50 protein-coding genes and 5 tRNA genes (2 of these 55 cut by a window edge) are annotated in these 57166 nt (G+C 60.5%); 27 read left to right on the top strand and 28 right to left on the bottom strand.

The genetic code is table 11. The features are described from left to right. Both ACWHXT_RS05640 and ACWHXT_RS05635 read right to left on the bottom strand, forming a co-directional pair. On the bottom strand, positions 1-66 hold the start of the coding sequence (locus ACWHXT_RS05640) for an ABC transporter ATP-binding protein (RefSeq protein ID WP_447928524.1). Its footprint begins 1104 nt before the window's first position; the window shows 66 of its 1170 coding nt (coding positions 1-66); its start codon is at positions 64-66; its stop codon lies beyond the left edge, outside the window. Positions 67-156: 90 nt separating this feature from the next. Then, positions 157-1257, bottom strand: a complete 1101-nt coding sequence (locus ACWHXT_RS05635) for a polyamine ABC transporter substrate-binding protein (RefSeq protein ID WP_447957561.1) — start codon at positions 1255-1257, stop codon at positions 157-159. A 431-nt stretch (positions 1258-1688) separates the two neighbouring features. On the opposite strand from ACWHXT_RS05635, the gene ahpC reads away from it, so the two are divergent. Continuing rightward, entirely contained in the window at positions 1689-2252 is a 564-nt protein-coding gene (gene ahpC, locus ACWHXT_RS05630) for an alkyl hydroperoxide reductase subunit C (RefSeq protein ID WP_447928523.1), read from the top strand. Positions 2253-2457: 205 nt separating this feature from the next. Beyond that, positions 2458-4014, top strand: a complete 1557-nt coding sequence (gene ahpF, locus ACWHXT_RS05625) for an alkyl hydroperoxide reductase subunit F (RefSeq protein ID WP_447957560.1) — start codon at positions 2458-2460, stop codon at positions 4012-4014. An 83-nt stretch (positions 4015-4097) separates the two neighbouring features. Here the strand turns inward: ahpF and ACWHXT_RS05620 are convergent, their stop codons facing one another. From ACWHXT_RS05620 to hemA, 6 genes are read right to left on the bottom strand one after another with little or no spacing between them, the layout of a single operon-like run. Further along, complete coding sequence (locus ACWHXT_RS05620) at positions 4098-7391, bottom strand: Mur ligase family protein (RefSeq protein WP_447957559.1); 3294 nt, start codon at positions 7389-7391, stop codon at positions 4098-4100. Between the two features lie 26 nt (positions 7392-7417). Next, positions 7418-8188: a HesA/MoeB/ThiF family protein gene (locus ACWHXT_RS05615; protein ID WP_447957558.1), complete on the bottom strand. Its 771-nt coding sequence runs from the start codon at positions 8186-8188 to the stop codon at positions 7418-7420. A gap of 3 nt (positions 8189-8191) precedes the next feature. Further along, positions 8192-8692, bottom strand: a complete 501-nt coding sequence (locus ACWHXT_RS05610; RefSeq protein WP_447528238.1) for an Lrp/AsnC ligand binding domain-containing protein — start codon at positions 8690-8692, stop codon at positions 8192-8194. Positions 8693-8718: 26 nt separating this feature from the next. After that, positions 8719-9567, bottom strand: a complete 849-nt coding sequence (prmC, locus tag ACWHXT_RS05605; protein ID WP_447957557.1) for a peptide chain release factor N(5)-glutamine methyltransferase — start codon at positions 9565-9567, stop codon at positions 8719-8721. Further along, positions 9567-10655, bottom strand: coding sequence for a peptide chain release factor 1 (gene prfA / locus ACWHXT_RS05600; protein ID WP_447957556.1), 1089 nt, complete (start codon positions 10653-10655; stop codon positions 9567-9569). Before prfA ends, prmC begins: the two co-directional genes overlap by 1 nt. Beyond that, positions 10652-11962, bottom strand: a complete 1311-nt coding sequence (gene hemA, locus ACWHXT_RS05595) for a glutamyl-tRNA reductase (protein WP_447957555.1) — start codon at positions 11960-11962, stop codon at positions 10652-10654. Before hemA ends, prfA begins: the two co-directional genes overlap by 4 nt. A 230-nt stretch (positions 11963-12192) precedes the next feature. Here hemA and ACWHXT_RS05590 point away from each other — a divergent pair, with 230 nt between their 5' ends. The 9 genes from ACWHXT_RS05590 to ACWHXT_RS05550 all read left to right on the top strand — a co-directional run bounded on the left by ACWHXT_RS05590 (position 12193) and on the right by ACWHXT_RS05550 (position 19553). Then, positions 12193-13971: a tetratricopeptide repeat protein gene (locus tag ACWHXT_RS05590; protein WP_447957554.1), complete on the top strand. Its 1779-nt coding sequence runs from the start codon at positions 12193-12195 to the stop codon at positions 13969-13971. A gap of 145 nt (positions 13972-14116) precedes the next feature. Further along, positions 14117-14770, top strand: coding sequence for a lipoprotein insertase outer membrane protein LolB (gene lolB, locus ACWHXT_RS05585; protein ID WP_447928515.1), 654 nt, complete (start codon positions 14117-14119; stop codon positions 14768-14770). A gap of 5 nt (positions 14771-14775) precedes the next feature. Next, positions 14776-15645, top strand: coding sequence for a 4-(cytidine 5'-diphospho)-2-C-methyl-D-erythritol kinase (ispE, locus tag ACWHXT_RS05580; protein ID WP_447957553.1), 870 nt, complete (start codon positions 14776-14778; stop codon positions 15643-15645). 30 nt (positions 15646-15675) lie between these two features. Then, positions 15676-15750: transfer RNA gene (locus ACWHXT_RS05575), tRNA-Gln, on the top strand. A gap of 59 nt (positions 15751-15809) precedes the next feature. After that, positions 15810-16751, top strand: coding sequence for a ribose-phosphate pyrophosphokinase (locus ACWHXT_RS05570; protein ID WP_447528231.1), 942 nt, complete (start codon positions 15810-15812; stop codon positions 16749-16751). Positions 16752-16854: 103 nt separating this feature from the next. Next, positions 16855-17496, top strand: a complete 642-nt coding sequence (locus ACWHXT_RS05565; RefSeq protein WP_447957552.1) for a 50S ribosomal protein L25/general stress protein Ctc — start codon at positions 16855-16857, stop codon at positions 17494-17496. 145 nt (positions 17497-17641) lie between these two features. Next, positions 17642-18223: an aminoacyl-tRNA hydrolase gene (gene pth, locus ACWHXT_RS05560; protein WP_447928512.1), complete on the top strand. Its 582-nt coding sequence runs from the start codon at positions 17642-17644 to the stop codon at positions 18221-18223. Between the two features lie 57 nt (positions 18224-18280). Further along, positions 18281-19372 (top strand): redox-regulated ATPase YchF, encoded by a 1092-nt coding sequence (gene ychF, locus ACWHXT_RS05555; protein ID WP_447928511.1) that lies wholly within the window; start codon positions 18281-18283, stop codon positions 19370-19372. Between the two features lie 104 nt (positions 19373-19476). Next, positions 19477-19553: transfer RNA gene (locus ACWHXT_RS05550), tRNA-Met, on the top strand. Between the two features lie 65 nt (positions 19554-19618). Here ACWHXT_RS05550 and ACWHXT_RS05545 read toward each other — a convergent pair. Next, positions 19619-20947, bottom strand: coding sequence for a M18 family aminopeptidase (locus tag ACWHXT_RS05545; RefSeq protein ID WP_447957551.1), 1329 nt, complete (start codon positions 20945-20947; stop codon positions 19619-19621). 140 nt (positions 20948-21087) lie between these two features. Between ACWHXT_RS05545 and ACWHXT_RS05540 the strand changes: the two genes are divergently transcribed. Beyond that, positions 21088-23175, top strand: a complete 2088-nt coding sequence (locus ACWHXT_RS05540; RefSeq protein WP_447957550.1) for a carboxy terminal-processing peptidase — start codon at positions 21088-21090, stop codon at positions 23173-23175. Between the two features lie 242 nt (positions 23176-23417). On the opposite strand, the gene ACWHXT_RS05535 is transcribed toward ACWHXT_RS05540, so the two are convergent. From ACWHXT_RS05535 to ACWHXT_RS05525, 3 genes are all read right to left on the bottom strand, one after another. After that, positions 23418-23493: transfer RNA gene (locus ACWHXT_RS05535), tRNA-Asn, on the bottom strand. 54 nt (positions 23494-23547) lie between these two features. Beyond that, a tRNA-Asn gene (locus ACWHXT_RS05530) sits at positions 23548-23623 on the bottom strand. A 47-nt stretch (positions 23624-23670) separates the two neighbouring features. After that, positions 23671-23746: transfer RNA gene (locus ACWHXT_RS05525), tRNA-Asn, on the bottom strand. Positions 23747-23938: 192 nt separating this feature from the next. On the opposite strand from ACWHXT_RS05525, the gene miaB reads away from it, so the two are divergent. The 6 genes from miaB (at position 23939) to ACWHXT_RS05495 (ending at position 29854) form a co-directional block, all read left to right on the top strand. Further along, the gene (gene miaB, locus ACWHXT_RS05520) at positions 23939-25297 is read left to right on the top strand and encodes a tRNA (N6-isopentenyl adenosine(37)-C2)-methylthiotransferase MiaB (RefSeq protein ID WP_447957549.1); all 1359 of its coding nucleotides are present in this window, start codon (positions 23939-23941) and stop codon (positions 25295-25297) included. An 86-nt stretch (positions 25298-25383) separates the two neighbouring features. Continuing rightward, positions 25384-26472, top strand: a complete 1089-nt coding sequence (locus ACWHXT_RS05515) for a PhoH family protein (protein ID WP_447957548.1) — start codon at positions 25384-25386, stop codon at positions 26470-26472. After that, positions 26469-26930, top strand: a complete 462-nt coding sequence (gene ybeY, locus ACWHXT_RS05510) for an rRNA maturation RNase YbeY (RefSeq protein WP_447957547.1) — start codon at positions 26469-26471, stop codon at positions 26928-26930. Before ACWHXT_RS05515 ends, ybeY begins: the two co-directional genes overlap by 4 nt. 72 nt (positions 26931-27002) lie before the next feature. Beyond that, a complete protein-coding gene (locus ACWHXT_RS05505) occupies positions 27003-27887 on the top strand; it encodes an HlyC/CorC family transporter (protein WP_447928506.1) in 885 nt (294 codons plus the stop codon). A gap of 49 nt (positions 27888-27936) precedes the next feature. Further along, positions 27937-29418, top strand: coding sequence for an apolipoprotein N-acyltransferase (gene lnt / locus ACWHXT_RS05500; protein ID WP_447957546.1), 1482 nt, complete (start codon positions 27937-27939; stop codon positions 29416-29418). Between the two features lie 97 nt (positions 29419-29515). Further along, positions 29516-29854 carry a hypothetical protein gene (locus ACWHXT_RS05495; protein WP_447957545.1) on the top strand — a complete coding sequence of 113 codons (339 nt, stop codon included), beginning with the start codon at positions 29516-29518 and terminating at the stop codon, positions 29852-29854. Between the two features lie 134 nt (positions 29855-29988). On the opposite strand, the gene ACWHXT_RS05490 is transcribed toward ACWHXT_RS05495, so the two are convergent. The 7 genes from ACWHXT_RS05490 to prmB all read right to left on the bottom strand — a co-directional run bounded on the left by ACWHXT_RS05490 (position 29989) and on the right by prmB (position 36501). Further along, positions 29989-30567, bottom strand: a complete 579-nt coding sequence (locus ACWHXT_RS05490; RefSeq protein WP_447957544.1) for an SCO family protein — start codon at positions 30565-30567, stop codon at positions 29989-29991. Between the two features lie 51 nt (positions 30568-30618). Beyond that, on the bottom strand, positions 30619-31074 hold the full coding sequence (locus tag ACWHXT_RS05485) for a copper chaperone PCu(A)C (RefSeq protein ID WP_447957543.1): 456 nt from the start codon (positions 31072-31074) through the stop codon (positions 30619-30621). Between the two features lie 183 nt (positions 31075-31257). Continuing rightward, positions 31258-33105, bottom strand: coding sequence for a class I poly(R)-hydroxyalkanoic acid synthase (gene phaC, locus ACWHXT_RS05480; protein ID WP_447957542.1), 1848 nt, complete (start codon positions 33103-33105; stop codon positions 31258-31260). 106 nt (positions 33106-33211) lie between these two features. Further along, on the bottom strand, positions 33212-33691 hold the full coding sequence (locus ACWHXT_RS05475) for a phasin family protein (RefSeq protein ID WP_447957541.1): 480 nt from the start codon (positions 33689-33691) through the stop codon (positions 33212-33214). Positions 33692-33956: 265 nt separating this feature from the next. Continuing rightward, complete coding sequence (locus ACWHXT_RS05470; protein ID WP_447928499.1) at positions 33957-34325, bottom strand: hypothetical protein; 369 nt, start codon at positions 34323-34325, stop codon at positions 33957-33959. A 118-nt stretch (positions 34326-34443) separates the two neighbouring features. Beyond that, positions 34444-35529: a chorismate synthase gene (aroC, locus tag ACWHXT_RS05465; RefSeq protein ID WP_447957540.1), complete on the bottom strand. Its 1086-nt coding sequence runs from the start codon at positions 35527-35529 to the stop codon at positions 34444-34446. 12 nt (positions 35530-35541) lie between these two features. Next, positions 35542-36501 carry a 50S ribosomal protein L3 N(5)-glutamine methyltransferase gene (gene prmB, locus ACWHXT_RS05460; RefSeq protein WP_447957539.1) on the bottom strand — a complete coding sequence of 320 codons (960 nt, stop codon included), beginning with the start codon at positions 36499-36501 and terminating at the stop codon, positions 35542-35544. Positions 36502-36698: 197 nt separating this feature from the next. Here prmB and ACWHXT_RS05455 point away from each other — a divergent pair, with 197 nt between their 5' ends. Continuing rightward, positions 36699-37268 (top strand): Smr/MutS family protein, encoded by a 570-nt coding sequence (locus tag ACWHXT_RS05455; protein ID WP_447957538.1) that lies wholly within the window; start codon positions 36699-36701, stop codon positions 37266-37268. Between the two features lie 66 nt (positions 37269-37334). On the opposite strand, the gene ACWHXT_RS05450 is transcribed toward ACWHXT_RS05455, so the two are convergent. Further along, positions 37335-38222 carry an alpha/beta fold hydrolase gene (locus tag ACWHXT_RS05450; RefSeq protein WP_447957537.1) on the bottom strand — a complete coding sequence of 296 codons (888 nt, stop codon included), beginning with the start codon at positions 38220-38222 and terminating at the stop codon, positions 37335-37337. Between the two features lie 315 nt (positions 38223-38537). Between ACWHXT_RS05450 and ACWHXT_RS05445 the strand changes: the two genes are divergently transcribed. Genes ACWHXT_RS05445 through ACWHXT_RS05435 form a run of 3 tightly spaced genes read left to right on the top strand, consistent with a single transcriptional unit; the run spans position 38538 to position 41415 of the window. Beyond that, a complete protein-coding gene (locus ACWHXT_RS05445; protein WP_447928494.1) occupies positions 38538-38981 on the top strand; it encodes a LexA family protein in 444 nt (147 codons plus the stop codon). Further along, entirely contained in the window at positions 38978-40282 is a 1305-nt protein-coding gene (locus tag ACWHXT_RS05440) for a Y-family DNA polymerase (protein WP_447957536.1), read from the top strand. The genes ACWHXT_RS05445 and ACWHXT_RS05440 overlap by 4 nt, the downstream gene beginning before the upstream one ends. A 41-nt stretch (positions 40283-40323) precedes the next feature. Then, positions 40324-41415 (top strand): LBF_2804 family protein, encoded by a 1092-nt coding sequence (locus ACWHXT_RS05435; RefSeq protein WP_447958012.1) that lies wholly within the window; start codon positions 40324-40326, stop codon positions 41413-41415. A gap of 4 nt (positions 41416-41419) precedes the next feature. On the opposite strand, the gene ACWHXT_RS05430 is transcribed toward ACWHXT_RS05435, so the two are convergent. From ACWHXT_RS05430 to ACWHXT_RS05410, 5 genes are all read right to left on the bottom strand, one after another. Next, entirely contained in the window at positions 41420-42883 is a 1464-nt protein-coding gene (locus ACWHXT_RS05430; RefSeq protein WP_447957535.1) for a sodium-dependent transporter, read from the bottom strand. Between the two features lie 197 nt (positions 42884-43080). After that, the gene (locus ACWHXT_RS05425; RefSeq protein WP_447957534.1) at positions 43081-43425 is read right to left on the bottom strand and encodes an AtuA-related protein; all 345 of its coding nucleotides are present in this window, start codon (positions 43423-43425) and stop codon (positions 43081-43083) included. Continuing rightward, on the bottom strand, positions 43412-44812 hold the full coding sequence (locus ACWHXT_RS05420) for an acyclic terpene utilization AtuA family protein (RefSeq protein WP_447957533.1): 1401 nt from the start codon (positions 44810-44812) through the stop codon (positions 43412-43414). Before ACWHXT_RS05420 ends, ACWHXT_RS05425 begins: the two co-directional genes overlap by 14 nt. Positions 44813-44822: 10 nt before the next feature. After that, on the bottom strand, positions 44823-46718 hold the full coding sequence (locus ACWHXT_RS05415; protein ID WP_447957532.1) for a TRAP transporter permease: 1896 nt from the start codon (positions 46716-46718) through the stop codon (positions 44823-44825). A gap of 22 nt (positions 46719-46740) precedes the next feature. After that, the gene (locus ACWHXT_RS05410; RefSeq protein ID WP_447957531.1) at positions 46741-47706 is read right to left on the bottom strand and encodes a TAXI family TRAP transporter solute-binding subunit; all 966 of its coding nucleotides are present in this window, start codon (positions 47704-47706) and stop codon (positions 46741-46743) included. Positions 47707-48056: 350 nt separating this feature from the next. Here ACWHXT_RS05410 and ACWHXT_RS05405 point away from each other — a divergent pair, with 350 nt between their 5' ends. The 4 genes from ACWHXT_RS05405 to luxS all read left to right on the top strand — a co-directional run bounded on the left by ACWHXT_RS05405 (position 48057) and on the right by luxS (position 53847). Then, positions 48057-48950 (top strand): LysR substrate-binding domain-containing protein, encoded by an 894-nt coding sequence (locus ACWHXT_RS05405; protein WP_447957530.1) that lies wholly within the window; start codon positions 48057-48059, stop codon positions 48948-48950. Positions 48951-49024: 74 nt separating this feature from the next. Further along, the gene (locus ACWHXT_RS05400) at positions 49025-50302 is read left to right on the top strand and encodes a M20/M25/M40 family metallo-hydrolase (RefSeq protein ID WP_447957529.1); all 1278 of its coding nucleotides are present in this window, start codon (positions 49025-49027) and stop codon (positions 50300-50302) included. A gap of 279 nt (positions 50303-50581) precedes the next feature. Then, positions 50582-52036: an SLC13 family permease gene (locus ACWHXT_RS05395; RefSeq protein WP_447928485.1), complete on the top strand. Its 1455-nt coding sequence runs from the start codon at positions 50582-50584 to the stop codon at positions 52034-52036. Between the two features lie 1286 nt (positions 52037-53322). Continuing rightward, entirely contained in the window at positions 53323-53847 is a 525-nt protein-coding gene (luxS, locus tag ACWHXT_RS05390; protein ID WP_447928484.1) for an S-ribosylhomocysteine lyase, read from the top strand. Positions 53848-53935: 88 nt separating this feature from the next. Here luxS and ACWHXT_RS05385 read toward each other — a convergent pair whose 3' ends face one another. The 3 genes from ACWHXT_RS05385 to dcm all read right to left on the bottom strand — a co-directional run bounded on the left by ACWHXT_RS05385 (position 53936) and on the right by dcm (position 56357). Then, positions 53936-54208 carry a hypothetical protein gene (locus tag ACWHXT_RS05385; RefSeq protein ID WP_447528199.1) on the bottom strand — a complete coding sequence of 91 codons (273 nt, stop codon included), beginning with the start codon at positions 54206-54208 and terminating at the stop codon, positions 53936-53938. Between the two features lie 184 nt (positions 54209-54392). After that, positions 54393-54851, bottom strand: coding sequence for a very short patch repair endonuclease (locus ACWHXT_RS05380; RefSeq protein ID WP_447957528.1), 459 nt, complete (start codon positions 54849-54851; stop codon positions 54393-54395). A gap of 75 nt (positions 54852-54926) precedes the next feature. Then, a complete protein-coding gene (gene dcm / locus ACWHXT_RS05375; protein WP_447957527.1) occupies positions 54927-56357 on the bottom strand; it encodes a DNA (cytosine-5-)-methyltransferase in 1431 nt (476 codons plus the stop codon). 273 nt (positions 56358-56630) lie between these two features. On the opposite strand from dcm, the gene ACWHXT_RS05370 reads away from it, so the two are divergent. Further along, positions 56631-57166 carry the start of an MFS transporter gene (locus tag ACWHXT_RS05370; protein ID WP_447957526.1) on the top strand. Its footprint extends 673 nt past the window's final position, so only the first 536 of its 1209 coding nucleotides appear in the window; its start codon is at positions 56631-56633; its stop codon lies off the right edge, out of view.

Below are 57166 nucleotides of genomic sequence, written 5' to 3'. Positions count from 1 at the left end.
TTTGCCCGGCGCGCGCGCCGCGTCAGAAGAAGATGAAGGGTCATTCGACAAAGGCGTAGTGACCATTCGCCACTCCCATGCAGAGGCCTGGCAAGCCAGGCACCAAACGATAAAGAGCGGGCAGGAAAACCCTGCCCGCCGCTCGGTAGGCGCTAATTAACGGCCGGATTTAACGCGGTTCCAGATACGCGTGCGGGCGCGCTGAAACGCCTGGGGCATATCGCGGGCCACGTACAGGTTTTCCATGACCTCGGCTTCTGGATAGATCGCCGGATCATTGAGAATCGCTTCGTCCAGGTAGGCGTCTGCTGCGGCATTGGGGTTGGCGTAGCTGACGTAATCGGTGATCTCGGCGGCGATTTCCGGGTCGAGAATGAAGTCGATGAAGGCGTGAGCATTTTCCACGTTCGGCGCGTCGGCGGGGATTGCCATGACATCGAACCAAAGCGCGGCGCCCTCTTTGGGAATGGCGTAGCCGATTTCGAAGTTGCGGCCCGCTTCCTCGGCGCGCTCGGCAGCCTGGAAGACGTCGCCGGAGTAGCCCGCCGCCACGCAGATATCACCATTGGCCAGATCGGCAATGTAGCGCGAGGAGTGGAAATAGGTGATGTCGTCGCGCACGGTGCCAATCAGCTCGCCGGCGGCGTCCAGGTTGTCGGTGTCATCAGAGATCGGGTCGAGCCCCAGGTAGGCCATGGCCGCCGGCAGCATCTCTTCGCCGGTATCCAGCATCGAAATGCCGCAGCCGGCATCCTTGAGCGCGCCGGTGATCTCGGGGTCGAACAGCAGCGCCCAGCTATCCGTCGGCGCGTCGTCACCCAGGATCTCCCGCACGCGGTCGACGTTGTAGCCGATTCCGTTGGTGCCCCACATATAAGGGACCATGTAGCCGCTTTCCGGGTCGACGGCGTCGAGGTTCGCCATGAGATCGGCGTTCAAGTTCTCGAGATTGGGCAGCGCGTCTTTATCGAGCGGCTGGTACACGCCGGCCTGGCGCTGGCGTGCGAAAAAGTGCGAGGAGGGAACGACCACGTCGTAGCCGGAGCGGCCGGCCAACAGCGCGGCGTCCAGGGTTTCGTTACTGTCGTAGACATCGTAGGTGATGTCGATGCTGGTGCGTTCGGTAAACTTCTCGAGCGTTTCCGGGGCGATATAATCGGACCAGTTATAAACCCTTACTTCTTCAGCATGGGCTTGAGCCGCTACGACACAAGAGATAGCCGTAACGGCCAATGAGAGTTTGTGAATGTTCCCCATCAAGTTGCTCCTCGTACTCGCTATTAGTAATAATGAACCCGCCCGGGTACCGCCGCCCTCGCCTGCCCTGAATGCGGCGTTGATTGAGCGCTTGTGGCTGACCCCATAATTGGGCGTCAACACTCAAATTAGCACTTAAAAACCGCCAGGCAATTTTTTGGAAGCTGCGAATTCTGCGCGGCTATGTCCCCTATCGCAAGGGCTGGCCAAAAAATTGTTGCATTAAGGCGTCACCGGCCCCACCTACCTTCCATGACGGCGTTTGCCCTACGCGTTAGCTTGGTATCGCTCACGCATTGGAGACGAAACGACGCAAATAGCTAATAACTATTGATCGAATTTCTTTTCTCAATTTTAGCTATCAAGCATTCGCCGTTAGTATGACACCTACATTTTCAAGTCACCATCCATCCGATACGGAGACGTTTCTAATGTCCATGATCAACGCCGAAGTAAAACCGTTCAAGGCAACCGCTTACCTCAATGGTGAATTCATTGACGTTACAGAGGCCGACCTGAAAGGCCAGTGGTCCATCTTCTTCTTCTACCCGGCCGATTTCACCTTCGTATGCCCGACCGAGCTTGGTGATCTGGCCGACAACTACGAAGAGTTCAAGAAGCTGGGCGTCGAGATCTACAGCGTTTCCACCGACACCCACTTTACCCACAAGGCGTGGCACGACAGCTCCGAAACCATCGGCAAGCTCCAGTACCCGATGATCGCGGATCCGACGCTGAAAATTTCGCGTAACTTCGAAGTACTGATCGAAGAAGACGGCCTGGCCGAGCGCGGTACCTTCGTGATCGACCCGGACGGTAAGGTTCAAATCGTCGAGATCAACGCCGGCAACATCGGCCGTAACGCTGAAGAGTTGCTGCGTAAGGTCAAAGCGGCTCAGTACGTTCGTGAAAACCCGAACGAAGTGTGCCCGGCGAAGTGGAAAGAAGGCGAAGAGACCCTCGCGCCGTCGCTGGACCTTGTCGGCAAGATCTAATGCCGCTTGCTGATTCGCGCTACCCGCTTTTATAAAGGGTAACGAATCGGCCCCGCACCCGGGCACTGCCCGGGTGCCTCGTTTCAAATCCTTGAAACGCCTCAAGTACGTTTTAACCCTGCGCACTTCTCCCGCGCTCAGCCAGTCATTGGCATGTTCGAGCCGGTCGAGACATATTCACGCCGATTGCGAGGAAACCGCTGTCATGTTGGACGACAATTTAAAAAGTCAGTTGAAAGCTTACCTGGAAAAAGTGACTCAACCGCTCGAGCTCGTTGCGTCCCTCGATGACGGTGACAAGTCAAAAGAACTGCTGGGCCTTTTGGAAGACATCAAAAGCCTGAGCAACCAGATTACCCTGAAAACCGATGGCCAGGACGCACGTACGCCGTCGTTTGCGATCAACCGCCCGGGTGAAGAGTCCGGCGTGGTATTCGCCGGTATTCCCATGGGCCATGAGTTCACCTCACTGGTGCTCGCTCTTCTGCAGGTCGGCGGCCATCCGCCCAAGGCCTCCCAGGACGTACTGGACCAAATCAAGGCGCTCGACGGCGAAATGCTTTTCGAGACCTACTACTCGCTTTCCTGCCAGAACTGCCCGGACGTGGTGCAGGCACTCAACCTGATGGCGATCTTCAACCCGAACGTGCGCCACGTGGCGATCGACGGCGCGCTGTTCCAGGACGAAGTCGAAGAGCGCGAGATCATGTCGGTGCCGAGCATCTACTTGAACGGCAAGCCTTTCGATCAGGGCCGTATGACCCTGGAGCAGATCCTGGCCAAGGTGGACACGGGGGCTGCCGAGCGCGATGCGAAAAAACTCAGCGAGAAGGCCGCCTTCGACTCACTGATCATCGGTGGCGGCCCGGCCGGTGCTTCAGCGGCGATCTACTCGGCGCGCAAAGGCATCAACACCGGTATCGCCGGTGATCGCTTTGGCGGCCAGGTCGTCGACACCCTGGGTATCGAGAACTTCGTCTCGGTCTCCTACACCGAAGGCCCCAAGCTCGTTGCGGCGCTCGAGCAGCACGTCAACGACTACGAAGTCGACGTCATGAACCTTCAAAGGGCAAGCGCTCTCAAGGCGGCCGAAGTCGAAGGCGGGCTACACGAAGTAACGTTTGAGTCCGGCGCGACGCTCAAGAGTAAAACCCTGGTGCTGGCCACTGGCGCGCGCTGGCGCGAAATGAACGTGCCCGGCGAGCAGGAGTACCGCAACAAGGGCGTGGCCTACTGCCCCCACTGCGACGGTCCGCTCTTTAAAGGCAAGCGCGTGGCGGTCATCGGCGGCGGCAACTCCGGTGTCGAAGCAGCCATCGACCTGGCCGGTATCGTGGGCCATGTGACGCTGGTCGAGTTCATGGGCGAAATGCGCGCCGACGCGGTACTGCAGAAAAAGCTAAAGAGTCTGCCCAACGTCGATATCATCCTGAACGCTCAGTCCACCGAGGTGACCGGCGACGGCAGCCGCGTTAGCGGTTTGACCTATAAGGATCGCAACACCGACGAGGTCAAAAACCTCAAGCTGGAAGGCATCTTCGTACAGATCGGCCTGGTCCCGAACACCGAGTGGCTCAAGGGCTCAGAGGTCGAGATGACGCCCCACGGCGAGATCATCGTCGATGCCCACGGCATGACCTCCGTGCCCGGCGTATTCGCCGCGGGCGACGCCACCACCGTGCCCTACAAGCAGATCGTCATCGCCATGGGCGAAGGCGCCAAGGCGTCACTGGGCGCTTTCGATTATCTGATCCGCAATTAAGTCGCGAGGGGGCCAGGCCCCCTCCTCTTTTCCCTTTTGACGTAAAGACCGTGACGTCAGCCCGCGCTCCCTGCGGGCTTTTTTTATGGTACCTGTTCCTCTCCCAGGGTTTGAGCGATATCGCTCAGGCCAAATTTGTTGGACCCCTTGAAAGCGACCCAGTCTCCAGGCTCGAGCGATGCCACCAGCGCGTCGACAAGGGCCTGCCGGGTCGCAAAGCCTTGCACCCGTTCGATGTGTCCTTTCAGGTAAGGTAATAGGGTCTGCATTTGCTCGCCCAGTAGCCATACCGACTCGGCGCCACTGGCTATGATCGGCGCTACCAGCGCCTGGTGCAAAGCGAGGCTATCCGCGCCCAGTTCGAGCATATCCGCAAGCACCAGATGCTTACGCCGGGCCTCGACACTTCTTGCCTGGGAGAGCATGGCGTTCATGGAGAGAGGGTTTGCGTTGTAAGCGTCGTTTAGCAGGCAGAGCTCACCGCCTTGCCACGCAATCTGGCGCTGACTGCCTCGTCCTCGAGGCGGCAGTACTCGCCCAACGAAAGGGAGCGCTTCACGGGGCGATAACCCCAGCGCCAACAGCACACCAAGGGTCGCCAGTATATTCATCGCCCAGTGGCTGCCGCGCCCGGCCATGTCGATACTGACCCGCTCGTCCAAATAGGTAATCTCGAGCTTTTTTAAATCATCGGGATTGACCCAGCGAATCGTTGCCTCGGGGTGGCAGCCAAAGGAAATGATACTCTGTGCATGCTTGCGAGCAGCGGCCTGGACCGCCGGCCACTGCGCCATATCGCGATTGATGATCGCCTGGCCACCAGGGCGCATTGCTTCAAATATACGGCTTTTACGAAGCGCTACCTGCTCGACTGTTCCGTGGTATTCGAGGTGAGCCGGCCCCGCATTGAGAAACACGGCTATATCCGGCCGCGCCAGCGCGGAGTTCTGGCGCATACGCCCAATGGCCATCTCGATGACGTGAAAGCGCGCCTGCCAGGGAACGGAAGCCAGTGTCCAGGCGATGCCATAGGGAAGGTTGGCGCTATGGCGGGTGGCGCCGGTCTCTCCCCAAAGCGAAAGCAGCTGGTGAAGCATGTTGATAGCGGTCGTCTTACCCGCGCTTCCCGTAACGCCAACCACCTTGCCCGCGAGTTTTTGCCGGGCGAAGTTGCCCAGGTCCAAAATGGCCTGGGAGGTATCGCTTACTTCGTAAATGGGAACCCCATGCCGATCGAGTACAGACCTATCAACCGGTGCCTGAACGATCAAAAGTTGGGGCTTGTAGGGCAGTTTATCCAGCCAGGCAACAGGCACACCCCGGGCACCTTGCTCTGCTTTTACCACCACGATATGGCCAGGCGCCATCGTCGTCGCATGAAAACTCAGCCCGGTCGCGCGCCAGTTCGCAGCGTCCGGCTTTTTAATCCAGCGCCCTTGCGTAGCCGCCGCGATGTTTTGAACCGTCCAGTTACCTTCACTGATAAAAGAAGGGCTATCCGCCTGCGGGAAAGGGGCTGGCGGGCGGGTATTCACTTCTTTCTCGGCCGGCCGGCCTTTCTCCAGGGCGGTAAAATCGCCGCTTAAATAGTGCAGCAAATACGCCACGAACCCGGAGAGGTAGTGCTCGACATCGTCGATACGCACGCGAAAGCTGTGGTGGCGTATAAAGAAACTGCCCACGATGCGCTGCGGATTCTTGAAGTACATCGCGTACTCCGGCCAGAAGTGGCCGTTGAGCAGATAGTGGGCGCGTTTTTCGAGGGCCCGATAGAAGTGCCCAAGGTCGATCAGCGCTAAAAGATGATGATGTTCAGGTATTTTTTGCAGGCGCGTAATCATCTTGTGCGCCGCCATCATCAGCTCTAAAAGCGTGGGGAAGGTGGTGATCCGCCCTTCCACGAAGTCCAGATAGCCGGCCACGTTTTGTAGCCCGAAGCGGTAGTAGCGCTCTTCTGGGCGGTAAAGGGTCAGCTCGTTGACGCAGTAGCTAAGCCAGTGGTCGTGGGCTTTCCAATGCTCCTGGTCGATAAAGTACTCGAAGGCGCGCTCGACCACCGCAAGCCAGCGCGCGTCCCGGGTCAAGCCGTACAGGCGCATGAGGCCGAACGCGGCCTCACCGTCGTAGTAGATGATTCTAAAAGCATCTTTCACGCTTAGATCGGCTGCGTTGAGCACGTGGCTAAAGCCGCCATTTTCGAGCTGCAATTGGCGAATCCCCAGCGCCACTTCTTCCATTAGCGCCAGGTAGCGCTCATCGCCGGTAAGCTCGGTGTATTTTGAAAGCGCCAGCAGCGTCACCCCGCTGCCCCCCAGCTTGATCTCGCCGTTCTCCTCCAGCAAATACGTAACGCGCTCGCCCAAATGCTCGAAGCGCTGCAAAAGCTTTGTAGTGAGGTACTCCAGCGCCCGGTCGATGGCGTGCTTGAGCGACTCGCTTTGGGTGACTTCCCAGGCCTCGAGCATGCTGTAAATACTGCTGGCGTGGCGCAGCGTGTTGTACCCGGCGACAAGCCGATCGAAACAGGGATGAAGGCCGTAAATAAAGCGCCCGTTCGGCTCGACCTGGGCGGCGAGAAACTGGCTGGCGTCTTCGATCAGCGCGCCGGTCGTGTCCGGGGTTAGGGGTTCGACCAGGCGCCGGCCGGTAGAACGGCCCTCTTTCCCGCCGGTGTAGCCCAAAAGGCGGCGGGGCGTTTGGTCAGGCTCGACCAGCAGCGCCTCGGTCGTGAAGGTGTACACCGGCTGGCTCGGCTCGAAGGCTACTTCAACCTCGCGGCCAAAGCGCTCGCGGGCATAGCGTAGAAAATTGCCCTGGTTGAGCTCGGCGTGAGGCGCTTTGCTCCCAGTATAGAGCATGGCGTTGGCATTGAGCTCCTGCTCCAGGAAGGCCATCTTCGCGTCAGGGTCCAGCGCGATACCGCGACGAAAATAGTTACGCTTGTGCCGCTTGAGCTCGGCGGCCAGGCTCTCCCAGGTATGAGCAGTCAGCGTCCGGGTCCAGTCCAGGCGCAGCCAGCGCACCGGGGTGTCGAGCGCGTATTGCGGGGCGAGCGCGTTTTCGAGGGCCTGCCAGAGCGTAGCCTGGGTCGGCGCGCAGGCGTTGACCACGGCGGCGCGCCTTGTACCGTCGGTGACAGAGACGAACACATGCAGCGGCGCCTCCGGCGTTTGCTCGGCGCCACCTTCGAGCGCCTCGTTCAGCGCCTTGCGAGCGGCGGCCAGGGCGTCGCTTAGCGGCATGAGCGCTTGCGCAGTCGGCCTGGCCGTTTCCTCGAGCAAGGGCACCTGAAAGGCGGGTTTGACGGTTTGCTGTTTGCGCGCGCGCTGGGCGCGCCTGGCCTGGCTTAAGCTCTTCGAGCCGGCGGATTTCGCCATGGGGGTGCCCTTTTGTTATCGCTGGGTCAAGAACGGGGGATCGTCGTGGCAGAAGAGCATACCGGGCATTCGGGGTCCCGCGGCACCTGAAAGTGGCGCCAGCGCCCGGCGAGCCCATCGAAGGTGGAGAGCCCGCGGTGCACCTGCCCGGCGCCGCTTAATAGCTTCACGGCCTCGAGCGCCTGAAACGTGCCGATAAGCCCGACCAGCGGCGCTACCACGCCGCTTTCAGCACAGCTCAGCGCTTCGTCGCCGCTGTCATCCGGCGGGTAGAGGCAGGCGTAGCAGGGGCTTTGGCCATCGCGCGGGTCGAAAACCGCAAGCTGTCCGGAAAAGCGAATCGCCGCGCCGGACACCAGCGCCACGCCGGCGGCCTGACAGGCGGCATTGATCGCGTAGCGGCTGGAGAAGCGGTCGGTGCAGTCGAGCACTACATCCACGGATGCGGCAAGCGTTTCGAGCTCGGCCTCGTCCAGGTGGCGCTCGAGCGCGGTTACCTCACAGCCAGGGTTCACGGCGAGCATACTCGCCCGGGCCGAGGCGGCCTTGTTCTGGCCAATACTGTCGTGTCGATGGGCGATCTGGCGCTGCAGGTTGGAGAGCTCGACCGCATCGGCGTCGGCCAGGGTGATACGCCCCACCCCCGCCGCCGCCAGGTAGAGCGCCACCGGCGAACCGAGCCCGCCGGCGCCGATGATCAGCGCGTGGGCGCCCAGCAGGCGCTGCTGTCCCTCGATATCGATCTCGTCGAGCATGATCTGGCGGCTATAGCGCAGTAGCGCCTGGTCATCCATCATGGGCTAGGGCTCCTCGAACTCGCTGGATTCGGGTACATACAAGCTAAAGCTTTCCTTGACCTCCTCCATGACGACGTAGCTTTTGGACTCTTTCACACCGGGCAAAGTGAGCACCACATCGCCCAGCAGCTGCCGGTACGCCGACATTTCCGGGATCCGGCACTTTAAAATGTAGTCGAACTGCCCGGACACCAGGTGACACTCCTGAATTTGCGGCAGCGTCTCCACCGCGCGGCGGAATTCATCGAACACCGCAGGCGACTGGGTCTCCAGACTGATCTCGACAAAGACGAGCAGGTTCGCCTTGAGCGCCTGAGGGTCCAGCATGGCTTTATAACCGCGAATGACGCCGGAACGTTCAAGGCGTTTGACGCGCTCGAGGCACGGCGTGGTCGAAAGCCCCACCTCGGCGGCCAGGTCGACGTAGGAGATGCGCGCATTATCCTGAAGCACGCGCAGAATGCGCAGGTCGATGCGGTCCAGCGTTCTGTTTTTAGACTTCATGACACATCCATGGCAATAGATCGGTGCTAGCAAAGCTGCCCTAGCGTCACCCGCGCGTGCCCGTGCAAATCGGCGATGCTTTCAACGCTTGCATAGCCTGCCTCGACAAGCGCCTGGCGCACCTCCAGCGCCTGGCGATAGCCGTGCTCCAGCATGAGCCAGCCCTCGGCGTTCAAGTAGCCCCGGGCGGCGCACACCAGATGCATCAGGTCGGCCAGGCCCGCGTTGTTTGCCACCAGCGCCGAGCGCGGCTCGAAACGCACATCGCCCAGGCCCAGGTGCGGGTCGCGCTCATCGATATACGGCGGGTTGCTGGCGATGATATCAAAGCGGGGCACGTCGTTGTGCTTTTCGAGCGCCTCGAACCAGTCGCTTTGCGCAAAGGTGGCGTTCTCAAGCGCCAGCCGTGCGGCGTTGTGCCGGGCAAGCTCGACGGCCTCCGAGCGGATATCGAGCCCGGCCACCTGCCAGCCAGGGCGTTCGCTTGCAAAGGCCAGCGCGATGGCACCGGTGCCGGTCCCCAGGTCCAGAAACTGCCCCTGGCCTGCCCCCGCGCGGGCAAGCGCGGCCTCGACCAGGGTCTCGGTGTCCGGGCGGGGAATCAGCGTGTGCCGCGACGTGGCCAGACTCAAGCCCCAGAATTCACGCTCGCCGGTCAAATACGCCACCGGCTGCCCCTGGGCCCGGGCAGCGATGAGGGCGTCAAAACGGGCGTGCTGCCAAGGGGGGCAGGTTTTATCCCCCCAGGTGTACAGCCAGGTACGGCTTTGCCCGGTCGCGTGGATCATCAACACGTCCGCATCCAGGCGCGGCGAGCTAGAACCCGCCGCCGCCAGGCGCCTGGCCGCCGCGCCCAGCAGCGCATCGAAGGTCATCAGGCGTCCTGTAGGGCGGAAAGCTGCTCGGCCTGGTACTCGTGAATCAGCGGTTCGACGACTTCATCGAGCTGCTCGCCGCTGACGACATCCAGAAGCTTATAAAGCGTCAGGTTGATGCGGTGGTCGGTAATCCGCCCCTGGGGGAAGTTATAGGTGCGGATACGCTCGCTGCGATCCCCCGAGCCGACCAGCGAACGGCGCGCGTCGGCCTGCTCCTGGCGCTGAGAATCCACGGCGTTGCGCTTGAGTTTTGCGGCCAATAGCGACATCGCCTTGGCGCGGTTTTTATGCTGGCTGCGCTCTTCCTGACACTCCACGACCACGCCGGTGGGCAGGTGGGTAATACGAATCGCCGAGTCGGTGGTGTTGACGTGCTGACCACCAGCGCCGCTCGAGCGGTAGGTGTCCACGCGCAAGTCAGAGGGGTTGATATCGACATCGCCGACATCCTCCACTTCGGGCATCACCGCCACCGTACAGGCGGAGGTGTGGATACGCCCCTGGGATTCGGTGGCGGGTACGCGCTGCACGCGGTGGGCGCCGGACTCGAACTTGAGCCGCGCGTAGACGCCGTCGCCCTTCACCCGGGAGATCACTTCTTTATAGCCGCCCTGCTCCCCGTGGCTTGCGCTGACCACTTCCACGCGCCAGCCGCGCTTCTCGGCGTAGCGCGAGTACATACGAAACAGGTCACCGGCGAAAATCGCCGCTTCGTCACCGCCGGTACCGGCACGCACTTCCAGATACACGCCACGGTTATCGTCCGGGTCCTTGGGTACCAAAAGACGCTTGAGCTCGGTATCGAGGTTATCAAGCTGCTCGCGGCCGTCCTGGATTTCCATTTCGGCCAGCTCGCGCATTTCCGGATCACTGTCGTGGCTCAGGGTTTCGGCGTTGGCGATGTTCTCTTCTACTTCGCGGTAGCGCTGCCAAGCAGCGACCAGGTCTTCGAGCTCCGCGTACTCCCGGGAGTAATCGCGAAAGTGCTGCTGGTGGCTGATCACTTCCGGGTCGGATAGCAGCATTGCCAGCTCTTCAAAGCGGTCGGCGAAACTGTCCAGGCGTTGGCGCAACGTCTCTTTCATGCGGGCGTATCATCCTTCTGGCGTTTAGCCGAGGGCGCGGGTGTCTCGAACGCGGGCTTGGGGGGAAGCAGCACGCGCGGCGCCGCACTCAGCACTTCGTGGTGTTGTTGGGAGGCCGCTTCGCGAAGGGCCAGGGTCGGCTGGTGCATGAACCGGTTGGCCAGCTGGTGCGCCAGGCGCTCGACCACTTTGGCCGGGTCTTCGCCTTTGGCCAGGCGCTCCAGCGCCTGATCGCGGCTTTCGTCACGCAGCGCCTCACCGTGGCGGCGGTAGTCGCGAATCAGCTCGCCGCCGCCGCGCAGCCGGCGCTCCTGCTCCCAACTGTCGACGCCGTGTTGGATCAGCGATTCGGCCTGGTCGGCGGCCACCTGGCGGTGGCGGCGGTTCTCTTCGATCACCTCTTCCAGGTCATCGACGGTATATAAAAACACATCGGCCAGCTCGCCGACTTCGGGCTCGATATCCCGGGGAACGGCGATATCCACCATGAATACCGGCCGATGGCGGCGCTTTTTGAGCGCGCGTTCGACCATCCCCTTGCCAAGAATCGGCAGCGGCGAGGCGGTCGAGGAGATCACGATATCGGCTTTTTCGAGCGCGGCGGGGATTTCGGGCAGCGTGATGGCTTCACCGCCAAGCCCAGCGGCCACCCCCAGCGCGCGCTCGCGGGTGCGGTTGGCGACCGTTAAATCACGCACTCCGGCCTCGTTGAGATGGCGAGCCACGAGTTCGATGGTCTCGCCGGCCCCGATCAACAAAGCGCTTGCCTGGCTGAAGTCGTCAAAGATACGGCTGGCCATGCTCACCGCGGCGTAGGCCACCGACACCGGGTTCTTGCCGATACCGGTTTCGGTGCGCACCTGTTTAGCCACGGCAAAGGTATGCTGAAAAAGGCGCTCGAGCTCACCGCCCAGCCCCTTGGCGCTGCGCGCCTGCTGATAGGCGTCCTTGAGCTGGCCAAGTATCTGCGGCTCGCCCAGCACCATCGAGTCGAGCCCAACGGCGACGCGCATCAGGTGGCGAGCGGCATCGTCGTCCAGGTAGTGGTAAGCGCTGCGCGCCAGGTCTTCCACGCGCAGATTATGAAAGCGGCTCAGCCAGTCGAGCACCACCTGCTCGCCGGCGGCGTTGGTAACGCAGTAAAGCTCGGTCCGGTTACACGTCGAGAGCACCGCCGCTTCGCTTACATGTGGCAGGCAGCGAAGCTCGCCCAGCGCGCTTTCAAGCTGCGAGGGGGTAAAGGCCACCTGCTCACGTACCGCCACGCTGGCCGTACGATGATTTATTCCCAAGGCAAGAAGCGTCATGCGTTATGCGTCTTCGCTAGTGGATCGGTCGTGAATAAACGTATGCTCGACTCTTTGACGGACGAGTCATGTGGCATGAAAGCCAAGCCAGCTCGACTTGAAATTGCGCTGACACGAATCGTTTTCAAGGTGTAGCATTCTACCACAAACCACCCGGTTCTGGCGTCACCACTTTGCCGCAGGCCTGCAAGCCGCTATGCTGACCATTCGGCCACTGGATTGAGACACGCATGCCCTTTCGCGCGACATTTAGGGGGTTACCCCGCTGGCCCCTGGCGGCCACGCTGCTGTTAAGCGGCTGCCAGGCGACGCCTTCGAACCTGGACGGTGGATTACCCGCCTACCTAAGCGACCCCATGGCCACCGCACCGCCGATTACCCGCGGGCTGGACGCCGAGGGCCTGCGTACGCTATTGACCGCCGAAATGGCCGGTCAGCGCGGCGACTTCAGCCGCGCAAGCCGCGGCTACCTGGCGGCCTCCGAGCGCTACCCGGTGTCAGCGCTTGCCGAGCGCGCGACCTTCGCTGCCCGCTTTGGCAACGACACCGCCTTGATGGAATCTTCGGCGCTTCGCTGGCGCGAGCTTGCCCCCGAGGCCCAAGGGCCCAATCAGTTTTTGGCCACACTTTCGCTTTCCCGCGGCGACTGGCTGGATAGCCTGGAACAGCGGCTAGCGATCGTCTCGGCAGGGGGCAACGGCGACATCACCTCCTTTGCCCAGCTCGCCGTGGCCGAAGAGGCGCCGCTTGGGCTGTTGATCCGCCCGCTTCGCGATTACCTGGACGATAGCGCCCGGCTCAGCCCCACCGAGGCGGAACTCGAAGCGCAAACGGACGTGCTGCTGGGTACCGCGTTGATCGAAGCGGCGCTTGGCAATACCCACCAGGCCCAAACGCGCCTGGATCAGGTAGCCCAACAGGCCCCGGAATCCGATGCCTTATGGCTTGCCAGGGCGCAGCTTGCACTCGAAACCGGCGATCACACAAGGGCACGCTACGCCGCGCAACAGGGGTTACTGCTCGCCCCGGATGACGTCCGCTTTATCCTGATGCTCGCGCAAGCCAATATTCGTCTTAACGACATCGCCGCCGCCGAAGAGCAGACCGATGCGCTGCTCGAACGCCACGGCGGCGGCCACGAGCTTCGCGTCGCCCTGGCCCAGCTCTATCTGGAAGAGGGCCACGAGGAGCCCGCCTACCGTCTTTTACAGCCACTGATCGGCGAGCAGAACATTCCCGATCTGGCCTACTACCTGCTGGGCGCCATCACGCAATCCCAGGGCGACATCGATAACGCCTTGATCTACTACCGTCAGGTACACGAGGGCAATGAGTTTCTCGCCGCCCGCGCTACCGCCGCCCAGATGCTGATCGATGCGGATCGACTGCTCGATGCCCAGGCGTTTTTGCGCATCGAGCGGATGCGCTTTGACGCCTACTTCAACGACCTGGTGCTGCTGGAAGTTCAGCTACTCGACGCCGAAAACCTGGCCGATGAGGCGGATGCCTTGCTGGACCGTGAAGTCGCACGCACCCCGACGGATACCGGCCTGCGCTATTTGAGGGCGATGCGCGCCTTCGAGCGCGGCGGCCTCGAAGCCATGGAGCGCGATTTGCGCCAGGTCATTCGCGCCGAACCGGAAAACGCCGCCGCGCTCAACGCCTTGGGCTACACGCTGGCCGACGCCGATTTGCCCGAGCGCCTCAATGAGGCCCGCGAGCTGATCGAGCGCGCCTACCAGCTGGAGCCGGATAACCCGGCGATTCTGGACAGTATGGGCTGGGTCTATTTCAAGATGGGCGAGCCAGCCAACGCCCTGGACTGGCTCGAAAGCGCCTACGCCCAGATGCCCGACCAGGAAGTGGCCGCGCACCTGGCCGAGGTACTGCATGCCCTGGGGCGCATTGATGAAGCCCAAACCCTGGTGCGCCGCTTTCAGACCCGCAATGGCGAGCACCCCGCGATTCTTGAACTGCTCGAGCGCCACCCGGAACTCGGCGCGCCCTGAACACTCGGGTTTATGTGCCCCCTTTTATACGGCTTCTATACGGCTTCTTTTGTAAGGCCTTTTTAGACAGGGTCTTTTTAGACAGAGCCTCGTTAACGAATTTTCTTGAACGATTCAAGACGCACCACCGATATGGAGTTTCGCTATGCTGACCACCCGCTCGACTATCTCGCTGGGCCACGCCTGCCCCCGGCCCGCCCGTGCCCTTCTAACCGGCGCGGCGCTTTTGTTACTGGCCGGGTGCGCCACCCAGGCGCCCCTGGATGAAAGCGGCCGCCAGGCGGGCCAGTGGGAGCGCCAGCAGGCCGAGGTGGAAGCCTTCGATAGCTGGACGCTGGTCGGCAAGGCCGGACTGCGCACCCCCCAGGAGAACACCAGCGCCAACCTGGACTGGAACCAGACCCCGTTTTATTTTCGCATGTTGATCAGCGGCCCCTTCGGCGGCGGTCGCAGCGTGCTGGAAGGCCGCGAAGGCCGCTTTTCGCTGACCACCGGCGAAGGCCGTTTCGAAGCCGAAACGCCGGAAGCGCTCATGGAGGAACAGTTGGGTTGGTCGCTGCCGGTTCGCGCCATGCCCGACTGGGTGCGTGGCCTGCCAGGCGATGACTCGAGCTACCAGCTCGAAACCGACGCGCTGGGCTTTCCAAGCCACCTTGAACAGGACGGCTGGGAAATCGACTACCGCGACTGGGAAGAAGTGGACGACATGTGGCTACCGCGCCGGCTGGTCATGAGCGTCGATGAAGTACGCATCACGCTGGTGGTCAACCAGTGGCGCCCCCGGGATGACGAGGAGTAAGCCCCGTGAGTAACGATATCGCCGGTGAACACCTGACGCTTTTAGCCCCGGCGAAGCTCAACCGCATGCTGCACATAACCGGCCGCCGGGAAGATGGCTACCATACCCTGCAAACACTGTTTCAGTTTATCGATGTGTGCGACGAGCTGACGCTTGGCCTGCGCGATGACGGCGCCATCACGCTGGAGGGCGCCGTCGAGGGGGTCAGCTTCGACGACAACCTGATCGTGCGCGCGGCGCGTAAACTCGTCGCGTACCGCCAAAGTCCGAAGCTGGGGGTGGACCTTTCGCTCACCAAGCGCCTCCCCCTGGGCGGCGGGCTCGGTGGCGGAAGCTCTAACGCCGCCACCACACTGGTCGGACTCAACCGGCTCTGGAACCTTGGCCTCACCCCCACCGAGCTTGCCCGAATCGGCCTTTCGCTGGGCGCGGACGTGCCAGTATTCGTTCACGGCCACAGCGCCTGGGCCGAGGGCGTGGGTGAAGAGCTCACGCCCGTCGACCTGGATACCCCCTGGTTCGTGGTCCTTCACCCCGGCGTGAGTGTCTCGACCCCCCTGATCTTTCAAGACCCGGAATTGACACGCGCAAGCCGCCCCATTACTATGGCGCGCGCACTGCAGGGGGGAGCGGCCACGTGGCGTAACGACTGTGAAGCAACGGTCAAAAAACGCTATCCGCCGATCGCTTGCGCGCTAGAGTGGCTTGGTCAGTACGCGCCAAGCCGCGTGACCGGCACCGGCGCTTGTTTGTTTGCAACATTCGAAACAGAGCACGCCGCGAAAGCCGTCGCCGACAAGGCGGGTCAGCGCTATCAGGCATGGGTGGCTCGTGGGCTAAACACCTCTCCTCTACACGATGCGCTGGGCGGCTGAAAGCGCCCGGTCATCACATTAGGTCATCGTTGGGGTATCGCCAAGTGGTAAGGCACCGCTTTTTGGTAGCGGCATTCCCAGGTTCGAATCCTGGTACCCCAGCCAACCTAACCATGATCTATCGTTTTCTCCCCTGATCCCCAACACTGCAAAGGTGGCCGCGCGTGTCAAAATTGATGGTTTTCACCGGGAATGCCAATCCCGAACTCGCTCGTAAAGTGGCTGAAAGCCTCGACAGCCGTATGGGCAACGCCACGGTGGGTCAGTTCAGCGACGGCGAGATTGCCGTCGAGATCAATGAGAACGTGCGGGGCAAGGATGTATTCATTCTTCAGTCAACCTGCGCTCCGACCAATGACAACCTGATGGAACTGATCCTGATGGTTGACGCGCTGCGCCGCGCTTCGGCGACGCGTATTACCGCGGTACTCCCCTACTTTGGCTACGCCCGTCAGGATCGCCGCGTGCGCTCTGCCCGTGTGCCCATCTCGGCCAAGGTAGTGGCCGACATGATGGTCAAGGCCGGGGTCGACCGCGTGATGACGATGGACCTGCACGCCGACCAGATTCAGGGCTTTTTCGATGTGCCGGTGGACAACGTCTACGGCTCGCCGATTCTGCTCGACGATATCGAGCGTCAAAACTACGACGACCTGGTCGTGGTGTCCCCGGACGTGGGCGGCGTAGTGCGCGCCCGGGCCATCGCCAAACAGCTCAACGCCGATCTTGCCATCATCGACAAGCGCCGCCCTCAGGCCAACCAGGCCCAGGTGATGCACATCATTGGTGAAATCGAAGGGCGCACCTGCGTGGTGGTCGACGACATGATCGACACCGCCGGCACCCTGTGTAAAGCCGGTGAAGCGCTCAAGGACCGCGGCGCCGCCCGCGTGGTCGCTTACGCAACACACCCGATTTTGTCTGGCCCTGCCATCGACAACATCACAAACTCTGTACTGGATGAAGTGGTCGTGGCCGACACTATTCCGCTGGCCGAGCATGCTCGTCGTAGCGGAAAAATTCGCCAGTTGAGCGTTGCAGGCCTGATTGCGGAAGCGATCCGCCGGGTCAGCAACGAAGAATCTGTCAGCGCGATGTTCCACTAATAGCGGAACTGCCTGACGATAAAGCCCCCTTCTGGGGCCTTGAAAGCGTCGTCGCCTGGTCGCGGTCGGCGGGGCTTTCTTACTTAAACCATGAGGCACCAACATGTCCGATTTTACTCTGAAAGCCGACATTCGTAACGACCTGGGGAAAGGTGCGAGCCGCCGCCTGCGTCGTGCGAACCAGCAAGTTCCCGCCGTCATCTACGGTGGCGAGAAAGCACCGGCGTCTATCGCTGTTGAAAAAACCGCGTTCTACAAGGCGATCGAAGACGAATCCTTCTTCTCCTCAGTGATCACTCTGGTCATCGACGGTAAAGAAGAGCAGGTTGTCGTGCGTGACCTTCAGCGTCACCCCTACAAGCCGCTTCTGACTCACGCCGACTTCATGCGCGTTGACGCCACTCACGAAATCACCATGAACGTGCCGCTGCACGTGACTGGCGAAGAGAAGTGTGTCGGCATCAAAGACCAGGGCGGCGAACTGCACGTCATGGCCAACGAAGTAGCCATCAGCTGCTTGCCGAAGGATCTGCCGGACTACCTGGAAGTGGACATCTCGAACGTTGAGCTGGGCACTACCCTGCACCTGTCCGACTTGAACCTGCCGGCCGGCGTCACCTCTGTCGACCTGGCCTACGGTGAAGATCACGACAACGCCGTTCTTAGCATCACCGCTATCAAGGACCGTGTCGAAGAGGAAGAAGGCGAAGAAGGTGAAGGCGAAGGCGAAGACAGCGCCGAGTAAGCGTCGACGTCGTCTTAACCATGCAGATTGGGCCATGCCCGCATGGCCCATGAATGCTAAAATCAAGCGCCTCGGCGCTTGATTTTTTTTGTCAGATAACAGGCTTTCGGCCGAGAACATCTTGTTAAGCGATGGAGGTGGGAACATGAGCCAGGTAATGGCGATCATTGGGCTTGGCAACCCCGGGCCCGAGTACGACGCCACGCGTCATAACGCGGGCTTTTGGCTGGTAGACGCCCTCGCTCGCAGCGCCCATACCGAGCTTCGCCCGGAAAAAAAGTTTCTGGGACTCTACGCCAAGGCGCGTATTGGCGACCATGAACTGCACCTTCTAAACCCCACCACCTTCATGAACCGAAGCGGCGCCGCCGTCGCGGCCATGGCCCAGTTTTTCAAGCTCGCCCCGGACAACCTGCTCGTCGCCCACGACGAGCTGGACCTGCCGCCCGGCCAGTCGCGCTACAAAACCGGTGGCGGCCACGGCGGCCACAACGGCCTTCGCGACATCATCAGCGCCCTGGGCAACCAAAAAGACTTTCATCGGCTGCGCATCGGTATTGGCCACCCCGGCGAGGCCCGCCAGGTCACCAATTTCGTGCTTGGCCGCCCCGGCAAGGTAGAGCTCGAAGCCATCGAGCGCTCCCTCGATGAGTGCCAGGCCACCCTGCCCCTTGCGCTCAAAGGCGACTGGGCTAAAGCCATGAACCAACTACATAGCGTAAAATAGCCAGACGCTTCCATTTCAAGGCGGCTTTATCAAGCGCGCCCAGGTCAGGACATTACTATGGGTTTTAACTGCGGTATCGTTGGCCTACCCAACGTAGGCAAATCCACGCTCTTCAACGCGCTCACCAAATCCGGCATCGATGCGGAAAACTTCCCGTTTTGCACGATCGAGCCCAACGTCGGGATCGTGCCGATGCCCGACCCAAGGCTCGACAAGCTCGCCGAGATCGTCAAGCCTCAGAAAGTGCTGCCCACGACCATGGAGTTCGTGGACATTGCAGGCCTGGTGGCGGGTGCATCCAAGGGCGAAGGTTTGGGCAACAAGTTTTTGGCCAATATTCGCGAAACCCAGGCGATCGCCCACGTGGTGCGCTGTTTCGATAACGACAACGTGATTCACGTCTCCAACCAGGTGGACCCGCGCGCGGATATCGAAACCATCAACCTGGAGCTGGCCCTGGCGGATCTCGACACCGTCGAGAAAGCCAGCCAACGGCTGGTGCGCTCGGTGAAAGGCGGCGACAAGGACGCCTCGGCCACCAAGGCGATTCTGGACAAGATCCAGCCGCACCTGGCCGAAGGCATGCCGCTTCGAAGCTTCGATCTAAGCGATGACGAAAAGCACCAGGTGAAAAGCTTCGGCTTTTTGACCCTGAAGCCGACCATGTACATCGCCAACGTCAACGAGGACGGCTTCGAGAACAACCCGTATCTGGATATCGTCAACGAAATCGCCGCCGAAGAAGGCGCGGTGGTGGTGCCGGTGTGCAACCAGATCGAGGCCGAGATCGCCGAGCTCGACGACGAGGAGCGCAGCATGTTCCTGGCCGAGATGGGCATGGAAGAGCCGGGGCTCGACCGCGTGATTCGCGCCGGCTACGCTCTGCTGGGCCTGCAAACCTACTTCACCGCCGGGGTGAAGGAAGTACGCGCCTGGACCGTCAAGGAAGGCGCCACCGCCCCGGAAGGCGCCGGCGTCATCCACACCGACTTCCAGAAAGGCTTCATTCGCGCCGAGGTCATCGCTTATGAAGACTTCGTCAGTTTGGGCGGCGAGCAAGGCGCCAAGGACGCGGGTAAGTGGCGTTTGGAAGGCAAGGAGTACATCGTCAAGGATGGCGACGTGATTCACTTCCGTTTCAACGTCTAAGCGTATAAACCGCTGATTCGCCGCGATTAGGCTTTTTTTGACGATTGAAGCAGCAAGCACTTGACGGGTGGCGGCGCGCTTTGTAATATTCGCCCCCGTTGAACGGCTACATAGCTCAGCTGGTTAGAGCACATCACTCATAATGATGGGGTCCCCTGTTCAAATCAGGGTGTAGCCACCAGCTTTTAGAAAAAGCCCGCTAACTTGGTTAGCGGGCTTTTTTGTGCGCGTTTGTCAGCAAGCGGCTCAGAGCACCGGACGATTCAAAAACGCCACGAGCGCTTGAACCAGGTACGTTACGTCCCGGGTGCCCGCGGTTTCGCGAATCGAGTGCATCGCCCACTGGGGGACGCCCACGTCGATGGTCGGCACGCCCACCTCGGTGGCCGTTATCGGCCCGATGGTACTGCCACAGCCCATGTCCGCGCGGGTCACGAAGGACTGCACCGGCACGTTCGCCTCGCGGCACACGTCGCGAAACAGCGCACCGGTTACGCTGTTGGTGGCGTAGCGCTGGCTGGCGTTGACCTTGATCACCGGGCCGGCGTTGATAGCCGGGCCGTGGCGCTCGTCGTGCTTGTCGCGAAAGTTCGGGTGCAGCGCATGGGCGTTGTCACAGGAGATCATCAGCGAGGACTGAATCAGCTGAATCAGCGCCTCCTCACCTCCTTTACCGATCTGGCCATTGATGCGCTTGAGCACATCGCCCAAAAACGGCCCCTGGGCGCCGCAGGCGCTCGCGCTGCCCACTTCCTCGTGGTCGTTGGCCACGAACAGCGCGCCCTGCTCGCCATCGCACGTTAGTAGCGCTTCCAACCCGATAAAGCACGAAAGCAGGTTATCCAACCGGGCGCTGGCTACCAGCTCTTTGCCCACGCCTACCAGCGAAGGCGGCTGCAGATCGTAAAAGCCCAGCTCGAAATCCACCACCTCGACACCCTCGAGGCCGTGCTCCTCGTTCAACCACTGAAGCAAAAGCGAATCGAGCGTGGCGTCCTCGCTTTGCATCAACACCGGCGCCATCTGGGTTTGGGGGTTGATGGGGCGGCCGCCGTTGACGTCGCGGTCCAGGTGGATCGCAAGACTCGGGATCATGGCCACCGGGTCGGCGACGTTGAGCAGCACGCTCTCAAGCTTTCCATCCGCGTGACGGATATGCACGCGCCCGGCCAGCCCCAGGTCGCGGTCGAACCAGGGCGCCAGCAGTACGCCGCCGTAGACCTGGACACCCAGCTGAAGCCAACCCGCCGAACGCTGGGTCGCCTCGGGCTTCAACCTGAGCCCGGGGCTGTCGGTGTGAGCACCGATCATGCGCAGGCTCTCGAGCCCCTTTTCATCGAGCCCTTTTGCGGGCAGTTGAAAAGCGATGAGCGAGGAGTCGTTGCGGGTCACGAAGTAGCGCTGCCCCGCTTTTAACTGCCAATCGGCCCGCTCGTCCAGACGCGTAAAACCGTTTTGCTCCAGCCGCTCGACCATTGCCTGGGTAGCGTGCCAGGGTGTGGGCGATTGCGCCAAAAAATCGCATAGCCGCGTCAGGCGTTGCGCCTCGACCGGCGTGTTATCGACCGCGTTCAAATGATTGCCCCTTATCAGAAAATGAGTGAGTATCACAGAGTAAATGACCTGCTACAATGCTCTTTCGGCCTACGCAACTCATGGGCTGGCTGAATGTCTAGGGAGCGTGTATGACTATAAATTCCGGGAGAGCCTGACTGATGAGCTTGTTTGCAACGCTTTCGCGCTCGGTCGCCGTTGCCGTGATGCTGGTAGTGACCAGCCCGGCACTTGCGCAAATCGAACCGACCGACGAACAACGCCAAGCGGCAGTGGAGATTGGGGATGCACTGCGCTACGGCCACTACGCGAACATCGATTTCGATGCGCAGTGGTCCCAGGAAGCTTTCCAACGCTATTTGGATATTCTGGATAACCAGCGTAGCTATCTTCTAAGTCGCGATATCGAACCCTACCGCCATTTAGAAGACGACATGGACCAGGTGCTGTTCGAAGGCGAGCTTGACGACGCCTTCGCGCTGTACAATCGCTTGAACGAGCGCCATACCGAGCGCCTCGAGTGGCTTTTAGAGCGTCTGGATGAAGGTCTGTCGTTCGATTTCGAAAGCAACGAGCGCCTTGAGATCGACCGCGAAGAGGCCGCTTGGCCGACACGCGAAAGCGAGCTGGACGAATTGTGGCGCAAGCGCTTGGAAAACGATGCGCTGACACTCGCCCTCAGCGACCAGGACGATGAGCAGATCGAAGAGAATCTGCGCCAGCGCTACGAAGGTCAGCTGACCCGGCTGCGTCAAACCGAAGACGAAGACGTATTCGGCATTCTGATGGCGGCCATCTCCAGCACGATCGACCCGCATACCGGCTACCTCTCGCCGCGCCAAAGCGAATCCTTCGACATCCAAATGAGCCTTTCCCTGGAAGGCATCGGCGCCCTGCTCCAGGCCGACGGCGAATACGTCAAGGTTTCGAGCCTGGTGCCCGGCGGCCCGGCCGAACGCGCCGGCGTGCTGGAGCCCGCCGACCGCATCACCGCGGTAGGCCAGGAAGACGGCGAAATGGTCAACGTGGTCGGCATGCGTTTGGACAACGTCGTCGACTTGATCCGCGGTCCCAAGGGCTCCGTCGTACGCCTGGACGTGGTGCCCGCCCAGGCCGTGGACATGACCCGCTCGCAAATAGTGGAGATCACCCGCGACACGGTCAGTCTCGAAGACCAGGCAGCGCATGGCGAAGTCATCGAAGTCGAGCGCGACGGCGAGCCCCACCTGATCGGGGTGATCGATGTGCCCACCTTCTACGTCGATTTCGACGCCTGGCAGGCCGGCGAAGAAGAGTATCGCAGCACCACCCGCGACGTGGCCCAGGAAATCGAATCGCTCAAGGAACAAAACGTCGAGGGTATCGTGCTGGACCTGCGCAACAACGGCGGCGGCGCCTTGCAGGAAGCCAACTCGCTGATCGGGCTCTTCATCGATCGCGGCCCTACCGTTCAGGTACGCGACGCCCAGGGGCGTATCCAGCTCTACGGCGACACCGACGCCGGCACACTCTATGACGGCCCCCTGACCGTATTGACCAACCGCCTCTCCGCCTCTGCCTCGGAAATCTTCGCCGGCGCGATTCAGGACTACGGGCGCGGCCTGGTGGTCGGCGCCTCGACCTTTGGCAAGGGCACCGTCCAAACGCTCAACGACTTAAGCCACGGCCAGATCAAGCTGACCCGCGCCAAGTTCTACCGGATCTCTGGCGAGAGCACGCAAAACCGCGGCGTCGAGCCGGACATTACCTTCCCCAGCCTGATCGACCCGGAGCGCATCGGCGAAAGCAGCCTGGATAACGCCCTGGCCTGGGATACGGTACAAAACGTTCAGTACCGCCGCTACGGCAACCCGGAAGACTTTATCGACGCCCTGACGACCCAGCACCAGCAGCGCGCTCAGCAGAACCCGAACTTCCTGTATCTGGAGCGCCAGTCGACGCTTGCCCGCCAACTTCGCGAGCAGCACACCAGCGTCAGCCTGAACCGGGAGCAGCGCCAGCGCGAGCTGGAAGCCCAGGAAGGCGAGCAGCTTTCGCTCGAAAACCAGCGCCGCCGAGCGCTTGACCTCCCCGAGCTCGAGGAGTGGATGGATGCCCGTCTGGACAACTCCGAAAACGGCGCGCCCATCGAGGAAGACGAAGAGGACGACGAAGAAATGCCCGTCGACCGCGCTCACGTGCTCGAAGCCGCCGAAGTAATGCTCGACTACACCCACCTTAAAAACGCCCAGCGCATGGCCCAGCGCTAAGCGCAAGCAGCGCTGTTCTACAAAGCCACTCACCACACGGTGAGTGGCTTTTTTAGCGCCAGCGTAAATGCCATACACAGCGTTATCTGCCCTGGGTAAGGATCGGCCCAAGCAGACTCAAGAGTATGGATGAAATAAAGAAAAGACAGCAACGCGAAAAAGACGCAACAAAGTGACGTCAAAGAAGAAACGATTTGATGATCAAACAAAGGGGGGATAATAAACGACCAAGTCGTTTTAGATGGCTCCTCGAACAGGACTCGAACCTGTGACCCAATGATTAACAGTCATTTGCTCTACCAACTGAGCTATCGAGGAATCATGCTTACCTGAAACGACTATGCGAAACAGATAATAAAATCGGGAATAGCTTGGCTCCTCGAACAGGACTCGAACCTGTGACCCAATGATTAACAGTCATTTGCTCTACCAACTGAGCTATCGAGGAACAACCTTAAGCTATTGTATTTGAACAAGAACCAACACGCAATGTATTGGCTCCTCGAACAGGACTCGAACCTGTGACCCAATGATTAACAGTCATTTGCTCTACCAACTGAGCTATCGAGGAACTGCTCAAACACGGTGCGTAGTATACGCATAGAATCGTTTGGGTCAAGCATCGATTATTTTTGAGCGCTAGCCGCTGGTTTGATGTATCCGTATAATGGCCCCACTCCTAATGCACCGGCGCGCCTCGAGCGCGGCCCGTAGATACTCCATTCATTTTCGTCTGACGACGATCCATAGACGACAGGTACCGATGGCGAAGAAGCTCTTCATCAAAACGCACGGCTGCCAGATGAACGAATACGACTCCTCTCGTATGGCGGACCTACTCGGCGAATCCCACCAGATGGAACTCACCGATAACGAGAAAGAGGCCGACGTGATCCTGCTGAACACCTGCTCCATTCGCGAAAAGGCGCAGGAGAAGGTGTTTCACCAGCTGGGGCGCTGGAAAAAGCTCAAGGACGCCAACCCGGATCTGGTGATCGGTGTGGGCGGCTGCGTGGCAAGCCAGGAAGGCGATGCGATTCAAAAGCGCGCGCCCTTTGTGGATATGATCTTTGGCCCGCAAACGCTTCACCGGGTACCGGCCATGATGGATGCGCGCAGCGGCGCGTCGGCGTCTGCCAACCAGATCGCCGCGGTCGATGTCACCTTCCCGGAAATCGAGAAGTTCGACCACCTGCCCAAACCAAGCTCCGACGGCGCGACGGCCTTCGTTTCCATCATGGAAGGCTGCTCGAAGTACTGTACCTTCTGCGTGGTGCCCTACACGCGAGGGGAAGAGGTATCCCGCCCGTTCGAGCCGGTGATGGACGAAGTCATTCACCTGGCCGACCAGGGCGTGCGCGAGATCAACCTGCTGGGCCAGAACGTCAACGCTTACCGCGGCGAAAACCAGCTGGGTGAAGAGATCGACCTTGCCGAGCTGATCGCCTGCGTGGCGGCGGTGGAAGGCATCGACCGCGTGCGCTTTACCACCTCGCACCCGGTGGAATTCACCGACAGCCTGGTAGAAGCCTACGCCGAGATCCCGGAGCTTGTCAGCCACCTGCACTTACCGGTTCAGTCGGGCTCGGACAATATCCTTTCCGCGATGAAGCGCGGCCACACCCGCCAGGCCTACATCGACAAGATGGAGCGCATCCGCGCCAACCGCCCGGATATCAGCTTCTCCTCGGATTTCATCATTGGCTTTCCCGGCGAGACCGAGCAGGATTTCGAAGACACCATGGATCTGATCCATCAGATCGGCTTCGATCACTCCTTCAGCTTCGTTTATTCGGCGCGCCCGGGCACCCCGGCCTCCGGCCTCGAGGACGAAACGCCGGAGAGCGTGAAAAAGCAGCGCCTGGCGATTTTGCAGGACCGTATCCTTCAGCAGGCCGCGCAGATCAGCCGCCGCATGGTGGGTTCGACCCAGCGCATCCTGGTCACCGGCTTCTCGCCGAAGGACCCGGGCCAGCTCTCCGGGCGCACCGAGAATAATCGCGTAGTGAACTTCCGCGCGGCCAACCCGGCGGACTTCATTGGCTACTTCGTCGATGTCGAAATCACCGAAGCACTGCCCAACTCGCTGCGCGGCGAGCTCACCTCCCCCCAGCGTTTTTGACGCGTATTTAGCCCAGGTAATTGCTCAAAGCAAGCCCTGGGCAGTAAGCTCTGGTTTACACACATCAACGAACGGGTCCACAACTTTTGAGCCAGCCATCATCTCAGGCCAACCGTATCATCACTCTAAGTCTTGAACCCAATGACCCGCAGCGGCTCGCTAGCCTTTGCGGGCAGCGCGATGAGCACTTGAAGCTCATCGAAGACCGGCTGGACGTCACGCTGAGAAACCGTGGCAATATCTTTCAGTTGGCCGGGCCGGCGAACCGTATCAAGGCCGCGTCCAACGTGCTGGAGCACCTGTACCGCGAAGCCGCGTCCAGCGAGCTCTCGCCGGACACGGTGCACTTGTTCCTGCAAGAGTCGGGGCTCGAGTCGTTGGACGAGGACGAAGAAAACGAAGACGGCAGTAGCGAAGTGATCATGCGCACGCCGCGCACCATGATCAAGCCTCGGGGCTTGAATCAGCAGCGCTACGTCACAAGCGTACGTGAACACGATATCAACTTCGGTATCGGCCCGGCGGGTACCGGCAAGACCTACCTGGCCGTAGCCGCGGCGGTCGAGGCGCTCAACAACCAGGAAGTACGCCGTATTCTGCTGGTGCGCCCGGCGGTCGAGGCCGGCGAGAAACTCGGCTTTCTACCCGGCGACCTGGCTCAGAAGATCGACCCCTACCTGCGCCCGCTTTACGACGCGCTTTACGAGATGATCGGCTTCGAGCAGGTCGCCAAGCTGATCGAGCGTCAGGTGATCGAGATCGCCCCGCTTGCCTACATGCGCGGGCGTACGCTCAACAACGCCTATATCATTTTGGATGAGAGCCAGAACACCACGCCGGAGCAGATGAAGATGTTCCTGACCCGGATCGGCTTTGGTTCGACGGCGGTGATCACCGGGGACGTCACCCAGGTGGATCTACCCAAGGGCCAGCGCTCCGGTCTCATCCAGGTGCTGGATGTATTGAAGGACACCCCCGGGATAGGCGTGACGCATTTTGCCGCGAAGGACGTGGTACGCCACCCCCTGGTGCAGCGCATCATCGAAGCCTACGATGCGTTCGAGTCCGAGCAGGAAGTCCAGGAGCGCGCCCAGCGCGAGGTGCGCCAGCAAGAGCGTGAAGCACGCCTGGCCTCGCGCGATCATCACTCAGCGGGCGGAGACAGCTCGCGATGACCGATATCGTGATCGACCGCCAGGTGGCGGTCGAGGCTAAAGAGATCCCTACGCTCGAACAGCTCACCCAATGGGTGGGCTGTGTGTTTTCTCACCATCCGGATGACCCCCGCCGCGAGTTGACGATCCGCCTGGCCGAGCCCCAGGAGAGCCAGGCGCTGAATCGCGACTACCGGGGCAAGGACAAACCCACCAACGTGCTCTCGTTTCCTTTCGAGTGTCCGCCCGGGCTCGAGCTTCCTTTACTGGGTGATCTGGTGATTTGCCACGATGTCGTCGTCAACGAGGCGCTCGAGCAGCAAAAAACCCTCGACCACCACTACGCGCACATGGTGATTCACGGCACGCTGCACCTGCTTGGGTACGATCATATCGACGACGACGACGCCCAGGTCATGGAAGCGTTGGAGCGCCGGCTGCTTGCAGGCCTTGATATCCCCGACCCGTACTGCGTATAACGTTTATTTTCCAGACGTATCCCGATACACCTGTCCGTCACGAACTAGTCCGTAACCAAGAGATCCGACGCAATGAGCGAAGACCCATCGAGCACGTCCAATCAAAAATCCTGGCTCGAGAAACTCTTTGGCGCCCTCACTGGTGAATCCGACGAACCCAGCTCTCGTGATGAGCTGCTCACCTTTTTGCGTCACACCGCCGGCAAACTGAAGCTCGATCAGGACGCCATCATGATCATCGAAGGCGCCCTCGAGATCAGCGACCAGCAGGTACGCGAAATCCTCATACCCCGCTCCCAGGTCTCGGCAATCGCCATCGACCAAACCAGCGACGGCTACCTGCCGCTGATTCAGGAAACCGGCCACTCGCGCTACCCGGTGATCGGCGAAAACCTCGATGACATCAAGGGCATTCTTTTGGTCAAGGACCTGCTGCCATTGCTGTCGCAGTCCCAGGAGCGCCGGGATGCGTTTTTGCTGGAGGACGTGCTGCGCCCGGCGATGTTCATCCCCGAGTCCAAGCGCTTGAACAGCCTGCTAAAGGAATTTCGCGATACCCACAACCACATGGCCGTGGTGGTGGATGAGTATGGCGGCACCGCGGGCATCGTCACCATCGAAGATATTCTCGAGCAGATCGTGGGTAATATCGAAGACGAGCACGATACCGACGAAGAGGACGCCATTCGCCGACTCGACAACGGCCACTTCGCCATCCGCGCCCTCACCCCCATCGAGGACTTCAACGAGCGCTTCGATACCGACTTTTCCGATGACGAGTTCGACACCGTGGGCGGTTTGGTCATGCAGCAGTTCGGCCACCTGCCCGGGCGCGGCGAGCACACAAGCCTGGGCGGCTGGCACTTTATCGTTTTGAACGCCGATAACCGCCGCATTCGCCTGCTCGAGGCCTACCACGACAGCAGCGAAACCGTTACCGCGACACAAACCGACTAACCCGGCGCTTTTACATCGTTGGCTTTTACTTCGCTCACAGGATATCGCTATGGGCTTTACGTCCCGGTTCGCTTTTCAACTGTTCGCCGCCCTGGTCGCGGGCGGCTTCACCACGCTAACGGCCTCTCCTTTCGAGCTTTGGTGGCTGGGCCCGGTCGCGGTGGGCCTGCTCTTTGCAGGTATCCACCACCTTACCCCAGGCCAGGCCGCGCTCAAGGGCTGGGCGTTTGGGATTGGGCTCTTTGCCACCGGCGCCTCTTGGGTGTACGTGTCGATTCACGACTACGGCTATACCAGCGTGCCGCTGGCAGTGCTTTTGACCGGCCTGTTCGTGGGCGTACTGGCGCTTTTCTACGCGCTGGCGTTCTGGGTGTTTCGCCGCTTTGCCGGCGAGCGCCTGACGTTTTTGAGCTTTGCGGGTATCTGGGTGCTGGGCGAGGTACTGCGCACCTACCTGTTCACCGGCTTTCCCTGGCTTTTATTGGGCTCGTCTCATGTGGACTCACCGCTTGCCAACTGGGCGCCGCTGGGCGGGGTGTATCTTCTTTCGCTGCTGGTCGCACTTAGCGGCACGTTAGGCGTTATGGTGCTGCGCCGACACTTCTGGATGGCGCTACCTCTGGCGGCCATTTGGCTGATCCCCCTGGCACTCCCCCAGCTTTGGACCACTCAGGCCAGCCAGCCGACCCGTGTGGCGCTTTTGCAGGGTAATCTTTCGCAGCTGATCAAGTGGACGCCGGAGGGCCAGCGCGCCGCTGCGGATATCTACACGGAGCTGACCCAAACCGTCAGCGGTGAAGCGGACCTGATCATCTGGCCCGAAACCGCGGTGCCGATGTTCGAGTACCAGGCGCGCCCCGTGCTCGAGCGCCTCCAGGCGGATCTGCCCGAAGACACCGCGCTGATGACCGGTATCGTTCAGCTCGACGAGCAGAACCGTTACTTCAACAGCATGGTCGGCGTGGGCAACGTCTCCGGCAGCTACCAAAAAGAGCACCTGGTGCCCTTTGGTGAGTATCTGCCGCTCGAAAGCCTTTTACGCGGGGCGATCGACTTTTTCGACCTGCCCATGTCGAGCTTCGCCAAAGGCGAATCGGTTCAGGCGCCAATGGAAGCCGGCGGCCTGCGTATCGGCAACGCGATCTGCTACGAAATTATTTATCCACAGCTGGTCGCTAGCCGGGCGCTTGAAAGCGACGTGATCGTGACGGTCTCCAACGACACCTGGTTTGGCGCCTCGATCGGCCCGCATCAGCACCTGCAGATGGCGCGCCTGCGCGCGCTGGAGAACGGCCGCTATGTGCTGCGCGCCACCAGCAACGGTATCACCGCGATCATCGACGCCCGGGGCAACGTGGTGGACCGCGCTCCGCAGTTCGAGACCACCTCGCTGACCGGTGATTTCTACGCCATGCAGGGGCAAACGCCGTTTACTCGAATGGGCAGCCTGCCGATCTGGATACTGGCCGCGCTGATGAGCATGGCAGGGCTTGTACGCGCGCGCACAGAGCGGCGCAAGACACTGCTTTAAAGACGGCTTTAAAGACGGCTTTCAAACGCCGGCGGGTGCGTCATTATGGCCCAAAGCGCTCGCTTGACTGAAAAGGGGGCGGTGGCATAATGAGTTCATGCTTAAATCTCGCCCCTTCCTACTGCTGATTGTCCTTCCCCTCGCTTTCATGGCGATCGTGGGGGCGGCTATCTTTGGCAGCCAGGCACTCTCGGCCGGCAAAGTGGATCAACAGATCCAGTCGGCGATTGCCGCGGAGCTTAACACCGAGCTTCCGGTAGAGCTTTCACAACTGCAGGAAATCCAGTACGGCTACGGCGTCTGCGGGCTCTATAAAACGGCGCAGTCCGAGAATGGCTACGCATCGTTTTTCTACGACACCACCAACGAGCGCCTGACGCTGGACGTCAATTCACGCCTTTATACGTCCAACTGCGGCCTTTCGTCGGTCTGCTAAGCTAGCCCGTTGAGGCGGCGTCATTGAGATGCCGAACGTCCAAAAGAGTGCCCAAAAGTAACTATTAAAAAAGCGCCCTGCGGGGCGCTTTTTTGTGCCTGGCTTTCCAGCACTCTTGTGAACTATCTTTTGACCTATCCCTCTGCAATTACGCGGCGAAGGTCGGCGAGCACGTCCTGGTCGGAGTGCGGGTCGCGCACCAGAAAGCGTGGCTCGCCTTCTTCGTTGAAGGCAAACACGGCGCTCGAATGATTGACGATATAGTCGCCGCGCTCGTTGGGCTCTTCGAAGGTGTAAGAGATGCGGTAGCGGTTGGTTAGCGCGTCGATCTCCTGCTTATCGCCGGTCAAACCGGTAAATTCCGGGCCGAAGGCGTCGGTGTAGCGTTTGAGCACCTCGGGCGTGTCGCGGTTCGGGTCGACCGAAATCAGCAGCATTTGTACGTCGTCGCGCTCTTGCTCGTCGAGCCGGTCGAGGATCGCCGCAAAACGCGCTAGCGTCAGTGGACACACGTCCGGGCACTGGGTGTAGCCAAAGTAGACCAGGGTGGTTTTCCCGCGGTACTCCTCGGCACTCGCCGCCTGACCGTCGTCGTTGGTCAGGTCGAACTCGAGCGGCGGCATGATCTCTTCGATGTCGGTGGTGCGAAAGGTCTCGTCACTACAGCCCACCAATAAAGCCGCTGCCAGCAGCGGCCATAGCACTTTTTGCATACTCACTATTCTCTACCCAGGGTATTCAAGATCGGGTATTTTCGCCGCACGTTAAAGCGACGCGGGGGACACCACGTCGAAGGTGACCGGCAGACGCTCTTCTTCGAACTCGAGCGTTACCTCGACCTCGTCACCCTCTTGTAGCGCGTCGACGCGCTGCATGAACATCAGGTGATGGCCGCGCGGTGCAAAGCTGAACGTTTCGCTTGGCGCGATCTCGATATCTTCGATGGCGTGCATGTGCGCCATGCCGTCGTGCTCGGTGCTTTCGTGCATCTCGACCTTTTCAAAGGCATCGCTTTCGGCGCCGATGAGCGTAATGGCGGTGTCGCCGTCGTTGGCGATGTCAAAGTAGCCAGCACCGGGCGTATCCCCCGGCACCAGGCTCAGGCGTGGGTTGGACACATTGATAGTGCTTGCCTGAGCGCTGACCGCTCCCAGCAAAACGGCGGCGCCCAGCAGGACGGGAACGACGCTCCGCTGTACGAATTTGAGTGTATCGAGCATGCATGATCTCCTGAGCAAGCGTTCGGCTTGAGTCAGCGGCGTTTAAGCGCGGTGCCGCAAACACTCATTATACGCTATTACCCTACGCCCTTTAGAAGCGCCGCCCTCCCGATGCGACAATTTGCCTGAGCGCGCGAGCCTAAAAAAGCCCGGTGCGCCGTGCTTTATAGTGCGTGGCGCTGATCACTCTACATCCGGCGTCTCGCCAAGCACCTCGGGAATGGATTGGCGTACGTAGCGCCCGGGGGCAGGTTCGACCACGCTCAGCCCACCCTCTCCCGGTACGCGCGCGGCCACCTTTTTTTGTGCATCGGCATAGCCATTTTGGGTCATCCACGCCTGCCAGTGCGGCCACCAGGAACCCTCGTGGTGCTGGGCGCCCTCGAGCCAGGCCTCGGGCTCAGCAGGCAAGGTATCGTTGGTCCAGTAGCCGTACTTGTTCTTGTGCGGCGGGTTCACGATGCCGGCAATATGGCCAGAGCCGCCCAGCACGAAGGTGACCGGCCCCTTGGGCAAAAGCGCCCCATGGTAGGTACTGTTCCACTTGGCGATGTGATCCTCTTTGGCGGAGACGAAATAGCTCGGCGTGGAGACCTTGCGAAGGTCGATCTTCACGCCATCGAGTTCGATGCCGCCGGGCTCGACCAGGCGGTTTTCCAGATACATGTGGCGCAAATACCAGCCGTGGGTCGCGGCGGGCAGGTTGGTGCCGTCGGTGTTCCAGTAAAGCAGGTCGAACGCAGCGGGTACGTCGCCCTTCAAGTAGTTGTTGATGAAAAACGACCAAAACAGATCGTTTTCCCGCAGCAAATTGAAGGTGTAGGCCATGGAGCGACCGTCCAGATACCCTTTTAACTGCATGGACTGTTCGATCCCCTGCACGACGGACTCGCTCAAGAAAACGCCGATATCCCCCGGGTCGCGAAAATCCTGCAGCGTGGCCATGTAGGTGACGGATTTCACCTTACGCCCACGGCGCGTGCTGTTGAGGTACGCCACGGTCGAGGCCGCCAGCGTGCCGCCCACGCAGTAGCTCATCAGGTTGACCGACTTCTCGCCGCAGGCTTTTTCGATCGCCTCCATCGCGCTGATCGGCCCCATCTGCATGTAATCTGCCCAGGTGACGTCGTGCTGTTCGGGGCCGGGGTTTCGCCAGGAAATCAAAAAGACGCTGTGGCCCTGGTCCACCAGCCACTTCACCAGCGAGTTGTCCTCGCGCAGATCCAGAATGTAGTACTTGTTGATCCAGGGCGGCAGGATCAAAAGCGGCGTTTTGAAAACCTGCTCCGTGGTAGGCGTGTACTGGATCAGCTGGATCAGCTCGTTTTCAAACACCACCGAGCCTGGCGTGACGGCGATGTTGTCGCCGATACCGAATGCCTGGCGGTCGGTCATGCGTACGTTGATGCCCTCGGCGGAGTTGGCCAGGTCCTCGCGCAGGCGGGTCAGCCCGTCTACCAGGTTTTGCCCTTTGGTTTCCATCGTGCGCCGCACGACTTCCGGGTTGGTGGAAATAAAGTTGGAAGGCGACATGGCGCTGACCAGCTGGCGGGCGTAAAAGGTGAGGTGACGCTTGCTCGTTCCTTCGAGCCCGTCCAGCTTGCCGATCAGCTCGTCCACGGTTTGCGAAAAGAGCAGGTACTGCTGCATCAGGGAAAGATAGAACGGCTCGCTGGTCCAGGCGTCGTCCTTGAAGCGGCGATCCCCCTGAGCGGGTTTGATCAGTGGCGTCACCGTCTCGCCGGCAAGGCTGCGCATACCCTGCTGCCATAAAAGCCACTGATCCTGCATTAGCCGCGCCTGGGTTTCCCACAAAAGGGTCGGGTCGCCCATCAGCGACTGGGCGGCCGCCTCGAAGCTCTGACGCATATCGCCGTAAACGGAATCGGCGGCTTCGCTGGGCGCCATCTTGCCAAGCAGTTCTTCCATCAGAGCCTGGTACTGCTCGCCCACTTCCTCCAGCACGCTTTTCCAGGCGGCCATTTCGGCCTGGCTCAGACCTTGCGGCGCCGTGTTCCACGCTGACTGCATACGTTGCCTCCCTGCGCTTCGGCGACGCGCTGTTGCCGAGGCGCTTTTACCTCTTTACCCAACGGCTAAAAAAGACGGCGCCCGAAGGCGCCGTGAGCATTACCGATTACTTCTTGCGAGTAGATTCGCTGCTGGCCTGGCCGCTGGGGTCGCCACCCTTGGCGACGTTGCTCGCCTGCTCGTTCATTTTGCGCCCGGCTTCGTTTGCCTGCTCGCGCATTTGGCTGCCGGCGGCGTTGACCTGCTCGCCCATCTGGCGGCCAGCATCGCTGAAGAGCTTCTCCATTTCGGACTTGAACGTCATGCTCATTTCGCCCATGGCGCGCGCGTCTTCCTGCATCTGCTCGGAAAGCTCTTTCATCATCTCGGCCTGCTGGGCGCCGAAGTCGCGCATGCTCTCGGCATCGCTTACGTCGGTTGCGCGGCGCACGCGATCAGAGCCCATCTGAGAGTAGCGCTGCATCGCTTCGAGCTGGTAGTGGGTCAGCTTCTGCATGTTGTCGAGCATCAGCGAGTTCATTTTACGCATCGGCTCGAACATCTGGCGGGTCTGACTGTTGAAGGCATCAAACATTTTGTCCTGCATGGTCCTGGCTCCTTTCAAGGCAATGAGGTCACATCAATGTATGTAGAGAGGTTCTACATCGCTTTTTTTATACACGTTATGCTGCGCGAAGAGAGGCTTGCATACTCGTTGACCCATCGCCCAGCAAGCGCCGTTCCATAAGGCCTGATACCGTCCAAACATCCGCTTTTGAAAAGACGGCACGTCTCTTTTGTACCCCGAAACCACCCTTCGGCGCTACCAAAAGCGTAGTGACTGGCGCCACGTTTGGCAACGCCGTTCCGAATTACTCTTTGCCACGCGAGCGGGACGAGGCGCTGGCGCGCGGCTTTTGCTCCTTGCCCTGCGCTTGCGTCTGCTCGGCGTCATCCTTGGCCGGCTCACCGCCGGCGGCACTGCCCGCCTGCTTGAGCATGTCCAGCATCATCTGCTGGTAGGTGCCAAAGTGGGCAAGCCCCTGGGAGAGCCCTTGCTGCATCATGGGTTGTTGCAGGAAAGGACGCATCAGGCTCATCGGGTCGTAGCCTTCCACCCCGGACTCCATCTGGCGCTGAATGCTGTCGAGCAAATGCTGCTGAAAAGCTTCCACATCCGGCAGGCCCAGCGACTGGCGAAACTCCTCCGGCGTAAGGTCGAACTCAACGTTGATTTTCATGGACGGCTCCCTTTGCTCGTATGACGCGCTGTTGTTATACGGTGGTGAAGAGGATGGCGGTGGCAAGCGATGCTTGCGCTGCGTTCAAGTGTAGCAGCGCAAACGTCGACAAACTTTGTCAGCTCAAGCGGGGCGTGGTCACGCTGACATCACCGTTCTGGCCACGGTGTCTTAGCAGGTGATCCAGCAGCGTGATCGCCATCATCGCTTCCCCAATGGGCGTGGCACGAATACCGACACAGGGGTCGTGACGCCCCTTGGTGATCACCTCGACCGGCTCGCCGTGAACATCGATCGAGCGCCCGGGCGTGGTGATACTCGAGGTCGGCTTGAGCGCGATGCGGGCAATGATCGGCTGGCCGCTCGAAATACCGCCCAGGATGCCGCCGGCCTGGTTGGAGAGAAAACCTTCCGGGGTCAACTCGTCGCGGTGTTGGCTTCCGCGCTGAGCCACGCTTTGAAAACCCGCGCCAACCTCGACGCCTTTCACGGCGTTGATACTCATCAGCCCATGGGCAAGCTCCGCGTCCAGCCGGTCGAACACCGGCTCGCCAAGGCCGACCGGCACGCCCTCCGCGACCAGGGTAATCTCCGCGCCGATGGAGTCCTGGTCGCGCCGCAGTTGGTCCATGAATGCCTCGAGCTCGGCCACGCGCGCGGCGTCCGGGCAGAAAAAGGCGTTTTGCTCCACCGCCTCCCAGCCTTTGAACTCGATCTTGAGCGGGCCTAGCTGGCTCATGTAGCCGCGCACCTGAATGCCCTGGGCGGCCAACACCTTTTTGGCGATGGCGCCGGCGGCGACGCGCATGGCGGTTTCCCGGGCGCTGGAGCGCCCGCCGCCACGGTAGTCACGGTGGCCGTACTTGTGATGGTAGGTGTAATCCGCGTGGGCGGGACGAAACTGATCCTTGATCCTGGAGTAGTCTTTCGAGCGCTGGTCGGTGTTCTCGATCAAAAGCCCTATCGAGGTACCGGTGGTTTTACCCTCGAACACGCCGGAGAGAATGCGTACCTCGTCCGGCTCCTTGCGCTGGGTGGTATGGCGCGAGCTTCCCGGCCGGCGACGGTCGAGCTCGGCTTGAAGATCCTGCTCGTTGATCTCGATCCCTGGTGGGCAGCCATCCACGATGGCGCCCAGCGCCGGTCCGTGACTCTCGCCGAAGGTGGTCACGCTGAAGAGTTTGCCAAACGTATTGCCAGACATGGAGACGATTCCTTACGCAAATGACGCCGCATGGGCGTCGAGTTCAGCGGCGCTGATGGCAAAAACGCCTTGGCCGCCATGCTCGAATTCGAGCCACATGAAGCCAACCTCGGGAAAGGCCTCTTCGACGTGACGATCAGAATTACCGACTTCGACGATCAGCCAGCCGTCGTCGCTCAAGTAACCCCGTGCCTGGCGCAGAATGCGCCGCACGATATCCAGCCCGTCAGCGCCGGCGCCCAGGGCAAGCGCGGGCTCGTGGCTAAACTCCGCCGGCATGGTGGCCAGGTCCTGGGCATCGACGTAGGGCGGGTTGGAGACGATCAAATCGAAACGCTGACCTTCCAAGCCATCGAACACGTCGGACTCTACGGCGCGCACCCGGCCGCCCACGTCGTGACGGGTGATATTTTGGCGCGCCACCGCCAGCGCGTCCTGGCTGATATCGGCAAGCGTGACGTGGCAGGTGGGCAGCGTAAGCGCCGTGGCGATACCGATACAGCCGGAACCGGTGCACAGATCGAGCACGTGCTCGGGGGGCTCTTCATCGAACCAGGCGCCGAAGCCATCCAGGATCAACTCGGCAATGGGCGAGCGGGGAATCAACACGCGCTCGTCCACATCAAAAGGAAAACCTGCGAAAAACGCCTCGCCCAGCAGATACGGAAGCGGCGCACGCGTCTCGACGCGCCTGCGCACAAGCTCGATGATACGCTGGCGCTCGATGGGCAAAAGCCGTGCGTCCTGCACACCGGGGTCGACGTTCCAGGGCAGGTGCAGCGCCCCCAAACATAGCGCAACTGCTTCATCCCAGGGGGCGTCGGTGCCGTGACCGTAGTGAAGACCCGCCACGTAAAATTCGCTGGTCGCCCAGCGCAGATAATCGCGCAGCGTGATCAAGTCGCTGGTTAACGCCGACTCCGGCAGAGTAAGCGTCGAGGGAGAGGTCTCGGCATTGAGGTGCGTGGTCACAAGGGCTCCTGGCTGAGCGCGCGGCGGCGTAAAGCCTTACCGCCGCGGGGTTTTAAAAACGTCGCTTGGTAAACGCCGCTGTGTAAAAATCGTTAAATAATTGTACCTTCGACGCCGCCCGGTTCACAGCGCCGTTAGGGCCGCTATACTGTGCGTTTTCAAGCCACTTTTCACCCCGCTATTTTTGTGAGCCCCCCATGTCGCGACGCCGCCACTCGCCCAACGATGAAGATATCAGCGCCTTTCGCCAGGCGCTTCAGGAGGCGGGCGTGCGGCGCCTCATTAGCAATCAGGCGGACCCGGGCAAACCCAAGCGCGAAAAAGACGCCCAGGCCGCCCGGCGCCAGGCGGCAGTCAAAGGCGGCGATCAGACCGCGACCGGGCGCACCTCCGACGGCCGCGTAGAACCAGTGCGGCCGTCGGAATACCTGGAATTCACCATTCCCGATCTGCCCTACCGCACGTTTAGCCAGCTAAAGCGCGGCCAAACCGCTTGGCAGGCGGGGCTCGATCTGCACGGCTATACCCTGGAAGAGGCCCGCCTGGAGCTCGAGAGTTTTCTTCGCGACGCCGCTGACCAAAAACTTCACTGCGTACTGGTGGTGCACGGCAAGGCCTGGGGCGCCACGGCGGACTTCCCCGTTCTTAAAAGCCATACCAACGCCTGGCTCAGAGAATGGCCGGGGGTACTGGCATTTTGCTCCGCCGTGGAGGGTGATGGCGGCACCGGCGCGGTGTACGTACTGCTTAGAAAGCGTGGGCCGTAAACGCGGCTGACAGCCACTTCTGGTATGCGCCGCTCGAAGGTTTCACACTCCTTTCGAGCCTGCTCATCACTGCCCGTGCTTGCCGGCTTCGCGCTCGCAATATTCACCTATCACACTGGCGACCATTTCCACGGCTTCGGGCTCCAGGTGCAGGTGGTGGCCACCCGCCACTATCTGGCGCGTCAAGTGCCTCACCGCCTGGCGGGCCTTCTCCGACCAGCGCCGCGCGGCCAAAATGCCTTTGTCTCCCTCGATTAATAGGACCGGGGACTGTATACCGGCCAGCAGCGCCAGCACCTGCTCCGGGGTGAAGCGCACCAGCGACGGTTTGAGCAGGCGGCTGTCGGTGCGCATCTCGATAGCGCCCTCGACGTTTGCCTGGGTGTTGCGCTCGACCACCGGGTAGATAGTGGCGCGGGTCACCGAGGTAACGCCACCGGCCACCCGGGCGGCCACCGCGCCTTCGATATCGGCGTAGCGCGGCGGCCTGGAGACCGGGCGCCGGTAAGCCAACAGCCCTTTACGTAGCTGCTCGGTGCTCTCGCGGGCCTCGGTGTTGAGCGCGCCCAGCCCGTCGATCAGCAGAAGTTTCTCTACCCGCTCGGGGAGGGCGGCGGCCAACACGCAGCTCACCGCCGCGCCCATGGAGTGGGCCAGCAGCGTGGCGCGCTCGAGCCCGAGTTCGTCCAGGACGTCGAGCACGTCGAAGGTATAATCCCACAGGGCGTAGTCGGCGTTCGCCGGGCCGTGTGCGGAGTGGCCGTGGCCGCGAAAATCGATCGCCACGATGCGGATATCGAGGGCGCGAACCAGAAGCGGCGCCAGCCGTGTGAAGCTTGCGGCGTTGTCCAGCCAGCCGTGCAAGGCAAGCCAAGCCGGCGCGTCGGGCCGCCCCCAGGTAAGCCCCGCCAGGCGGCCACCGGCCAGTGAAAGTGGCCTTGCGGCGTCGTTCATGAGCAGTGCCTCGTCGTATTCATACGCATTTACCTTGATGACGCTTTATAGCGTAAACGTTACCATGCCAGGCCCAGCGCCTGGACCGCTTCAAGCGCCCCTTTTTTAAAAAATTCCTGCCTAATGAGTACCGTTATGAAACCTCGCCGTGATACCCGCGTTCGCAATACCGTGTTTTTTATCGCCGTGATCAGCGCCATCGTCGTGGGGCTTTGGCTCGCCCGCTGAGAAAGCGCAAACCGTGACACTTGCATTTTTCTCCTCGAAAACAAATACTGTATATACATACATTACTTTATTCTCGAGGACGTCACGATGCCGTCTCAACCCGCCCACGTTGCGACAGCCTGGCCGTTAACCTTTCAACCGCTGGCGTTTCCCGGCCTGTACGCGCGTGCCGGGTTTAGCGGCTTTCCCTCCCCCGCCCAGGATTACGAGCAGCGCACGCTGGATTTGAACACGCGGCTGATCAAGAATCCGACGCAGACGTTTTACCTGACCGCCACCGGCGACAGCATGGAGGGCTGGGGCATTTTCGATAACGACCTGCTGGTCGTGGACCGCAGCATCCAGCCGCGCCTTGGCCATATTCTGGTGGCCATGTTCGACGACGAAGTGCTGATCAAGCGCTACGCGCTGCATGGCGGCACGCCGCACCTGTGCTCTGCCCACCCGCGCTACCCGCCGCTGCCTCTGGAAGGCAGCGACTGCCAGCTTTGGGGCGTGGTGCGCGCGGTCATCCACGAGTACATGCCATGATCGGCCTGGTCGATGCCAACAACTTCTACGTTAGCTGCGAGCGCGTCTTTCAGCCCGACCTGGAGGGCCGGCCCGTCGGCGTGATGTCCAATAACGACGGCTGCATCATCGCCCGCTCGGAAGAGATGAAAGCCATGGATATCCCCATGGGCGTGCCCGCTTTCAAGCTCGAAACGCTGCGCCGCCAGGGGCGTATCCACCTGAAATCGTCCAACTACGAGCTTTACGGGGATATGTCGGGAAGGCTCTGCCAGCTCTTGCGCGACGCCTGCCCGGCGGTGGCGCCCTACTCCATCGACGAAATGTTCGTCTATCTCGACGGGTTGAGCCCGGCGCAGTGCCAGGCCATTGGTGAGGCGCTGCGTCGGCGCATTCGCCGCCATTTGGGGCTCCCCGTCTGCGTGGGGCTCGCCCCCACCCATACGCTTGCCAAACTGGCCAACCACTACGCCAAAAAGCGCGCCCACTACCAGGGCGTGTGCCTGCTGCACGCCGACTCCCAGGAGAGCGCCGCGCTTTTAAAGCAGACCCCGGTAAGCGCGGTGTGGGGCATTGGCCGACGGCTGGCCGAGCGGCTGGCGGTCAACCAGATCCGCACCGCCTGGGAGCTTCGCGAGTGCGACCATCACGATCTACGGCGGCGCTTTTCCGTGGTGCTGGCGCGTACTGCGCTGGAGCTTCGCGGCACGCCGTGTCTTGAAATGAACGCGGTGAACGAGCCGCGCCAGCGCATCATGACCTCGCGCTCGTTCGGCCGACCGACCGGCGTTAAAGCGGACCTTCACCACGCGCTCAGCCGCCACGCCCAGCGCAGCGCCGAGAAACTCCGTGAGCAGCGAAGCCTGGCGCGGGCGGTGATGATTTTTCTCAGCACCAATCGCCACCGCCAGGACCAGCCGCAGTACTTCCCCCACGCGATGATTGCGCTGGCCTCGCCAAGCGACGATACGCGAGTAATACTTAGCGCCGTGCGCGAAGGCCTCGAGCAAATATATCGCCCGAACCATCGCTTCATGAAAGCAGGTGTGATGCTTTTGGACCTGGTCGATGCCGAGCAGTATCAGCTCTCGCTTTTGCATCAGCCCCCGCGCCATCAGCACCACCCCGAGCTGATGGCCACCATGGACGATATCAATCAGCGCATGGGCCAGGGCAAGATCGGCTTTGGCGCCGCCCCGGAAAAAGCCGCCTGGCATTTACGCTGCGCCCACCGCTCGAACCGCTTTACCACCCGCTGGGACGAATTGATGCGCGCGGGCACCCATCCGGGTGCAATCAAAGCGTGTACTACGCGAAAGTAGCCGCTACCCTGTAGGGCAAATACAAAGTCTATTTGGTGACCATGCCGCTTACCCGCCCCGACCAAGAATTTGCCCCCTCCCCGGATATCATGCAGCGCTGGGCGAGCCGCCACATCGGCCGCCGTCTCACCCGCCATACCGCGCTTGCCAAGCCCGACCGGGCCGCGGTCAAGAAAAGCCGGCGCTGGGTGATCCTGTGGGCGGCCATGGCGGGGATTATTTCGGGCACGCTGATTGGCGGCTCCGAGTGGTGGATGCGCCAGGTGTTGGTCAGCGATTGGGCGTCTTTATCGTTTCGCGAACAGCTGCCCTACTGGGCCGCCTACATGGTGTTTGCCGGCTTCGTAACGCTACTGGAAATCGGCTTTCTCTACTGGAACGCGCTGCGCGGCGTAGCACGGGTGAGCTACTTTGCCGGTTTGAACTACAGCAGCGAGTCGCCCCAGCCGCCAACGGTCGAGCTGACCCTCCAGGGGGTAGCGCGCGTGGCGCTGGAGTACCCAAGCCCGGGGAGTCTGATTTACGGGGTCGACCCGCACGCCTACCTGCACGGCTGGAAACTGACCCTGCGCATGCTGCTTTATCGGCTCAAGGTCAGCATGAGCAGCTTTTTGCTGCGTATGGTCATGCGCCGCCTGCTGGGGCGCTTAACGCTGCGCGGGTTGCTGCCCATGCTGATGGCGCCGCTCTACGCGGTGTGGAACGCCTGGATCGCCGCGCGGGTCACCGAAGACGCCTACCTGCTCGCCTGCGGCCCGCGCCAAATCGAGCGCATCATGGAGCGCCTTGACGACGCGCCGGAACAAACGCGCAAGCTACTGGCCCAGGGCGTGGGCGAGATGATCATGCGCAACCAGCACCCCCACCCCAACCTGGTACTGGACCTGTCGCGCCTGCTGGCGACGCTACCGGATAAGCCCGATTCGCTGGAGGTGGACTGGCCCACCGCGCTTCGCGAGTACGCCGCGCTCGATGAGCAGCAGCGCACGCCGCTGCTGGAAAGCCTGACTCAAACGGTGCTTTTAAGCGGTGGCTATCGCGGCGCGCGCAAAAAGTTTCTGCAGGAAGTATTCGCCCACTGCCAAACGCCGCTGACCCGGGCGTTCATCGACGAACAGCAGCTCGACCAGTAACCCATCAGGGCGCTTTAAGCGCTTGGCGAAGCCGCGGGCTTAAAAGCTCGCCCAGAACGATCATCACCAGCAAAATGGCCAGCAGCCACGGCCAGTGCTGGGTGAACGTCACGCTATAAAGCGCTAGCTGGTCGGCAAAGATCACGAGTATGCCCAGCGGGCTTACGTAGCGCGCCATCAAAAGCCACAGCGCGTAGAGGCGCGGGTTCAAACCAAGCTCTTCGCGCATGACGGTATTTTTGAGTAAGAAGCCCGCAATGAGCACGGTGCCCAACCCGCCCAGCGGCATCATCCAGCGCGAAGTCAGGTAGTCCAGCCAGTCGAAGAACGTCTTTCCCGCCAGCGTCCAGTCCGCGCCCAGGTTGAACGAGAGCATCGCCGCGGTGCTGATCAGCCAAAGCACAATACCGGTACTCACCGCCGCCGATAAGCGCGAAAAGCCCTTGTTATCGCAAAGCCAGGAAATGGTGGCCTCCACCATCGAGATCGACGAGGTGAGCGCGGCCATGGAAAGCATCATGAAAAATAGCGCCCCGAACAGCGTCCCCAATGGCATTGCTTGAAAGGCGATGGGCAGGCTCATGAAAATCAGCCCCGGCCCACCGGCCGGGTCCATACCGTTGGCAAAAATCACCGGGAAGATGGCAAGCCCCGCCATGAGGGCCACGACAGTGTCCGCCAGCGCCACGCTCAACGTCGTGCGGCTGATGGAGGCGGTTTTGGGCAGATAGCTGCCGTAGGTCAAAATGGCGCCGGCGGCCAGCGAGAGCGTGAAGAACGCGTGGCCAAGCGCCGCCAGCATCGCGTCGCTGGAGAGGCTGCCGGCGTTGAACGAGAACAAAAACGCGAAGGCCTCATTAAAGCCGCCAGAAAAGGCGCCAAACCCGATCAATATCAGCAGCATGATCACCAGCCCCGGCATCATCCAGCGCACGCTCTTCTCGATGCCTTGCTGAACCCCGTTACCGACGATCACCATGGTGGCAATCGTTACCAGCGTGCTCCAAAAGCCAAGGTTCCATGGGTTTTCATTGTTGGCGTCGAACACTGCTGCCAGCGCCTCGACGCTTTCCCCGTTCAACCCGCCGGAGAGCGTTTTCCAGAGATACGAGAACGACCAGCCCGCGACGACCACGTAAAACGACAGGATCATGAAGCCGCACAGCATGGACATCCAGCCAAAAAGCGACCAGAACGACGAGCGCCCGGACTCGTTCACCACCCGGCGAAAGGCATCGACGGGGCTCCCCTGGCCGCGCCGCCCAAAGGCGATCTCGGCCATCATCACCGGCACACCGACCGCCAAAATACAGACCAGATAGACCAGCACGAAAACACCACCGCCGTATTCGCCGGTCATGTAGGGGAACTTCCAGATATTGCCAAGCCCGACCGCCGAGCCGGTCGCGGCGAGCATAAAGCCCCAACGGCCTAACCACTGCGCGCGCGGTTGATCAGAAGACGCCATGCTTTTTCATCCTGTCCATGAAAAAAAGGCGTTATCCTGGAGGATTTTCCGCTAAAAGCCCAGGACTTTTACCGGCCAGGGCCTGGGGGCCCGGGCGTTAAGCCGCTGGGCGCCAGGCGCCTGGCGCTTTAAAACCACCGGCATCACCTCGCCAGGGGCTTCTCGCCGTCAGGGCCATACGGAGTACCCGGTTAGCGCTAAAGCTCCACCCCCAGCAGCAGATAAGAGAGCGTCTTACCGTGGCCATCGAGGTTCAAGGCGCCGTTGACGCCGCCCTGAAGCACATCGTCGATGACGAAATTCATACCCGCCAAATTCGGCAGCAAGTAGCGCTGGACACGGCTGGCGCCGCGATGGGCAAAGAGCGCGAGCACCCGCTCCTCGGTAAGCGCCTCGACCAGCCGCGCGTAATCCGCCGACTGGTAGGCAAAAAGCGCGATGTTGAGCCGGTCGCCCTTGTCCCCGGCCCGGGCGTGCGCCAGTTGGTGAAGGGGCACGGTGTCGAGGCGTTGCGCCGGGGTCGTCTGGTCAGCTTGCAGCATGGGCGACACCTTCTTGATGGTAAGATTGAAACAGCTCGGCGTAGTCGTGGATATCGCTACGTTTGACCAGATAAGAGGCGGTGAATACACGGCGCTGGAACTGGCGCCGGACGCCGCCACCCCCCGCTGGGCCGGCGCAATAAAGCGCCAGAAGCTCCTGGGTGGCGCGGGCCACCCAGCGCCGTTCGGCGTGCTCCGCGGCCAAGCGAAGGCGGTAGTCGCCACTTGAAGAGGCGGGGGCCGCCAGCCGCTGCAAGGCGCCGTCGTCGCTGTCGAACACGCTCGTAAGGCCGATGATGTCGAAGCGGGTACGAAGCTCCGCCGGCGCGCGAAACGCCAGGCGCTCGCGCAAGGTTTGGGCGGCCAGCTGGGCCCTGCCCAGCGCATTGGGCCCGGCGTAGGAGATCTCGGCTTCGCCCTGCCAGCCGCCTTCGTAGCACACGGTGGTTTTCAAGCGCTCCGGGGCGGGCTTGCCGCGAATGCCGCTGACCGCCACCCGATCCGGGCCGACCTGACGAACCGTGGCGTTGGAAAGATCGACCACCACGTCCGGGGTCAAGTAATTCGCCGGGTCGTGGACTTCGTAAAGCAGTTGTTCCTTGACGGTCTGCTCGGTGACGCAGCCGCCGCTGCCCTCGGGCTTGGTGATCAGCAGGCGGCCATCTTCTTCCACCTCGATGATGGGGTAACCCACCGTGGCAAGCCCGGGCACCTCCTTGACGCCTGGGTCGGCAAAGTAGCCGCCGCTGACCTGGGCGCCGCACTCGGCCAGGTGGCCGGCCATCATGCCGCAGGCCAGCCGGTCCCAGTCGTCCCAGCGCCATTTGAAATGGTGCATTAGCGGTGCCAGGAAAAGCGCCGGGTCCGCAACGCGCCCGGTCACGACGATGTCCGCCTCCAGCGACAGCGCCTCCACCAGTGCCCTGGCGCCCAGGTAGACGTTCGCGGAAATGAGCGCGCTCTGTTCGGGCAGCGTTTGGCGTTCGGCCTCCCACTGAGTCAGGTCGAGCGCGTGCAGCCGATCACGAATGTCGTCGCCGTACACCTGGGCAATCGCGATATCCGGACAGCCCGCCTCCACTGCCAGGCGGCGGACCAGCTCGCACGCCCCTTTGGGGTTCGCCGCACCGAAGTTGCCCAGTATCTTGATACCGTGCTCGGCGCAGTCACGCAGAACCGGTGGCAAGAACTCCTCGATCAAAGGCTCGAACCCCTGGGCCGGGTCTTCACGCATGGCCCGGTGCGCCGCCGCCAGCGTGCGCTCGCCCAGGGTTTCAAAAGCCAGCGCCGCCGGCTGTTGGCGCTTGATCAGCTCCGCTACCACCGCTTCGGCGGCATCGGTACGATCACCCGAGAACCCTGCGCCACTTCCCAGTAGAAAACTCATGATGTGCTCCTTAAACAGCCGAGGCCGGCGGTGTTGGCGCCGCAGATGCAGTGTCGGACGCCAGCAACCGGCGCCGACGCAGGAACAGCGCCACGATGATCACCAGCGCACTGAGCGTGGTCAGCCACCCGGGTATCAGCGCAAGGCCGATCACCAGTGCAAGTGCCAGCGCATCGACCACGCGGTGGCCGGTCATCGCCACGCGGGACATGAGCGCGGCAAAGGCCACCACGAAGACCACGCCCTGAGAGCTCGCCAAAACGATATCCCAGGCCGAGCCAAACCCCGCCAGCGCCGGGTAGATCAGCAGCAAAAAGGGAATGACGTAGATCGCGGCGGCCAGGCGCACCGCTTCGACCGCCGCGGGCAGCCAGTTGGTCCCGGCAATGCCCGAGGCGACGAATACCGCGATACACACCGGCGGCGTGATGACCGAAAGCGTGGCGAAGTAGAAAACGAACAGATGCGCGATGAGCGGCTCGACACCGACGGTGGTCAAGGCCGGCGCCAGCACCGAGGCCACCAGCACGTAGGCGGCGGTGGTGGGAATCCCCATCCCCAGAATCAAGCACACTCCGCCCACGATCAGCGCCACGAGAAAGAGCGACTCGCCCCCCACGTTGACGATCAAGCTGGCAAGCGTGACGCCGATACCGGTCATGCCGATCATGGCCACCAGAATCTGCGCGCCGGCAAGCAGTACACCGATGATCACCATGCCCTTGCCCGCATCGACCAGCCCGCCCAGCAGCTTGCCGGCGATCTCTTTGAGCGGCATCCGGGCAATCAAGGCAAAAGGCACGAAGGTCAGCACCGTCATCAGGATGCCGTAGAACGCCGACATCTGAATGGAGCGCCCGCTCAGCACCCCGTAAAAGAGCCCGCCCAGCGCCGCCAGAATGGGAATGATGCGCTCCATACGCAGTACATCAGACCAGGGCGGCAGCTCGTCTTCCGGCACTACTTTCAGCTCGCGGCGCTTGGCCACCAGATGAATCGTCAAGAACACACCCAGGTAGAAAAGCACCGCCGGCAATAACGCCGCCAACGCAATGCGCAGATAACTCTCACCGATGATCTCGGACATGATGAACGCCGCCGCCCCCAGAATGGGCGGGGCAATCTGCCCACCGGTGGAGGCCACCGCCTCCACGCCCGCGGCGAAGGGGCGCGGATAATCGAGGCGTTTCATCATCGGAATGGTGAAGTTACCCGTAGTGGCCACATTGGCTACGGCGCTGCCGCTCACCATGCCAAAAAGCCCCGAGGCGACGGTCGCCACCTTGGCGGCCCCGCCCGGCGAGCGCCCGCTGATGCGCAGCGCCAGATCCATGAAGGTATTGCCGCCGCCGGTATGCAGCAGCAAACAGCCAAAGAGGACGAACGCGGCAATGGTCGTGGCGGCCACGCCGACCAGCATGCCCCACACACCCAGATCCCCCAGGTAGATCGTCTCGGTCATGTAGTAAAGATCGAAACCGCGATGACCCAGCGGCCCCGGAATATAGGCGCCGAACCAGGCGTAGGCGAGCCCAGCGACCACTAACAGGGGAAATATCCAGCCGATCGCCCGGCGCGAAAGCTCCAGAATGGCGATGAGCAGCACCCCGGTCAGCGCCATGTCGCGCGGCGAGGCCCAGGGCAGCTCGACGAGTATCTGTTCGTGGTTGAGCGCCACGTAGCCGCAGGCCAGCACCACGCCAATGGCAAGTAGCGCATCGATCATAAGCCCCGCCGGGCGCCAGCGCTTGCCATCGCCCAGGGGGTAGACGGCAAGCCCCAGCAGGATGACCAGCGCGAGAAAGATACTGCGTTGAACCAGGCTCTCGAAGGGCCCGGTGGCGGAGGTAAAGAGGATCAAGCCCCCAAGCGAGAGGGCCAATCCTTTAACAAGAGCATCGCGCATGAACATCCTCACTGGTTAGCCGTTACTGCACGGGCTGCAAGGCATCGGGAATATCAAATCCCTGTTCTTCGAAATAGCGCGCCGCCCCCGCGTGAAGCGGAACCGTGCCGACTTCCAGGGTCATTTGCGCAATGTCCGCATCGCGCATGGCGGCGAACGCGTTGACCTGGGGTTCCGGGTTCTCCATTACCGCCTTGACGATCTGATAAGCGGTCTCTTCGTCCATATCGGGATGCGCGTGTACGGCTACGCCAAACGCCCAGGTGGTGTAGCCGGGGATACCGTCAGCGGCGCCTTCGGGCACGTCGACAATGGCGATGTCCGGCATTTCGTCGCGCAGCGTTTGTGCCTGCTCGTCGTCGAGGGAGAGCACGCTGATCGGCGTAAAGGTCGCGATATCCATGGTCGAGCCATCCAAACGATCACCCACGCCGGATTTGACCGAGCCCATCACGCGACCATCTTTCATGGCATCGACGATGTCGGTGGTCGAGCCCCGCACGTAGTCCGGCGAGATGCCCAACGTTTCCATGACGGCCTCGGTGGTCTTCTCGGTGGCGGAGCCGGTGATCCCCGGATTGAAGCGAACGCCGTCCAGCTCACCAAATGACGTGACGCCGGCATCTTCGCGCATGACCGCGTTTTGCGGCGATACGGTGTACACCCACAGCAAGCGGTTATCGACGGGGCGACCTTCGAAATCCTGCTCGCCGGCGTAGGCCTGATAGCCAATATTGGTGGTCACCAGCCCCATATCGATCTGGTTACGCCCCAGGCGGCGAAGGTTATCCACCGCGGCGCCGGTTTCCGCCACCGAGGAGCTGATGCCGTCGATCTGGTTGTTGATGATCTGGTTGACGGCGACGAAATAGCTGTAGTGGCTGGACGAACTTGAGGTCGAGCCTATCAAGAGGCGTTCGTTGGCGTGGCTGGTGGCAGCAGCGAGCAAAGCCGTGCCTGCGATAACGGCGGTCAGTAGCGTTTTCATGTCAGCTCCCAGGCCCGTATGAATGAGCCTTTCTTGTTATCAGACGAAGGTATAAGTCCTTACATAACAACGCTTTTTTAAAAGCGATGCTTAACGATGGAAGGCCGACATGATTTTGTATATTAAATTGTTTTTATCTTTGGTTTAATTATTTAAAACGTCATGAAAAGACTTTCTAACCCGTTATGTGTGAAGGATTATTGGCGCCAACGGCCGTCTCAAAAGAGCATTAAAGATACTTTACATAAACTAAAGTATAGGCCTCGAGGGTATGCAAAAGTCCCGAGTCCCCTCCCCTTTAGCTCTCTTTAATACAATGAAAGGCATTCGATCTGTGTTTTAATTTCTAAATGACTACCAGCATAAAACAACTGCAGGTGTTCGTGGCGGTGGCTCAATCGCGTAGCTTTGCCGAGGCCAGCGAGCGCGTGCATCTTTCCCAACCCGCGATTTCCATCGCGCTGCGTAAACTCGAGGAGAACGTGGGCGGGGCGCTGTTTGCGCGTACCAGTCGCCAGTTGGCGCTGACACCGGAGGGCGAGGCCTTTCTGCCTATCGCCCTGCGCCTACTTGGCGACTGGAACGAGGCATTCGAAGACCTGAGCCAGCACTTTTCGAAGCAGCGCGGCAAAGTGGCGGTCGCGGCTCTTCCTACTCTTGCCGCAGGGCTATTTCCCAAGGTCGTCAAGCGCTTTCACGAACGCTATCCGCGTATTAACTTGAACCTACACGACGTACTGGCGGATCAGATCAATCAGATGGTCCGGGAGGGGCGCGCGGACTTTGGCCTTTCCGTCAAACCCCAGGACTCGGACGACTTAACGTTTGAACCTATTCTGGTGGATCACTATATGGCGGTCTTTCCCGTCGGCCACCCGCTTGGCAAACAGCAGCGTATCGAATGGGCGCAGTTGGGTCGCTATCCTTTTATAGGTATCAATCGACTCTCCAGCTCCCGTCAGGATATCGACCGCACAATGGAAGAGGTCAACGTGAAGCTCGATATACTCTGCGATGCAAGCCAGATTGCCACCGTGGGGAGAATGGTCGCCGCGGGGCTAGGCATTAGCGTGCTGCCCGCCTTGAGCTTTCGCCAAATAGCCGTGGAAGGCATCGATTACCGCCCTCTACACAGTCCCGAGACCCCGCGTGAGCTGGGTATCGTACTGAGCCGGCGCCATCCGCTTTCTAGCGCAGCTCGAACGCTTTATGAAATGATTCACAGCGATAACGAGTTCGCCTAAACGCGACCGGCTTACGTTTTCAACAGAATGTGCCAGACTAACTAGCCTGGTAACGACAAGATGGAGAATATTACATGAGTGATAGCGCCAAACCCTGGACGCAGCCAATGCCCGACGCGCAGTTCGATGTGATGCGCGACATTATCTCGGCCCCCAGCCCGGTCGGTCTGGAAGGCGCCATGACCTATGGCGTATTGAAACCCTACTTCGAGAGCTTTGCTCCCACGGACTGGAAACTCCACCAGTACCGGGGTAACGCCGGCGTGGTACTGGATACGCATCCGGGCCGCGACGACATGTTCAAGGTGATGCTGGTAGGCCACGCCGATAAAATCCGCATGCAGGTGCGCTCGATCGGCGAAGACGGCAAGATCTGGATCAATACCGACTCCTTTTTGCCCACCGTGCTGATCGGCCACGAAGTGATTCTGTTCAGCGAAGACCCGGAGGCCCCGGGCAGCTATCGCCGTTTGGAAGGCGGCACCGTCGAGGCACTGGGCGCCATTCACTTTTCTGACCCAGGCGTTCGCAGCGGCGAAAAAGGCATCAAGAAAGAGCAGATCTACCTGGATTTGCAGATCCACGGCGAGAACAAGAAGCAGCAGGTGCTGAACCTGGGCGTGCGCCCGGGGGATTCGATCATCTTCAACCGTCCGATCAAGAAAGGCTTTAGCCCGGACACCTTCTACGGCGCCTACCTGGATAACGGCCTGGGCTGCTTCGTCACGGCGGAAGTGGCCAAACTCGTGGCCGAAGCCGGTGGCACGAACAACGTGCGCGTGATGTTTGCCATCGCAAGCTACGAAGAGATCGGCCGCTTTGGTAGCCGCGTGCTGGCGGGTGATCTCAAGCCCGATGCGTTGATCGGCATCGACGTGAACCACGACTACGTGGCCGCCCCGGGCATTGGCGACAAGCGCATGCAGGCGCTCGAGATGGGCAAGGGCTTCACCATGTCCGTGGGCTCGGTGGCCAGCGAACAGCTCAACCGGATCATCGCCGAAACCGCGCGCCAGCACGACATTCCCATGCAGCGCGATATGGTGGGTGTGGATACCGGTACCGATGGCATGGCAGGCGTGCTGGCGTCGATCGATAGCGCCGCGACCTCGATCGGCTTTCCCACGCGCAACATGCACACCATCTCGGAAACCGGCAACACCCAGGATGTGCTCGCCGCGATTCACGTGCTGGCCGAAGCCATCAAGTTGCTGGACAACGTCGACGATATCGAGCGGCTGTTTTACGACAACCACCCCCGGCTGGATCAGGCCAGCACCCTTGGCCATCAGGGCAGTGACAAACCCAAGGAAGACGACGAGAACGACGAAAAGAGCGACGCGAAGAAGTAGCTCTCCCGCCCCGGCCACTGGCCGGGGTTTTTATTTTCCCCCTTCCTTATGCGCGTTGTTGATCTGGTTTATTCACTCTCAGCGCCTATCCGCTGGATACTCGATTTGTTTTCTGCGCCGCCCCGAAGGCGCGGATAGCATCGTGTGCCTGACACTGGGCTGCCCCTGATTACGACCAAAGTCTTAACCCTGCCACCAACGTTCAATAGACCAAGGTGGTAGGATTCACGCGTGAAAAACACCTCCGTTTGAGCCACTTGATATTGATTGGAGCCAGGTATGAGTGCGTTAACCCAAGAGTGGCGCCGCTGGGTGCCGCTGTTGGCGGGGCCGCTGCTGTTTGCGTTATTACAGTTTGCGATGCCCGCCACGCTGATCGATCCCATGCCACGCATCGTGCTGGGGCTGACGGTCTGGATGGCCGTTTGGTGGGTAACGGAGCCGGTGCCGATCCCGGTGACCTCCTTTTTGCCCATGGTGTTGCTACCCCTAACCGGCGTAATGGCGATGGACGAGGCGGTGGTGGGCTACGCCAACCCGGTCATCTACATGTACATGGGCGGCTTTATTCTGGCGATCGCCATCGAGCGCTGGAACCTGCACCGGCGTATCGCGCTTTCCATCGTCAACCGTATCGGCAATAGCCTGCGCAGTATCGTGCTGGGCGTGTTGATCGCCTCGGCGTTTCTCTCCATGTGGATCTCCAACGCCGCCACGGCGTTGATGATGCTGCCCATCGCCGTGGCCCTGCTGGGGGAGCTTGACGAGCGCGATCAGTTCGAAAAGAACCAGCGCGACGCCTTTGCCCGGACGTTACTGCTCACGGTGGCTTATGCCGCCTCGATCGGCGGGCTGGCGACGATCATCGGCTCGGTGCCCAACGCCATCGTCGTGGCGATGATTCCGCAGTTCTTCGATGTCGAAATCAGCTTCTTGCAGTGGATGATTTTCGCGCTACCGCTCACGCTGCTGCTGCTGGCCTTCTTGTACGTCTACCTGACACGGGTGTACTCGAAGGTGCCCAACACGCGTTTGGAGGTGAACTTCGTCGCCAAGGAGCTCGAGGCGCTTGGCCCGATCACCCGGGATGAAAAGCGCGTGCTGGGGGTGTTCGTGTTGACCGCCCTTGCCTGGGCACTGCGCGGCTGGCTGGCGCCCTTTTTCGATCTACCGCTCAACGATACGCTCATCGCGATCATCGCCGCGATTTCCCTGTTCATCATCCCCGCCCACAGCGAAAAGCGCAGCCTGCTCGTATGGGACGACATGAAAAATCTCCCTTGGGGGCTTTTCATTTTGTGGGGTGGGGGCATGTCACTGGCGGCGGCGTTCAGCGCCAGCGACCTGACCGGCTGGATCAGCGAACAGCTTCAGTTGCTGGATGGCGTTAGCTACTTCTGGCTGCTGCTCTTCATGGTCCTGCTAATGCTCTTTTTGACCGAGATCATCTCGAACACCGCGACGGCGAACATGGCGATTCCCATTACCGCAGGGCTCGCCTCGGCGATTACCACCGGCAACCCGCTGGGGCTGATGATCGCCGTGGCGCTGGCCACGACCTGTGCCTTCATGATGCCGATCTCGACCCCGCCCAACGCGGCGGTCTTTTCGAGCGGGCGTATCTCGATCAAGCAGATGGCCAAGGCGGGCTTTGCCATGAATATCGTGAGCGCGTTCGTGATCACGGTGTTCGTCTATTTCATTGTACCGCTGTTACTGCCCTCGCCCCTTTAAAAGCATCGACCAAAAAAAGACCCGGCCTGTTGGCCGGGTGCTAGTACGAGCACGTCCTCCCTAAAAGCTTTCGCAACGTCCACTGTTGCGCTTCCCTGGTGTCGCAGGCCTCCTGCCCGCCTCTCCTGGCACCATCCCGGTGCTATCACCATCATGCCCACCCAATGTGTCACGCGTATGACCAAATAAATATCGGCTCTCCCCAACATGACACACTGGCCGCACGACTTGGCGCCCCTTATGCCAAGCGTACCAGGGCTTTAGGGGCGAGCCTTTTACGCAGACCCCTGCCTTGCTTACCAAAGCGGCATGAACACTCCGCTTGGCCCATTTGCGGCGCCTGTACATAAGGCCTGCTAGCTCGACCCCACGCTTTCGAGGGCGCATAAAAAAGCCCCGGCCGTTAACGGCCGGGGCTTGATCGAATTCTCCCTAACTCTGCTACATAGACATCCTGTCTAAACATCCTTGTGCCCGTGAATGTCCGTATTCACCCTTCCTTCAAGCTTCTCCCTAAGCAGTGCGCACACCTTGAGGCCTATCCACTTTGAATGATCTATCCCAGGTTAACCAATTCGATAAACTGCCGGTTATTTGGGTCAAAGAGGAAATAAACCCTTGTCCAGGGGCGAATATTTCACTTTTCCTCTACCGGCATCATTTCGGTACTAGGCAGGTACAACAAAAATACAATTTTATCTTGTACACGTCTTGGCCCTGTTCTATAGTCTGTAGTGTTCGCGGTAAGGAAACCGCTTCGCGAAGGATCGCTCGTTCAGGAAGAACGATATCATTCAAGGAGTGAACGTACTCAGGATGAGTACTTAGCGTTCAAGGACGAAAAAAGCTCAAGGTAGAGCGTTAAAGTCTCAAGGAAATGAGAAGCTCAGGAAGAGCAGGCAAAACACACGGACGGTCCCCAGAGGCAACGAAAAAGCACCCTTTCAAAGGGTGCTTTTTCGTATCTATTGGTTGGGTGCGGCGGGTTGCCCCCCGTATGCTCACAACGGGGGCGACGGAAAACAACCGCGCCTGTTAGGCGTTATAGGGTCCCCTGGCAATGGTGGGCGTGCGCAACGCAGCGCTTTGCACTACGCTAAAGAAGTCTAACCACCTATCAGGAAAAGAAAATGCCCTCTACCACCGCCATCGTTGTTATCATCGTCATTATTGCCATACTGGGTATTGGTTTTAGCGGCGTGCTGCCTTTCTAAGCACCCCATACTACTCAGACGGGCTCACGGGCGCTTGGCGCCCGGCTTTCCATTGATGACACAGGAGCTCCCATGCCCTTACTCGATAGTTTTACCGTCGACCATACGATCATGAACGCCCCGGCGGTTCGCGTAGCGAAAACCATGAACTCCCCTTCCGGCGACACGATCACCGTGTTCGATCTGCGCTTTAACAAGCCCAACGCCGAGATGATGGGAGAAAAGGGTATTCACACGCTGGAGCACCTGTTTGCCGGCTTCATGCGCAACCACTTGAATGGTGACGGCGTCGAGATTATCGATATCTCTCCCATGGGGTGCCGTACGGGTTTCTACATGAGCCTTTTGGGTAGCCCTTCGGAAGAAAAGGTCAGCGACGCCTGGCTTGCCTCCATGCGCGACGTGCTCAATCTCGAGCGCATGGACGAGATTCCCGAACTCAACGAGTACCAGTGCGGCACTTACACCATGCACTCCCTCGATGACGCTAAAAGCATTGCCCAGGACATCGTCGATAAGGGTATTGGCGTCAACAAAAATGACGATATCGCGTTAAGCGCCGAGCGCCTGGCGGAACTGGGCAACGACGTAAAATAAGCAGCCCCGTGCCACGAAAAAGCCCCGCTATCGCGGGGCTTTTTTATGCGGTGCCGAAATGAACGGCCCGCCTGACCTCAACACAGGATTAGAGCTGCGCGTCGAGCCACTTCTTCACTGCGAACTGATCCTGAGAGCCTGCGGGCAGCTCGTCGCGAATCAGCTCTTCACCCTTATGCAGCGCCGTGATGGGCGCCGATGCGGAAAGCACCATGTTCAGCATATAAAGCACTTCGTTACCCTGCTTGGGGTCGAACGAGGTGCTTTCTTCCGGCTCACCGCTGACCCGCGGGTCGTTACCGGGGATATCGTCCCATTGATAGTGGTCCAGGCTCAGGTTGATACGCTGAAAGTCCGCCATTTTATACCTCGATCATCCAATGAATGTTTTTGCTCCATTACAACCGGCCGTTTTTCACGGGCCGCGTTGTCGCTAGCTGTATTAGCGTAGCAAAGATATGAGATTTCGCGCGGTAAAACCCGACGTTTCACTGCCTGCAGACAGGCGCGGCAAGGCTTTGGCCGGCAAACCATAGCTTGGTTATTCAATCCCTGACCCGCGGCGGCTTCTCGGGCCACTCATTTAGCGAAATTTCGCCCTCAATGGCGTCGATCACTTCATCGAATTGATCCGCGCAGTGTTTGAACCCGCACTCCCAGACCACGATGACCCGCCAGCCCAGGGCCTCGAGCTCAGCGCGTTTGCGCGCGTCGCGCTCCACGGTCTCGCCCAGCTTTTGCTGCCAGAACGTTTTTTGACTCGCCGGCGTGGTCGCGTAAAAACAGCCTTGGTGACTGTGCCAAAAACAGCCGTTCACGAACAGCGCCACCTGATAAAGCGGCAGTGCGAGATCCGGTTTGCCAGGCAGCTCTTTGGAGTGGGCCTCAAACGATATATAGCGCTTTTCGAGCTCGCTCTGAACGAACCGTTCCGGGGCGGTATTCTTGCCCTTGATGGAAGCCATCATTTTCGATCGCGTAAAGCGATCAACAATGTCCGTCATGGCGCTGCTCGACAGTGAGGTTTATAGAGTGACACGGGCACCTGGTAAAAGTGCCCGTGGCGTCTCGATCAGTCTCTACACTTCTTTGTACCTATCTTGCTCGATTTCGACAGCGGCAAGAATTCGCGGCTCCATCAGCTTGGCAACGGCTTCGAACACCGGGACGACAACGGAGTTGCCAAACTGGCGGTAAGCCTGGGTATCCGACACCGGAATGACGAAGTGGCTATCACCGGGCTTATCAAAGCCCATCAACCGGGCACACTCCTGAGGCGTCAAACGCCTGGGCCGATACTGCTGGTTGGCATCGCTGTAGAAATCCTGGCCTTGATCGAAGCCGCGGTCCACCAGAATTTCCGAGCCATCCTTGTGGTAACGCGCGGAAAGAGTACGGGCTACATCGTGATGACGGGTGAGGCCAAAACCGAAGCCGTTCCCCTTCTCGCGATGCTTTTGCGCGTATTTATAAAGATACTCCCAAAGCTTTGGCGTCAGGATGTATTTGTCATCCACTTTCGCATCGAGAATATCCCCAAAGGAAGGCGGCTTTTCCGGGTACATGTTGGCGATGTCTTTCAGGGTAAAGCCTCCATGCACGTTCAAATCACGCCTAAAGCCCACCAGCACGATCCGTTCGCGGTGCTGCGGTATGAAGTGCTTGGCATCGATGACCTTCGGGTCGCGCCCCTTGGGCACATCGACGTCGGCTACCTCATAACCAAGCTCATCGAGCGCCTCGCAAATCACCCGAAAGGTTTTGCCCTTGTCGTGGCTTTTGAGGTTTTTCACGTTCTCCAGCAAAAAAGCCGCGGGCCGCTTGGCCGCTAGAATCCGCGCCACATCGAAGAAAAGTGTGCCCTGGGCATCGCACTCGAAACCGTGCTTGCGGCCCAGTGAGTTCTTTTTCGATACCCCCGCCAGAGAAAACGGCTGACAGGGAAATCCGGCCAATAACACGTCGTGGTCCGGCACCTGCTGATCAATATGTTTGTAAGCGGTGTCTTCATCGATCTCGAGGTTCGCACTCAGGGTGATCTCGCGAATATCCTCGTTGAAGCGGTGCTTTTGCGGGTCGCAGAAGTGGTTGGCCTTGTAGGTGCGAACGGCGTATTTGTTCCACTCGGAGGTCAGCACGCACTCGCCGCCAATCGCCTCGAAGCCTTTTCTGATCCCACCGATGCCGGCGAACAGATCGACGAAGCGAAATGCAGGCTTGAGATCGTTGGCCTTGGGCGTGGGCAACATACTGATCATGCGCCGGTAGGCGGCGTGGGTAACCCGGGGCTCGGCCTTGCCTTTCGCCCAACGGTTGATGGTTTCCCGACACCAGCTGCCTTTATCGACTTCCGCCAGCGCTTCGGCGATGGTCCGCTGATCATAGATTTCCAAAAGCCTATCCAGCAACGCCTTCTCGTCAAGCGCCTCATAGGGCGACACCCCGGCGCCCATCGGGGCTTGGGTAGCGTGTGAATCGGTTTCTTTGTCGAAGTCGGAAAGCAGCGCCATGGTTTTTCTCTGGGTCAAGTGTGTGACGAGAGGTCACGATTGTAGACGCGCCATACGCTATCCGCGAGGCTTTTAAGGCAAAGCTGGCTAGCCTTCCGCCTTTTCCCGTTGGCGTATCAGGCTAAAAATCCGTTACGAACCAGTGGTCCCAGCCAATTGGCCTAAGCCATTGTAAAACCTACCTTGGCGCCATAGGCTATTAAAACAGCATGCTCTTATGTGCCTCTCAATAAGACGACCCTCTATCCAACAAAACGAACAGAAGAGCCCAACATGACTGAGTTGGCCACACGCCATAGCTCGCGTAACACCCATGTATTGACGATTTTCACAGCGGTAACGAACGTTGGCGACGGGGTACTTAAAGTCGCGCTGCCCGTCATAGCCACCACCCTCACGCAATCTCCCCTGCTTGTATCACTAGTCGCCGTGTCGATGACGCTGCCCTGGCTATTGGCAGCGCTTCACGTGGGCGTGGTGGTCGACCGAATGGACCGGCGACGGCTGCTATGGGCTTCAAGCATCGTTCGATTGGGAATTCTGGCCGGCCTATTGCTAGCCGCTCTCTACGGCTACCTGGGGCTGGCGGTGCTGCTCGCGGTAGGTTTATCGCTTGGCATGACGGATGTTCTCACTCAGCTCTCGGCCTTCGCCCTGGTGCCGGATGCCGTGGGCAAAGCGGACCGCGAGCGGGCCAATGCATGGATGACGGGCGCCGAAACGGTATGCAACGAGTTTTTGGGTCCACTGATTGGCGGCGCTTTGATCACTGTCGGCACGATCTACGCGCTAATGGTCGGGCTGGGCAG

It is taken from the genome of Vreelandella halophytica (genome assembly GCF_968193635.1).
This window is presented reverse-complemented; position numbering and strand designations above follow the sequence as displayed.

Excerpts from the sequence above, each read along its gene's own strand:
- ACWHXT_RS05635 (WP_447957561.1), bottom strand. The coding sequence starts at position 1,257 with ATGGGGAACATTCACAAACTCTCATTGGCCGTTACGGCTATCTCTTGT.
- ahpC (WP_447928523.1), top strand. The coding sequence starts at position 1,689 with ATGTCCATGATCAACGCCGAAGTAAAACCGTTCAAGGCAACCGCTTAC.
- ahpF (WP_447957560.1), top strand. The coding sequence starts at position 2,458 with ATGTTGGACGACAATTTAAAAAGTCAGTTGAAAGCTTACCTGGAAAAA.
- ACWHXT_RS05620 (WP_447957559.1), bottom strand. The coding sequence starts at position 7,391 with ATGGCGAAATCCGCCGGCTCGAAGAGCTTAAGCCAGGCCAGGCGCGCC.
- ACWHXT_RS05615 (WP_447957558.1), bottom strand. The coding sequence starts at position 8,188 with ATGATGGATGACCAGGCGCTACTGCGCTATAGCCGCCAGATCATGCTC.
- ACWHXT_RS05610 (WP_447528238.1), bottom strand. The coding sequence starts at position 8,692 with ATGAAGTCTAAAAACAGAACGCTGGACCGCATCGACCTGCGCATTCTG.
- prmC (WP_447957557.1), bottom strand. The coding sequence starts at position 9,567 with ATGACCTTCGATGCGCTGCTGGGCGCGGCGGCCAGGCGCCTGGCGGCG.
- prfA (WP_447957556.1), bottom strand. The coding sequence starts at position 10,655 with ATGAAAGAGACGTTGCGCCAACGCCTGGACAGTTTCGCCGACCGCTTT.
- hemA (WP_447957555.1), bottom strand. The coding sequence starts at position 11,962 with ATGACGCTTCTTGCCTTGGGAATAAATCATCGTACGGCCAGCGTGGCG.
- ACWHXT_RS05590 (WP_447957554.1), top strand. The coding sequence starts at position 12,193 with ATGCCCTTTCGCGCGACATTTAGGGGGTTACCCCGCTGGCCCCTGGCG.
- lolB (WP_447928515.1), top strand. The coding sequence starts at position 14,117 with ATGCTGACCACCCGCTCGACTATCTCGCTGGGCCACGCCTGCCCCCGG.
- ACWHXT_RS05565 (WP_447957552.1), top strand. The coding sequence starts at position 16,855 with ATGTCCGATTTTACTCTGAAAGCCGACATTCGTAACGACCTGGGGAAA.
- pth (WP_447928512.1), top strand. The coding sequence starts at position 17,642 with ATGAGCCAGGTAATGGCGATCATTGGGCTTGGCAACCCCGGGCCCGAG.
- ychF (WP_447928511.1), top strand. The coding sequence starts at position 18,281 with ATGGGTTTTAACTGCGGTATCGTTGGCCTACCCAACGTAGGCAAATCC.
- ACWHXT_RS05540 (WP_447957550.1), top strand. The coding sequence starts at position 21,088 with ATGAGCTTGTTTGCAACGCTTTCGCGCTCGGTCGCCGTTGCCGTGATG.
- miaB (WP_447957549.1), top strand. The coding sequence starts at position 23,939 with ATGGCGAAGAAGCTCTTCATCAAAACGCACGGCTGCCAGATGAACGAA.
- ybeY (WP_447957547.1), top strand. The coding sequence starts at position 26,469 with ATGACCGATATCGTGATCGACCGCCAGGTGGCGGTCGAGGCTAAAGAG.
- ACWHXT_RS05505 (WP_447928506.1), top strand. The coding sequence starts at position 27,003 with ATGAGCGAAGACCCATCGAGCACGTCCAATCAAAAATCCTGGCTCGAG.
- lnt (WP_447957546.1), top strand. The coding sequence starts at position 27,937 with ATGGGCTTTACGTCCCGGTTCGCTTTTCAACTGTTCGCCGCCCTGGTC.
- ACWHXT_RS05495 (WP_447957545.1), top strand. The coding sequence starts at position 29,516 with ATGCTTAAATCTCGCCCCTTCCTACTGCTGATTGTCCTTCCCCTCGCT.
- ACWHXT_RS05490 (WP_447957544.1), bottom strand. The coding sequence starts at position 30,567 with ATGCAAAAAGTGCTATGGCCGCTGCTGGCAGCGGCTTTATTGGTGGGC.
- ACWHXT_RS05485 (WP_447957543.1), bottom strand. The coding sequence starts at position 31,074 with ATGCTCGATACACTCAAATTCGTACAGCGGAGCGTCGTTCCCGTCCTG.
- phaC (WP_447957542.1), bottom strand. The coding sequence starts at position 33,105 with ATGCAGTCAGCGTGGAACACGGCGCCGCAAGGTCTGAGCCAGGCCGAA.
- ACWHXT_RS05475 (WP_447957541.1), bottom strand. The coding sequence starts at position 33,691 with ATGCAGGACAAAATGTTTGATGCCTTCAACAGTCAGACCCGCCAGATG.
- ACWHXT_RS05470 (WP_447928499.1), bottom strand. The coding sequence starts at position 34,325 with ATGAAAATCAACGTTGAGTTCGACCTTACGCCGGAGGAGTTTCGCCAG.
- aroC (WP_447957540.1), bottom strand. The coding sequence starts at position 35,529 with ATGTCTGGCAATACGTTTGGCAAACTCTTCAGCGTGACCACCTTCGGC.
- ACWHXT_RS05455 (WP_447957538.1), top strand. The coding sequence starts at position 36,699 with ATGTCGCGACGCCGCCACTCGCCCAACGATGAAGATATCAGCGCCTTT.
- ACWHXT_RS05450 (WP_447957537.1), bottom strand. The coding sequence starts at position 38,222 with ATGAACGACGCCGCAAGGCCACTTTCACTGGCCGGTGGCCGCCTGGCG.
- ACWHXT_RS05445 (WP_447928494.1), top strand. The coding sequence starts at position 38,538 with ATGCCGTCTCAACCCGCCCACGTTGCGACAGCCTGGCCGTTAACCTTT.
- ACWHXT_RS05440 (WP_447957536.1), top strand. The coding sequence starts at position 38,978 with ATGATCGGCCTGGTCGATGCCAACAACTTCTACGTTAGCTGCGAGCGC.
- ACWHXT_RS05435 (WP_447958012.1), top strand. The coding sequence starts at position 40,324 with ATGCCGCTTACCCGCCCCGACCAAGAATTTGCCCCCTCCCCGGATATC.
- ACWHXT_RS05430 (WP_447957535.1), bottom strand. The coding sequence starts at position 42,883 with ATGGCGTCTTCTGATCAACCGCGCGCGCAGTGGTTAGGCCGTTGGGGC.
- ACWHXT_RS05425 (WP_447957534.1), bottom strand. The coding sequence starts at position 43,425 with ATGCTGCAAGCTGACCAGACGACCCCGGCGCAACGCCTCGACACCGTG.
- ACWHXT_RS05420 (WP_447957533.1), bottom strand. The coding sequence starts at position 44,812 with ATGAGTTTTCTACTGGGAAGTGGCGCAGGGTTCTCGGGTGATCGTACC.
- ACWHXT_RS05415 (WP_447957532.1), bottom strand. The coding sequence starts at position 46,718 with ATGCGCGATGCTCTTGTTAAAGGATTGGCCCTCTCGCTTGGGGGCTTG.
- ACWHXT_RS05410 (WP_447957531.1), bottom strand. The coding sequence starts at position 47,706 with ATGAAAACGCTACTGACCGCCGTTATCGCAGGCACGGCTTTGCTCGCT.
- ACWHXT_RS05405 (WP_447957530.1), top strand. The coding sequence starts at position 48,057 with ATGACTACCAGCATAAAACAACTGCAGGTGTTCGTGGCGGTGGCTCAA.
- ACWHXT_RS05400 (WP_447957529.1), top strand. The coding sequence starts at position 49,025 with ATGAGTGATAGCGCCAAACCCTGGACGCAGCCAATGCCCGACGCGCAG.
- ACWHXT_RS05395 (WP_447928485.1), top strand. The coding sequence starts at position 50,582 with ATGAGTGCGTTAACCCAAGAGTGGCGCCGCTGGGTGCCGCTGTTGGCG.
- luxS (WP_447928484.1), top strand. The coding sequence starts at position 53,323 with ATGCCCTTACTCGATAGTTTTACCGTCGACCATACGATCATGAACGCC.
- ACWHXT_RS05385 (WP_447528199.1), bottom strand. The coding sequence starts at position 54,208 with ATGGCGGACTTTCAGCGTATCAACCTGAGCCTGGACCACTATCAATGG.
- ACWHXT_RS05380 (WP_447957528.1), bottom strand. The coding sequence starts at position 54,851 with ATGACGGACATTGTTGATCGCTTTACGCGATCGAAAATGATGGCTTCC.
- dcm (WP_447957527.1), bottom strand. The coding sequence starts at position 56,357 with ATGGCGCTGCTTTCCGACTTCGACAAAGAAACCGATTCACACGCTACC.